The sequence below is a fragment of the Bradyrhizobium sp. BR 10289 genome (genome assembly GCF_019455385.1).
In the GTDB taxonomy this organism is placed as follows: Bacteria; Pseudomonadota; Alphaproteobacteria; order Rhizobiales; family Xanthobacteraceae; genus Bradyrhizobium.
Map to the genome: position 1 here is coordinate 114,617 of NZ_JACOFR010000009.1, position 55,518 is coordinate 170,134.

At 64.7% G+C, this 55,518-nt stretch carries 54 protein-coding genes and 1 tRNA gene (2 of these 55 only partly in view); 30 read left to right on the plus strand and 25 right to left on the minus strand.

Annotation, left to right across the window (positions count from 1 at the left end):
• Positions 1-1,311: the 5' portion of an efflux transporter outer membrane subunit gene (locus HYH08_RS17415; RefSeq protein WP_220011028.1), read on the minus strand. Its footprint begins 291 nt before the window's first position; 1,311 of the gene's 1,602 nt are visible here — the first part of the coding sequence; its start codon is at positions 1,309-1,311; its stop codon lies off the left edge, out of view.
• A gap of 82 nt (positions 1,312-1,393) precedes the next feature.
• Here HYH08_RS17415 and HYH08_RS17420 point away from each other — a divergent pair, with 82 nt between their 5' ends.
• The 3 genes from HYH08_RS17420 (at position 1,394) to HYH08_RS17430 (ending at position 4,652) form a co-directional block, all read left to right on the plus strand.
• Positions 1,394-2,128, plus strand: coding sequence for a TetR/AcrR family transcriptional regulator (locus HYH08_RS17420; RefSeq protein ID WP_220011029.1), 735 nt, complete (start codon positions 1,394-1,396; stop codon positions 2,126-2,128).
• Positions 2,129-2,512: 384 nt separating this feature from the next.
• A complete protein-coding gene (locus HYH08_RS17425) occupies positions 2,513-3,235 on the plus strand; it encodes a response regulator (RefSeq protein WP_220011030.1) in 723 nt (240 codons plus the stop codon).
• Positions 3,225-4,652: a sensor histidine kinase gene (locus HYH08_RS17430; protein ID WP_220011031.1), complete on the plus strand. Its 1,428-nt coding sequence runs from the start codon at positions 3,225-3,227 to the stop codon at positions 4,650-4,652. The genes HYH08_RS17425 and HYH08_RS17430 overlap by 11 nt, the downstream gene beginning before the upstream one ends.
• Positions 4,653-5,017: 365 nt before the next feature.
• Here HYH08_RS17430 and HYH08_RS17435 read toward each other — a convergent pair.
• The 4 genes from HYH08_RS17435 to mnmA form a co-directional block, all read right to left on the minus strand.
• Positions 5,018-5,094 (minus strand) — tRNA-Met (locus HYH08_RS17435).
• A gap of 255 nt (positions 5,095-5,349) precedes the next feature.
• Positions 5,350-5,712 carry a hypothetical protein gene (locus HYH08_RS17440; RefSeq protein WP_220011032.1) on the minus strand — a complete coding sequence of 121 codons (363 nt, stop codon included), beginning with the start codon at positions 5,710-5,712 and terminating at the stop codon, positions 5,350-5,352.
• A 46-nt stretch (positions 5,713-5,758) separates the two neighbouring features.
• Positions 5,759-6,397 carry a class I SAM-dependent methyltransferase gene (locus HYH08_RS17445; RefSeq protein ID WP_220011033.1) on the minus strand — a complete coding sequence of 213 codons (639 nt, stop codon included), beginning with the start codon at positions 6,395-6,397 and terminating at the stop codon, positions 5,759-5,761.
• A gap of 250 nt (positions 6,398-6,647) precedes the next feature.
• Complete coding sequence (gene mnmA / locus HYH08_RS17450; protein WP_220011034.1) at positions 6,648-7,829, minus strand: tRNA 2-thiouridine(34) synthase MnmA; 1,182 nt, start codon at positions 7,827-7,829, stop codon at positions 6,648-6,650.
• A gap of 350 nt (positions 7,830-8,179) precedes the next feature.
• Here mnmA and HYH08_RS17455 point away from each other — a divergent pair, with 350 nt between their 5' ends.
• The 9 genes from HYH08_RS17455 (at position 8,180) to HYH08_RS17495 (ending at position 18,020) form a co-directional block, all read left to right on the plus strand.
• On the plus strand, positions 8,180-9,814 hold the full coding sequence (locus HYH08_RS17455; RefSeq protein WP_220011035.1) for a flagellar hook-length control protein FliK: 1,635 nt from the start codon (positions 8,180-8,182) through the stop codon (positions 9,812-9,814).
• A 13-nt stretch (positions 9,815-9,827) separates the two neighbouring features.
• Complete coding sequence (locus tag HYH08_RS17460; RefSeq protein ID WP_220011036.1) at positions 9,828-10,544, plus strand: flagellar hook assembly protein FlgD; 717 nt, start codon at positions 9,828-9,830, stop codon at positions 10,542-10,544.
• Positions 10,545-10,918: 374 nt separating this feature from the next.
• A complete protein-coding gene (sciP, locus tag HYH08_RS17465) occupies positions 10,919-11,194 on the plus strand; it encodes a CtrA inhibitor SciP (protein ID WP_002714638.1) in 276 nt (91 codons plus the stop codon).
• A gap of 188 nt (positions 11,195-11,382) precedes the next feature.
• The gene (gene fliF / locus HYH08_RS17470) at positions 11,383-12,996 is read left to right on the plus strand and encodes a flagellar basal-body MS-ring/collar protein FliF (protein WP_220011037.1); all 1,614 of its coding nucleotides are present in this window, start codon (positions 11,383-11,385) and stop codon (positions 12,994-12,996) included.
• Positions 12,997-13,028: 32 nt separating this feature from the next.
• Positions 13,029-14,126, plus strand: coding sequence for a flagellar motor switch protein FliG (gene fliG / locus HYH08_RS17475; RefSeq protein WP_220011038.1), 1,098 nt, complete (start codon positions 13,029-13,031; stop codon positions 14,124-14,126).
• Entirely contained in the window at positions 14,126-14,749 is a 624-nt protein-coding gene (locus HYH08_RS17480) for a FliH/SctL family protein (RefSeq protein WP_220011039.1), read from the plus strand. Before fliG ends, HYH08_RS17480 begins: the two co-directional genes overlap by 1 nt.
• A 3-nt stretch (positions 14,750-14,752) precedes the next feature.
• Positions 14,753-15,103, plus strand: coding sequence for a flagellar motor switch protein FliN (gene fliN / locus HYH08_RS17485; protein ID WP_220011040.1), 351 nt, complete (start codon positions 14,753-14,755; stop codon positions 15,101-15,103).
• Between the two features lie 58 nt (positions 15,104-15,161).
• Positions 15,162-16,547: a sigma-54-dependent transcriptional regulator FlbD gene (gene flbD / locus HYH08_RS17490; protein WP_220011041.1), complete on the plus strand. Its 1,386-nt coding sequence runs from the start codon at positions 15,162-15,164 to the stop codon at positions 16,545-16,547.
• A 324-nt stretch (positions 16,548-16,871) separates the two neighbouring features.
• A complete protein-coding gene (locus HYH08_RS17495; protein WP_220011042.1) occupies positions 16,872-18,020 on the plus strand; it encodes a M20 family metallopeptidase in 1,149 nt (382 codons plus the stop codon).
• 28 nt (positions 18,021-18,048) lie between these two features.
• Here HYH08_RS17495 and HYH08_RS17500 read toward each other — a convergent pair whose 3' ends face one another.
• The 9 genes from HYH08_RS17500 to HYH08_RS17540 form a co-directional block, all read right to left on the minus strand.
• Positions 18,049-18,204 (minus strand): hypothetical protein, encoded by a 156-nt coding sequence (locus HYH08_RS17500; RefSeq protein ID WP_220011043.1) that lies wholly within the window; start codon positions 18,202-18,204, stop codon positions 18,049-18,051.
• A 75-nt stretch (positions 18,205-18,279) separates the two neighbouring features.
• Positions 18,280-18,861, minus strand: coding sequence for a flavin reductase family protein (locus HYH08_RS17505; protein ID WP_220011044.1), 582 nt, complete (start codon positions 18,859-18,861; stop codon positions 18,280-18,282).
• Positions 18,862-18,893: 32 nt separating this feature from the next.
• Positions 18,894-19,733, minus strand: coding sequence for an ATP-binding cassette domain-containing protein (locus HYH08_RS17510; RefSeq protein WP_220011045.1), 840 nt, complete (start codon positions 19,731-19,733; stop codon positions 18,894-18,896).
• 7 nt (positions 19,734-19,740) lie between these two features.
• Positions 19,741-20,547, minus strand: coding sequence for an aliphatic sulfonate ABC transporter permease SsuC (gene ssuC, locus HYH08_RS17515; protein WP_220011046.1), 807 nt, complete (start codon positions 20,545-20,547; stop codon positions 19,741-19,743).
• Positions 20,544-21,713 carry an FMNH2-dependent alkanesulfonate monooxygenase gene (gene ssuD / locus HYH08_RS17520; protein WP_220011047.1) on the minus strand — a complete coding sequence of 390 codons (1,170 nt, stop codon included), beginning with the start codon at positions 21,711-21,713 and terminating at the stop codon, positions 20,544-20,546. Before ssuD ends, ssuC begins: the two co-directional genes overlap by 4 nt.
• A 136-nt stretch (positions 21,714-21,849) precedes the next feature.
• Positions 21,850-22,800, minus strand: a complete 951-nt coding sequence (locus HYH08_RS17525) for a sulfonate ABC transporter substrate-binding protein (protein ID WP_220011048.1) — start codon at positions 22,798-22,800, stop codon at positions 21,850-21,852.
• 365 nt (positions 22,801-23,165) lie between these two features.
• Positions 23,166-24,329 (minus strand): cytochrome P450, encoded by a 1,164-nt coding sequence (locus HYH08_RS17530; protein ID WP_220011049.1) that lies wholly within the window; start codon positions 24,327-24,329, stop codon positions 23,166-23,168.
• Between the two features lie 105 nt (positions 24,330-24,434).
• Positions 24,435-24,935, minus strand: coding sequence for a lipocalin-like domain-containing protein (locus HYH08_RS17535; protein ID WP_220011050.1), 501 nt, complete (start codon positions 24,933-24,935; stop codon positions 24,435-24,437).
• 11 nt (positions 24,936-24,946) lie between these two features.
• The gene (locus HYH08_RS17540; protein ID WP_220011051.1) at positions 24,947-25,792 is read right to left on the minus strand and encodes an SDR family oxidoreductase; all 846 of its coding nucleotides are present in this window, start codon (positions 25,790-25,792) and stop codon (positions 24,947-24,949) included.
• A gap of 95 nt (positions 25,793-25,887) precedes the next feature.
• Here HYH08_RS17540 and HYH08_RS17545 point away from each other — a divergent pair, with 95 nt between their 5' ends.
• Entirely contained in the window at positions 25,888-26,796 is a 909-nt protein-coding gene (locus HYH08_RS17545; protein ID WP_220011052.1) for a LysR family transcriptional regulator, read from the plus strand.
• Between the two features lie 41 nt (positions 26,797-26,837).
• On the opposite strand, the gene HYH08_RS17550 is transcribed toward HYH08_RS17545, so the two are convergent.
• Together HYH08_RS17550 and HYH08_RS17555 are read right to left on the minus strand one after the other, a co-directional pair.
• The gene (locus HYH08_RS17550; protein WP_220011053.1) at positions 26,838-27,884 is read right to left on the minus strand and encodes a transglycosylase SLT domain-containing protein; all 1,047 of its coding nucleotides are present in this window, start codon (positions 27,882-27,884) and stop codon (positions 26,838-26,840) included.
• Positions 27,885-28,153: 269 nt separating this feature from the next.
• Positions 28,154-29,116 carry an AraC family transcriptional regulator gene (locus HYH08_RS17555; RefSeq protein ID WP_220011054.1) on the minus strand — a complete coding sequence of 321 codons (963 nt, stop codon included), beginning with the start codon at positions 29,114-29,116 and terminating at the stop codon, positions 28,154-28,156.
• 197 nt (positions 29,117-29,313) lie between these two features.
• Here HYH08_RS17555 and HYH08_RS17560 point away from each other — a divergent pair, with 197 nt between their 5' ends.
• Both HYH08_RS17560 and HYH08_RS17565 read left to right on the plus strand, forming a co-directional pair.
• Positions 29,314-30,084 (plus strand): alpha/beta fold hydrolase, encoded by a 771-nt coding sequence (locus HYH08_RS17560; RefSeq protein WP_220011055.1) that lies wholly within the window; start codon positions 29,314-29,316, stop codon positions 30,082-30,084.
• Positions 30,085-30,164: 80 nt separating this feature from the next.
• Positions 30,165-30,659 carry a DUF302 domain-containing protein gene (locus HYH08_RS17565; RefSeq protein WP_220011056.1) on the plus strand — a complete coding sequence of 165 codons (495 nt, stop codon included), beginning with the start codon at positions 30,165-30,167 and terminating at the stop codon, positions 30,657-30,659.
• A gap of 3 nt (positions 30,660-30,662) precedes the next feature.
• On the opposite strand, the gene HYH08_RS17570 is transcribed toward HYH08_RS17565, so the two are convergent.
• The 4 genes from HYH08_RS17570 to HYH08_RS17585 all read right to left on the minus strand — a co-directional run bounded on the left by HYH08_RS17570 (position 30,663) and on the right by HYH08_RS17585 (position 36,290).
• The gene (locus tag HYH08_RS17570; RefSeq protein WP_220011057.1) at positions 30,663-33,542 is read right to left on the minus strand and encodes an ATP-binding protein; all 2,880 of its coding nucleotides are present in this window, start codon (positions 33,540-33,542) and stop codon (positions 30,663-30,665) included.
• A gap of 145 nt (positions 33,543-33,687) precedes the next feature.
• Complete coding sequence (locus tag HYH08_RS17575; protein WP_228747892.1) at positions 33,688-34,623, minus strand: NAD(P)/FAD-dependent oxidoreductase; 936 nt, start codon at positions 34,621-34,623, stop codon at positions 33,688-33,690.
• 98 nt (positions 34,624-34,721) lie between these two features.
• A complete protein-coding gene (locus HYH08_RS17580) occupies positions 34,722-35,075 on the minus strand; it encodes a DUF2200 domain-containing protein (RefSeq protein WP_220011058.1) in 354 nt (117 codons plus the stop codon).
• A 9-nt stretch (positions 35,076-35,084) separates the two neighbouring features.
• Positions 35,085-36,290, minus strand: a complete 1,206-nt coding sequence (locus HYH08_RS17585; protein ID WP_220011059.1) for an LLM class flavin-dependent oxidoreductase — start codon at positions 36,288-36,290, stop codon at positions 35,085-35,087.
• Between the two features lie 275 nt (positions 36,291-36,565).
• Between HYH08_RS17585 and napE the strand changes: the two genes are divergently transcribed.
• The 7 genes from napE (at position 36,566) to HYH08_RS17620 (ending at position 43,388) form a co-directional block, all read left to right on the plus strand.
• Positions 36,566-36,751, plus strand: a complete 186-nt coding sequence (napE, locus tag HYH08_RS17590) for a periplasmic nitrate reductase, NapE protein (protein WP_220011060.1) — start codon at positions 36,566-36,568, stop codon at positions 36,749-36,751.
• 26 nt (positions 36,752-36,777) lie between these two features.
• Positions 36,778-37,092 carry a chaperone NapD gene (locus HYH08_RS17595; RefSeq protein ID WP_220011061.1) on the plus strand — a complete coding sequence of 105 codons (315 nt, stop codon included), beginning with the start codon at positions 36,778-36,780 and terminating at the stop codon, positions 37,090-37,092.
• Between the two features lie 17 nt (positions 37,093-37,109).
• A complete protein-coding gene (gene napA / locus HYH08_RS17600; protein WP_220011062.1) occupies positions 37,110-39,623 on the plus strand; it encodes a nitrate reductase catalytic subunit NapA in 2,514 nt (837 codons plus the stop codon).
• A complete protein-coding gene (locus tag HYH08_RS17605) occupies positions 39,620-40,090 on the plus strand; it encodes a nitrate reductase cytochrome c-type subunit (protein WP_220011063.1) in 471 nt (156 codons plus the stop codon). Before napA ends, HYH08_RS17605 begins: the two co-directional genes overlap by 4 nt.
• Complete coding sequence (locus tag HYH08_RS17610) at positions 40,087-40,728, plus strand: NapC/NirT family cytochrome c (protein ID WP_220011064.1); 642 nt, start codon at positions 40,087-40,089, stop codon at positions 40,726-40,728. Before HYH08_RS17605 ends, HYH08_RS17610 begins: the two co-directional genes overlap by 4 nt.
• An 89-nt stretch (positions 40,729-40,817) precedes the next feature.
• Positions 40,818-41,933: an ATP-dependent DNA helicase gene (locus tag HYH08_RS17615; RefSeq protein WP_220011065.1), complete on the plus strand. Its 1,116-nt coding sequence runs from the start codon at positions 40,818-40,820 to the stop codon at positions 41,931-41,933.
• Positions 41,934-42,017: 84 nt separating this feature from the next.
• Positions 42,018-43,388, plus strand: coding sequence for a twin-arginine translocation signal domain-containing protein (locus tag HYH08_RS17620; protein ID WP_220011066.1), 1,371 nt, complete (start codon positions 42,018-42,020; stop codon positions 43,386-43,388).
• A gap of 30 nt (positions 43,389-43,418) precedes the next feature.
• Here HYH08_RS17620 and HYH08_RS17625 read toward each other — a convergent pair whose 3' ends face one another.
• Positions 43,419-45,104, minus strand: a complete 1,686-nt coding sequence (locus HYH08_RS17625) for a caspase family protein (RefSeq protein WP_220011067.1) — start codon at positions 45,102-45,104, stop codon at positions 43,419-43,421.
• 248 nt (positions 45,105-45,352) lie between these two features.
• On the opposite strand from HYH08_RS17625, the gene msrA reads away from it, so the two are divergent.
• The 4 genes from msrA to HYH08_RS17645 all read left to right on the plus strand — a co-directional run bounded on the left by msrA (position 45,353) and on the right by HYH08_RS17645 (position 47,293).
• Positions 45,353-46,057, plus strand: coding sequence for a peptide-methionine (S)-S-oxide reductase MsrA (gene msrA / locus HYH08_RS17630; protein ID WP_220011068.1), 705 nt, complete (start codon positions 45,353-45,355; stop codon positions 46,055-46,057).
• Positions 46,058-46,087: 30 nt separating this feature from the next.
• Positions 46,088-46,516 (plus strand): peptide-methionine (R)-S-oxide reductase MsrB, encoded by a 429-nt coding sequence (gene msrB, locus HYH08_RS17635; protein ID WP_220011069.1) that lies wholly within the window; start codon positions 46,088-46,090, stop codon positions 46,514-46,516.
• 108 nt (positions 46,517-46,624) lie between these two features.
• Positions 46,625-46,789 (plus strand): DUF3309 family protein, encoded by a 165-nt coding sequence (locus HYH08_RS17640; protein WP_167533287.1) that lies wholly within the window; start codon positions 46,625-46,627, stop codon positions 46,787-46,789.
• A 213-nt stretch (positions 46,790-47,002) separates the two neighbouring features.
• Entirely contained in the window at positions 47,003-47,293 is a 291-nt protein-coding gene (locus tag HYH08_RS17645) for a hypothetical protein (protein ID WP_220011070.1), read from the plus strand.
• Positions 47,294-47,560: 267 nt separating this feature from the next.
• Here the strand turns inward: HYH08_RS17645 and HYH08_RS17650 are convergent, their stop codons facing one another.
• Positions 47,561-48,091: a DUF4112 domain-containing protein gene (locus tag HYH08_RS17650; protein ID WP_220011071.1), complete on the minus strand. Its 531-nt coding sequence runs from the start codon at positions 48,089-48,091 to the stop codon at positions 47,561-47,563.
• A 60-nt stretch (positions 48,092-48,151) separates the two neighbouring features.
• The gene (locus tag HYH08_RS17655) at positions 48,152-48,577 is read right to left on the minus strand and encodes a DUF5413 family protein (protein WP_220011072.1); all 426 of its coding nucleotides are present in this window, start codon (positions 48,575-48,577) and stop codon (positions 48,152-48,154) included.
• Positions 48,578-48,730: 153 nt separating this feature from the next.
• On the opposite strand from HYH08_RS17655, the gene HYH08_RS17660 reads away from it, so the two are divergent.
• The 3 genes from HYH08_RS17660 to HYH08_RS17670 all read left to right on the plus strand — a co-directional run bounded on the left by HYH08_RS17660 (position 48,731) and on the right by HYH08_RS17670 (position 49,791).
• Positions 48,731-48,976 (plus strand): hypothetical protein, encoded by a 246-nt coding sequence (locus tag HYH08_RS17660; protein ID WP_220011073.1) that lies wholly within the window; start codon positions 48,731-48,733, stop codon positions 48,974-48,976.
• A 55-nt stretch (positions 48,977-49,031) separates the two neighbouring features.
• A complete protein-coding gene (locus HYH08_RS17665) occupies positions 49,032-49,256 on the plus strand; it encodes a hypothetical protein (protein WP_220011074.1) in 225 nt (74 codons plus the stop codon).
• Between the two features lie 241 nt (positions 49,257-49,497).
• Positions 49,498-49,791, plus strand: a complete 294-nt coding sequence (locus HYH08_RS17670; protein ID WP_228747893.1) for a hypothetical protein — start codon at positions 49,498-49,500, stop codon at positions 49,789-49,791.
• 206 nt (positions 49,792-49,997) lie between these two features.
• Here HYH08_RS17670 and HYH08_RS17675 read toward each other — a convergent pair whose 3' ends face one another.
• Both HYH08_RS17675 and HYH08_RS17680 read right to left on the minus strand, forming a co-directional pair.
• Positions 49,998-51,686, minus strand: coding sequence for a hypothetical protein (locus HYH08_RS17675; RefSeq protein ID WP_220011075.1), 1,689 nt, complete (start codon positions 51,684-51,686; stop codon positions 49,998-50,000).
• A 37-nt stretch (positions 51,687-51,723) separates the two neighbouring features.
• Complete coding sequence (locus tag HYH08_RS17680; RefSeq protein WP_220011076.1) at positions 51,724-53,016, minus strand: adenylosuccinate synthase; 1,293 nt, start codon at positions 53,014-53,016, stop codon at positions 51,724-51,726.
• 371 nt (positions 53,017-53,387) lie between these two features.
• Between HYH08_RS17680 and mgtA the strand changes: the two genes are divergently transcribed.
• Positions 53,388-55,518, plus strand: partial view of a magnesium-translocating P-type ATPase gene (gene mgtA / locus HYH08_RS17685; RefSeq protein WP_220011077.1) — the 5' portion only. Its footprint extends 359 nt past the window's final position; 2,131 of the gene's 2,490 nt are visible here — the first part of the coding sequence; it begins with the start codon at positions 53,388-53,390; its stop codon lies beyond the right edge, outside the window.

Here is a 55,518-nt window from a genome sequence, read left to right on the forward strand (position 1 = left end):
CGCCTTCAGCGTCGCTGCGTCGTACTGGATCGCACGCAGCGAATCGGCGACGTTCTGGAACGCCGTCACCACCGTGCTCTTGTAGAGAGCCAGATCCTGCTCGAACGTCGCTACGTCGGCTTCCTTGGTGTGATACAGCGTCCCGCCGTCGAAAATTTTCTGGCTGACGCTTGAGGCCGCGCTCCAGACGATGGTGGTGGGCGAGAACAGCCGCTCCGGACCGCTGGCGCCGTAACTCCCCGAGAGGGTGAGCTGTGGCAGCAGGTTGGCGATGCCGACGCCGACGGTTGCGGTCGCCTGATGCAGCGTTGCCTCCGCCTGGCGGATGTCGGGGCGCTGGCGAACCAGCGTGGAGGGCAGCGAGACGGGAAGCCGTCCGGGAAGGCGCAGATCGGCAAGCCGGACATGCTCGCCGCGGTCCTGACTCGGCAGCCGTCCGAGATAGGCCATCAATTGATTGCGCTCCTGCGCCAGCTGCTTCTGCAGCGGCGCCAACGTGGCCTTCGCCTGCGCCAGCGTCGCTTCCTGCGACAGCACATCCGATTTCGAGTTCGCGCCGACGTCGAACTGGCGCTGGATGCGCACGAGCTGGTCCGACTCCGCCTTGATGATCTCTTCGGTCGCGGTGATCTGATCGCGCAGCGAAGCGTCGGTAATCGCGGCCGTGATCACGTTGGCGGTCAGCGCCAGATAGGTCGCCTCGAGCTTGAACGCCTGGTAGTCGGCCTGCGCCTGGAGGGATTCGACCTGACGCCGCGTGCCGCCCCAAACGTCCAGGGTGTAGGATACGCTGACCGAGGCGCCATAGAGCGCATAGTTCGAAGTCTGCCCCGGCCAGTCGCCCTGCTGGGTCGTCGACGCTTGCTCGCGCTCCGCCGATCCGTTCGCCGTCACCTGCGGAAACAGGCTGCCCTGCTGCGCCAGTGCGGTCTCGCGCGCATTGAGCAGCGCGAGCTGGGCAGCCTGGACGTCCGGATGGTTACGAACGGCCTCCTCGACGAAGGCGCTGAGCTGCTTCGATCGAAACAATGTCCACCAGTAGCCGGATATGTCGGCGCCGGACGCAAAGCCCTGCGCGTTGCCGCCGGCAACCGGGGCGCTCTCCGTCGCGGCAACGCGTTGCTCGCGCGTATAGCCGTCCACGGCCGGGCTCGCGGGCGCGGTGAAGTCCGGGCCGACGGCGCAGGAGGCCAGCAGCAGACTTGGGAGAAGACCCGGGAGAAGAGTGCCCGCACGGGCCAGGCCTCTGTCGCGCCAGCCGGCCGCAACGGAGGGCTTTCGCCGGCGCAGGGCGCGATGGGGAGCCGTCATCGAACTAAACCGTTTAGTTTTGTCTCGGGGGCCTGTATGCTGCCAGTCTCGGAGAAATGTCAAGCCGCAGGGGAACGGGGTCATGGCAGCTGCTGTGCGAAAGCCGCAAGCACGAAATGCGCAGAAACAGATTGATGCGAGCGAACGGCCGCGCGCAAAGGCCAAGTACCGCCAAATTCTGGATGGTGCGCGCGCGCTGTTTCTCGATCTCGGCTTCGACGCAACCAGCATGGATGCGATTGCACGCCATGCCGGCGTGTCGAAGGCGACGCTCTACGTTCATTTTGACGACAAGGACGATCTGCTGCTGGCGCTGGTGAGCGACGAGTGCCGTCGGTTCGGACCAAAGACCTTGTGGCAGGACACCGGCGCGCCGATCGACCTCAGAAAGGAGCTCCGCGCGATCGCACGGACTTTTCTCGAAGGTTTTCTCGACCAGAGAGGATTGGCGATGCACAGGCTCATTATGTCCTGTGCCTCCCGCTATCCGCGCGTTGCCGACGTCTTCATGAAGGCCGGGCCCGAGCGGTGCGACGCCGAATTGGCTGCCTTCCTGCGCGCGGCGCAGGCCCAACGGCTCGTCAATATTGCCGATACCAAGTTGGCGGCGACGCAGTTTCTCAGCCTCATCCAGGGCAAGGTGATCCTGAAATGGGCCCTGTCCATGAGCGCGCCGAGCGAGGCCGAGTATCATGCCCTGATCGAGGGAGGTATCAACGTCTTTCTTGCCGCCTACCAACGCAAGCCGACCGTTGCGAAAAAGACGGGCAAGAGAGGAGCGCATCAAAGTCCGGTGAAGGCTCGAGCTCAGCGTTAGCATCGGCACGTGCGTGGCCGCGCCGCTAGCGCCGCAGCCGTAGCTCCACTGCCCCGACCGTGTCGGCGTCGAGGCCTCCGGCAGGCGTGAGCGCAGTCGCAATCGCCGCCACCACGCGCATGGCTCGCACTATTTTGATGATTGTCGGCCGCATTTTCGGTAATCCTCATCCCGCATTTCGCAGGCGGCGATCGTCAATTTGCACGACAATCTTTATTGCCCGGATGCGCCGGCAGGATAAACCGCGAATTTCGGATTATTTCATTCTGTAATGCCTGGCGCCCTGATCGGCAGGGAACGTGAAATCGCAGTAGAAGGACGACTGTTACACATTGTTACGAGAAAGGGCTTGAGACGGTCGAAAAACCGAAGGATGCCTCGCTCATGTCGGCTCCCCACATTCTCATCGTCGACGACGATCCCAAGATTCGCTCCGGCCTGGCCAAATTCCTTGGACAGCAGGGTTTGCGCGTCTCCATCGCAAGCGACGGAAAGCAGTTCCGGGAAAAGCTCGCGACGTCCAGGGTGGATCTGATCGTGCTCGACGTCATGCTGCCCGATGAGAACGGATTGTCCCTTCTGCGCCAGACACAGGGCGAGGACCCGGTCCCCGTCATCCTTCTAACCGCGGTCGCCGAAGAGACCGATCGGGTGGTCGGTCTCGAGCTCGGCGCCGAGGACTATATCTGCAAGCCGTTCGGTCTCCGCGAGCTCCTGGCACGCATCCGCGTGGTGTTGCGGCGTCAATCCGCCGTCGATGTCAGCAAGTCCACGAAGCGCTCGACTGTATTCGTGTTCGCCAGATGGACTTTGGACATCCGGGCGCGAACGTTGAAATCTCCATCGGGTGCGCTGGTCGAGCTCACCTCCGGCGAATATGACCTGCTTCAGGCTTTCGTGGAGCACCCCAACCGCGTGCTCAACCGCGACCAGCTCCTGGACCTAGCGCGCGGCCGCACATCGACGTCGGTCGATCGCACCATCGACGTGCAGGTCATGCGGCTGCGGCGCAAGCTGGAAGAAAACCCGGAAAATCCGACGCTGATCAAGACGGTACGGAATGGCGGCTACATCTTCACCCCGGTCGTCGACAACGATGCCGGCTAAGGAACATGCCCTGAGCTGGATTCGGCGTCCCGGGATTGGCCGCCGCATCGCCGCCGCCATGGTCCTCAGCCTGCTCGCCATTCAATTTCAGGGGGGCCTTCAGGTCTGGCTCCTGTCGGAGCCGCACCTGCGGATGACCGGCGCGCGATGGCTTGCGGATCAGACCTCTAGCCTCGCCGCCGGGATTTTCGCGCAGCCCGTTTCGGATCGCGAAGGCAAGGCCAGCCAGTCCAGCTCGCTGCTGACTGTGACTTGGTCCAGAGAGAAACCGATCGAGAGCTCCAACGGCCCGGATCCGACCTTCGCCAGACTGAGCGCAACGGTCAAGGCTGCGCTTGGCAACAACGTCCGCAGTGTGGAGGTGTATGACGCCGGATTTTCGGTTGGAGGCCCGTTTCGCGCCATCAAGACGCAGGTTCTGCCTGCCTCCGTCGCGCCCTCCCTGGGCACCTCACCCCTGACGTCGAGCGAGCCGGACATTCTCGTGCCGGCAAGTTTGCGGATTCTCGTTCAAGGTGACGACAATACCTGGATCAGCGTTTCGTTTGCGGAAACGGTCGGCGGCCTGAGCAATGCCTTGCCGCTGCTTCCTCTGATCGGCGGCGGCTTGATCATCGCGCTCATCTCGACGCTGCTGACGCGTCGCATCGTCGCGCCGCTGGACCGGCTGGTCGAAGCCGCCGACCAGATCGGCAAGACGCGGGATTTCGTCGCAGTCTCCGATCAGGGACTATACGAGTTTGGCGTCGTCGCCAGGGCGTTCGAAGACATGCAGCGGCGCCTGCTCTCGTTCGTCAAGGAGCGCACGCAAATGCTGGCCGCGATCTCGCACGATTTCAGATCGTCGCTGATGCGCATGCGCATTTCCGCCGAACAGCTCGAAACCGATGATGATCGTGACGCCATCTTGTCGGAGATCGCTGACATGACGGCGATGGTCGACACCACCCTCGCCTTCGCAAGCGGTGAGACGACCGAAGCAGCTACCCAGCCGATGGATCTCGCCGCGCTGTTGATCAGCCTGGTCGATGAGGCCACCGACAATGGCCATGATTGCAGCTATACCGGCCCCGATCATCTCGAAATCGTCGGACGCCTGATCCCGCTCAAGCGAGCTTTTCGAAACCTGATCGACAATGCCGTGAAGTATGGCGCAGTCGCACGGGTCAGCCTGAAGGCAGATCGCGAGCACATCGAGGTGAGCATCAGCGACGACGGCCCGGGCATCCCTCACGACAGGACCGAAGAGGCCATGGCACCCTTTCGACGGCTGGACCAGGCCAGAAGTGCAAAGATCCCCGGGACCGGCCTGGGACTCACGATCGTGCGCGACGTCGTCCTCGGCCAAGGCGGGTCGATCCGGTTTAGAACGAAGGATGGAAGCGGGTTTACCGTGGTGATCCTGCTGCCCAAGTGAGCTAACGCGCGATGAAATCAGAATGAATCGTCATTGCGCTTTAGGTTATCGTTTGGGCATGCTCTTTCGGAAAACCGCTTCGCACTTTTCCGAATGACGCTTTAGCGGCGCGTTCTGCCGCTCACCGATGCCAGCGCATCTCTTCAGGCGCTAGAGTTGACGCCCTGAATGGAATTCACGTCTGACGCGAACTGATATCCGCCAATGCGGCCTCAGCGCCACCGCGCCGTAGTGTTAAGTCTGTTGTTCCGATCGGTCCTCATGGACCATCGCTGAGAGCTTCGCGCGCATGTATCATTGATGCATTCCCTCGCGCGCAGCAGCGATCAGGTAAGACTAGGATTTTCAGGGATTTACCGGGAATTTGGTAGCGGGGGAGGGACTCGAACCCCCGACCCCAGGATTATGATTCCCGTGCTCTAACCAGCTGAGCTACCCCGCCACAGGGTCGCGAACGGCAAAACTGCCGATCTCGCGAACGCGCGGCATATAAGGAAGGGGGCGGGGAGAAGTCAAGCTAAGGTCGTTCGAGCCAACGGGTGATGTTGGCGTCGGAATCGATCGTTTTTGGGCACCAGACTCGCGGAGAATCCCCCTTGGCCGGAATCCGCTTTTGCGCGGATTCAAGCCTCTCCCCGCAGCGGGAGAGGCGAAGAAGCGGCATCGTCTCCCGCCAACGCCCTCCGCGCGCGACGAGCTATTTCGGTCTGACGTTGGGATCGCCGCCGGGGCTGCCGGGGGGCGGGATGACCGGGGTGTTGCCGCCGGATTCCGGGGCCGGGGCGTGCATCTCGGGGTCCACGCCGGCAGGCGGGCAGAGCACGCCGTCGGATTTGGCCAGCTTGTCGCCGAGCGGTTCCCGGGACTGGCCGGTGGTGGTGCCGTCGGGGGTGGTGGCGCGGTTCGGGCGGTCCTGCGGCGTGCAGTCGGCGGCGCGTTGCGGGGATGGCGGCGCGGTCGCTTGCGGCGGCGTTGCCGGGGCGGGCGGGGCCTGCGCGATCGCTGGCGCAGAGGCTGCGATCATGAGGCCCGCAAGAATGATGTTTGATGTTGTGCGCATGGAAAGGAAACGCGCGGAGGCCGCGCGCCGTTCCCACCGCCGAACATTACGATTTATGGTAGCGGATCAGCGAAAAGTGCCCCATCGGCGGCATCGGGCGGCGCTCGGCCAGCGTGACGCCGCCGTGTTTGGCGGCCCAGTTGACGAGGCGGGCCCACGGGAATTCCGGGCGCCAGCCGAGGCGGCGCGCGAGCGGCGCGAAGGCGAGCTCGGAGAGCTTGCGCAGGCCCTTTTCCGCGCCGATGTGGTTGACGAGGATCAGCTCGCCGCCGGGCTTGAGCACGCGCACGAACTCGTCGAGCGTGCCTTCGGGATCGGGCACCGCGGTGATGACGTATTGCGCGACCACCGCGTCGAAGGCGTTGTCGGGGAAGGCGAGGTTCTTCGCGTCCATCACCGAGAGCACTTCGACGTTGGAGAGGCGCAAGCTCCGCACGCGTTGCTGCGCCTTGCGCAGCATCGGCTCGGAGATGTCGACGCCGCAGATCTTCGTGGTGCGCGAATAGTCGGAGAGCGAAAGCCCGGTGCCGACACCGACGTCGAGAATGCGGCCGCCGATGCGGTCGGCCTCGGCGATGGTCGACTGCCGTCCGGCATCGAACACCTTGCCGAACACGAGATCATAGACCGGCGCCCAGCGGCCATAGGCCTTCTCGACCTCGGCCCGCGAGATGTCTGCTGCCATGCCCCCTGCCCTTACGCGAAACTGTGAAGAATATTGTTCATTGGTAAGATCGAAGTCAGTCGCGAACTCGGTGTAGTGCCTCTCCCGCTTGCGGGAGAGGTCGACACGCTCGCAAGAGCGTGGCGGGTGAGGGTTCTTTCCGCTCGCGAGATATCGCTGGTGGAGAGAGCCCCCTCCCCAACCCTCCCCCGCAGGCGGGAGAGGGGGTGCACTGCCTTCGCGGTAACAGCTGGGCTCGAACTCGGCAAGATCAGCCGCGCACGGCTTCCGCGAGCGGACGCGCTGTGGCCGCACCGACCTTCGCCGCAGCGCTCTGGATGAAACCGCCGCCGAGCACGCGCGCCTGCCCGCTGGGCGCGTCGTAGAACACGCAGGCTTGTCCCGGCGAGACGCCCTCTTCGCCGGCGACGAGCTCGACCTCGTAATGACCATCGCTGCCGCGCAGCCAGGCCGGCTGGGGCGCGCGCGTCGAGCGCACGCGCACGAACAGTTCGAGGCCGGAGCCAATGGCACGGTCGATATCGCCGCCGCCGATCCAGTTGACGTCGCGAAGTGCGATGCGGTGCATCTTCAAGGCATCGCGCGGGCCGACGACGACGCGGCGGCCCGCGGCATCGAGGCGCACAACGAACAGCGGCGCACTCGCGGCGATGCCGAGACCGCGGCGCTGGCCGACAGTGAAATTGGCGATGCCGTGATGCTGGCCGAGCACCCGCCCGTCGAGATCAACGATGTCGCCGGGGTCCATCGCGTTCGGACGCAGGCGCGTGATGATGTCGGTGTAGCGGCCCGTCGGCACGAAGCAGATGTCCTGGCTATCGTGCTTGTCGGCCACGCTCAGGCCGTAGCGACGCGCGAGCTCGCGCGTCTGCGGCTTGGTCATGTCGCCGAGCGGGAAGCGCAGGAAGTCGAGCTGCTCCTGCGTAGTCGCGAACAGGAAGTAGCTCTGGTCGCGATCGCTGTCGGCGGCGCAGACCAGCGCGCGCGAGCCGTCATCGCGGCGGCGCGAGGCGACGTAATGGCCGGTGGCCAGTGCCTGCGCCCCTAGCTCGCGCGCGGTCTTCAGGAGGTCGCGGAACTTGACGGAGCGGTTGCACTCGATGCACGGCACCGGCGTCTCGCCGAGCGCGTAGCTGTCGGCGAAATTGTCGATGACGGACTCGCGAAAGCGGTCCTCGTAGTCGAGCACGTAATGGGGAATGCCGAGTTTTGCCGCGACGTCGCGGGCGTCGTGGATGTCCTGGCCGGCGCAACAGGCGCCCTTGCGATGGGTCGCCGCACCGTGGTCGTAGAGCTGCAGCGTGATGCCGACGACGTCATAGCCCTCGGCCTTCAACAGCGCAGCCGTCGTCGAGGAGTCGACGCCGCCCGACATGGCAACGACGACCCTGGTGTCCTCAGGACGGCCTTCGAGATCCAGACTGTTGAGCATGGCTTTCAAGGTGTGACGGCGGCGTTCGGCGATCCGCGATTTCGATGCTTCCGGCGGGACATCGGCGATCCCCGAGAACCTTGCGAGTTCCCGAAGGGCACGGTCTGCCCGGTCGAAAGCGGCTGAGAGCTGCCTCTTTAATATAGGCGGCATTCCGGTGAAGCAATCACGAGGGCTGCCGCCTTAGGGCAATTCTTGCCGAGGCGGCAGAAATGACGGGGTTTTAATGCGCCTCGCGGGGACAGTACAAAGCATATAAGATATTGATTTAGTTGAAAAAAATAAGAGATCGCGGGGCTGGCCCGCTCCTTGCTACCCCTTCAGCCGAAGATGTTTCCAAGGGGTCGCCTGTGGTCGGTGTTTCGTCAGATCTAGCTGCCAGCGTTCAGGTTTCGAGCGCGCAGCAAAAGCCTGCGCGCTCGCAGAGCTCGAAAGACACCTCCCCCAGCAACGCCTTCGGCTCGCTGGTCGACAGCAACACCCAGGCGATCAGCAACAGCGCGTCCTCGTCCAGCCAGGACACCGCGCCGCGCCGGACCGATTCGTCCGCGTCCAATCAGGGTAAGCGCGACACCTCCTCCGCGGACAATTCCTCGCAGAGCCAGGCGAGCAGCAGCACCGACAATTCCGCGCCCGCCAAGAGTGACACGACTGCAGATCCCGCCAAGGACCAGGCCAAGGATCAGGGCAAGGATGCGACCAAGGTCGACGGCAAGGCCAAGGACAAGTCGGAGGCCTCCGACACCAAATCGACTGACAAATCCGACAAGACCACGGATGGCGCGACCGAGGGCACCGACGGGCTCGCCGCCGCCGTCGATGCCGCGGCGACTGCGCAAGGGGATGCGACACAGGCCGCCGCGCCTAATCCGAACGCTGTTCCGGTCGCCACGCCCATGGTGCAGGTCGATCCGAACACGGCCGCGGATCAGGCCGCCAGCACCGCCTCCTCGCCGCTGACGATCGCGGCCGCCGGCATCGCCGCCAGCGCCTCGACCACGGCGCAGATCGCCGGCGGCAAGACCGAAACGACGGGCGACAAGAGCGCCAAGGCGGCCGGCGCCAAGGTCGATGCCGACACCACGGGCACGCTCGGCGATGCCGCCGCCGGCACGACCGATGCGACCGCGACCGATGCCAAGACCAGTGGCGGGCTGACCGCCATCGTGGACCAGGGTACGCCAAAAACCTCGTTCAAGGCTGCAGTCGCCGCGCAAGGCGGGAGCGATGTCTCCAATATCGGCCAGGACTCCAGCAAGACGACCGCCGCACAGACGCCGGCCGCGACCGCCAACGCCGCACATGCGCAAGCCGCCAAGCCGCAGGCTGACGCTGCCACGGCCGACGCAAAGGCCGATGCAAAGGCCGGCGCTGCCGACGCTGCGCCCGCCACCACGACCACGCACGCGCATGCGACCGCGCAAGCTGCCGTGCCGACGACGACCGACACCAGCGCGCAAGCCGCGTCCGCCATCCAGGCGCCGGTGACCAATACCACCTCCGCCGCGACCGCTTCGACGGCAACGCTGACCGCGACCGCGCCGAATGCGACCGCCGTGCCGATCTCGGGCGTCCCGATCGAGATCGCCGCCGCCGCGCGCGCCGGCAAGACGCGGTTCGACATCAGCCTCGATCCGGTCGACCTCGGCCGCATCGACGTCCGCGTCAATGTCGACCGCAACGGCCAGGTCACCTCGCATCTGACGGTGGAGAAGCCGGAGACGCTGGCGATGCTGAAGCAGGACGCGCCGCAATTGCAGCGCGCGCTCGACGATGCCGGCTTCAAGACCGGAGGCAACAGCCTGTCCTTCAGCTTGCGCGACCAGAATTCATCGGGCCAGCAATCCGGCCAGAACAGCAACGACAATGGCGGCAATGCCCGCCGGCTGATCATCAGCGAGGACGAGACCGTGACCGCCGCACCCGTCGGGCGCGGCTACGGCCGTATGCTCGGATCGAGCAGCGGCGTCGACATCAGAGTGTGAGGAGTAAGCGCAAATGACCACCACGACTGGTGCCGCCAATACCGCCCCGACGCCCGTCTCCGGCACGACGCAGACCTCGTCGTCGGACAAGTCGAATTCGAGCCTCAGCTCGAACACGGGCGCGACGCTCGCCGGCAATTTCCAGACCTTCCTGACGCTGCTGACGACGCAGCTGCAGAACCAGAACCCGCTGGATCCGCTCGACACCAACCAGTTCACCCAGCAGCTGGTGCAGTTCGCCGGCGTCGAGCAGCAGCTCAAGACCAACGATTCACTGTCCCAGCTGGTCACGCTGCAGCAGACCACGCAGGCGACCCAGGCGCTCGGCTTCGTCGGCAAGACCGCCCTGGTCGACGGTTCGACCGCAACCATGACGAAGTCGTCGGCGACCTGGCATCTCAACGTTCCGACCGACTCGACCGTGGACATCACGATCGCCAATTCCACGGGGCAGACGGTATTCACCGGGAAATACACCGCGGCGGCCGGCACCGACATTCCCTTCACCTGGAACGGGATGGGCAATGACGGCACACAATGGCCCGACGGCAAATACACGATCTCGGCCACCGGCAAGGACGTCGCGAACAACAATGTCGGCATCGCCGCCCAAGTGCAGGGGACCGTGGCGTCCGTCGACCTGACCCAGTCGCCGCCGTTGCTCAACATCGACGGTGTCAGCTACACGCTGAGCCAGGTCAAGAGCATCATCGCCACCGGCAGCAATTGAGACGCGTGATCCACCTCTCCCCAGCGGAGAGAGGTCGGATTGCGCAGCAATCCGGGTGAGGGGCCGCAGCATACGGCGAGACTGTAACCCCTCACCCGGATCGCATCTTGCGATGCGATCCGACCTCTCCCTTCGGGGGAGGTGAATAGAGTTCCGTGCTCGCGCCGACCCGTCAAAAGTCATTCGGCGTTAGTAAAGTATTTACCTTCTGCCCCGCTCGGCCGGCTGAAACCGCATTTTTAGCCCGCAGGGCCAGCCGCGTTCCCGCAAGTTTCAACGAGAATTGTATTGAAGCCTTAGGCTTAGCGGATTTTTAAGCCGCCGCGCGTAGGGTTGCGATGTGAGTTCAGTGGTTGAGAGTTTGTGAGTACGCCATGACAGAACCCCATCGCCCGAGGGTAAAATACGTCATCGGGCCGGACGGCAGTCCGCTGACGATCGCTGACCTGCCTGCACCCGGCACCAAACGCTGGGTCATCCGCCGCAAGGCCGAAGTCGTCGCTGCCGTTCGCGGCGGCCTTCTGTCCCTTGAAGAGGCCTGCAGCCGTTATACCCTGACGGTCGACGAATTCCTCTCCTGGCAGTTTTCCATCGACCAGCACGGTCTGGCGGGTCTTCGCACCACCCGCATTCAGCAATATCGCCAGTAAGCGATCCGGAAATCTGCGGCTTTTGACGAAAATCGGCCTCGCCCTGCGAGGCCGATTTTTTTCATATCGGCTTTTGGAGCCACTTTTGTCCCACCTCTTAACCTTCGTTAACCATATCGAAACCATCACCTAGGCAATAATTGCCCAGTCGACCGCTCGGGTGCGGATCGAAGTTTCGGGGCGGTTGCTTGCAAGGTCTTGCGGACTTCTTAAAAGGTATCGGCGCCGCCCGGTTCGGGGCGATGATCGCGGTCACTGCCGCGCTCATCGGCTTTTTCGCGTTCGTCATCATGCGGGTCACGACGCCGCAGATGACCACCCTGTTCACCGACCTCTCGGTTGAAGATTCGTCCAGCATTATCAAGGACCTGGAACGCCAGGGCATCCAGTTCGAGATCCGCAATGAGGGCACCATCATCATGGTGCCCAAGGACAAGGTCACCCGCCTGCGCATGAAGCTTGCCGAGGGCGGCCTGCCCAAGGGCGGCGGCGTTGGCTACGAAGTGTTCGACAAGTCGGATGCGCTCGGCACCACCTCCTTCGTCCAGAACATCAATCATCTCCGTGCGCTGGAGGGCGAGCTCGCCCGCACCATCCGCGCCATCGACCGCATCCAGGCCGCCCGCGTCCACCTCGTGCTGCCCGAGCGCCCGCTGTTCTCGCGCGAGGCGCCGGAGCCCTCGGCTTCGATCGTGGTCCGCGTCCGCGGCTCGCTCGAAGCCCAGCAGATCCGCGCCATCCGCCACCTCGTCGCCTCCGCCGTCAACGGGCTGAAGCCGCAGCGCGTCTCGATCGTCGACGAGGCCGGTCAGCTGCTCGCCGACGGCGCCGCCACCGATCCGGAGCAGGCGCTCGGCGACGAGCGCCGTACCGCCTTCGAGAAGCGGATGCGCAAACAGGTCGAGGACATCGTCTCCTCGGTGGTCGGCTCGGGCCGCGCCCGCGTCCAGCTTTCCGCCGATTTCGACTTCAACAAGATCACCCAGACCTCGGACAAATACGATCCCGAAGGCCGTGTGCTGCGCTCGAGCCAGACCCGCGAAGAGCAGAGCATGACCGCCGATACCAACGGCCAGGTCACGGTCAACAACGAGCTCCCGGGCCAGCAGCAAAACGGCGGCGCGGCGGCCAAGGACCAGAGCAAGAAGACCGAGGAGACCAACAATTACGAGATCTCCCGCACCACCAAGACCGAGGTGACCGAGGCCGGCCGGGTCAACCGCATCTCGGTCGCGGTGCTGGTCGACGGCATCTACACCAAGAACGACAAGGGCGAACTCGCCTACACCGACCGCACCAAGGAGCAGCTCGACCGCATCGCCACCCTGGTTCGCTCCGCGATCGGCTTCGACCAGAAGCGCGGCGATCAGGTCGAGGTCGTGAACCTGCGCTTCGCCGACGCCCCCTCCACCGCTCCGATCGGCGAGCCCTCGGGCTTCCTCGGCATGCTTCAGTTCACCAAAGACGACGTCATGTACTTCGTCGAGCTCGGCGTGATGATGCTGCTCGGCCTCGTCGTGCTCTTCATGGTGATCCGCCCGCTGGTCAAGCGCATCCTCGCCTCCGACGAAGTCGCCGCCGCCATTTCCGGCGTTCTCGCCGGCCCGGCCGCTTCGGAAGAGGCCGCGCCCGCCGCCGGCCAGCCGCTCCTGCCGGGCGGCGCTGCCAGCGCCATCGACGTCGCCACCATTCAGGGCCAGGTCCACGCCCAGTCCGTTCATCGCGTCGGCGAGCTCGCCGAGCGTAACCCCAACGAAACCGTCGCCATCATCCGCCAGTGGCTCACCGAGCCCACCAAATAACTTAAGCCAAGTGAATCAAGAAGTGATCTGACATGGCCGCCTCACTGCAAAACGCCAACTCCAACGACATCACCAGCGTGATCTCCACGCTCGGCCAGCGCGCCGGCGACCGCGCCAAGAGCGGCCAGGGTGCCGCGCAGCTGTCCGGTCCGCGTCGTGCCGCGATCCTGATGCTGGCGCTGGGCGAGCAATATGGCGGCAAGATCTGGAGCCTGCTCGACGACGACGAGGTGCGCCAGCTGTCGCTGGAAATGTCGACGCTCGGCACCGTCGAGGTCGACACGGTCGAGGACATGCTGCTCGAATTCGTCTCGCGCATGTCGGCCTCGGGCGCGCTGATGGGCAATTTCGACGCCACCGAGCGCCTGCTCCAGCAGTACCTGCCGCCCGAGCGCGTCAACGGCATCATGGACGAGATTCGCGGCCCAGCGGGGCGCAACATGTGGGAGAAGCTCTCCAACGTGCAGGAAGAGGTGCTCGCCAACTACCTCAAGAACGAATATCCGCAGACCATCGCGGTGGTGCTCTCGAAGCTGAAGCCGGAGCACGCCGCCCGCGTGCTCGGCATCTTCCCCGAGGACCTCGCGCTCGACGTCGTCAACCGCATGCTGAAGATGGAAGCGGTGCAGAAGGAGGTGATCGAGAGCGTGGAGAAGACGCTGCGCACTGAATTCATGTCCAATCTGTCGCAGACCCGCCGCCGCGACGCCCACGAGGTGATGGCGGAAATCTTCAACAATTTCGACCGCCAGACCGAAACCCGCTTCATCACCTCGCTCGAAGAAGAGAACCGCGAGTCCGCCGAGCGCATCAAGGCGCTGATGTTCACCTTCGACGATCTCATCAAGCTCGATTCCGGCTCGGCCCAGACCCTGATGCGCAACGTCGACAAGGACAAGCTCGGCGTCGCGCTGAAGAGCGCCAACGAGGACGTCCGCAACTTCTTCTTCGGCAACATGTCCTCCCGCGCGGCGAAAATGCTCCAGGACGACATGGCCGCAATGGGCCCGGTGCGCCTGCGCGACGTCGACGAGGCCCAGGCGCTGCTGGTCAACCTCGCCAAGGACCTCGCCGCCAAGGGCGAGATCATGCTGACCAAGAACCGCGCTGACGACGAACTGGTGTATTGATGGCGGCTCCGGCAAAATTCCTGTTCGACACCGACTTCGCGGCGCCCGAGCGCTCGCCGCGCGAGAAGGCCGCGACCGCCGCCGAGATCGCCCAAAAGGTCGCGGAAGCCGAGGCGCGCGCCTATCAGGACGGCTTTGCCGCCGGGCAGCGCGAGGCCAAGGCCGAGAGCGACCGCCGCGTCGCGCTCGCCATGGAAGAGATCAATATCGGCATCAGGGGCGTCGCCGCCGGCATCGGCAGCATCGAGACCAAGATGGAGACCGAGGCGGTCGAGGTCGCGATTGCGGTGGCGCGCAAGCTGTGCGCCGACCTCGTCGCCGCCGAACCGCTCGGCGAGATCATGGCGCTGGTCAAGGACTGCTTCTCGCATCTGGTCGCAACGCCGCATCTCGTCGTCCGCATCAACGATGCGCTCTACGACAGTGCACGCGAAAAGATCGAGCGGCTCGCCAAGCAGAGCGGTTTCGAGGGGCGCCTCGTGATCCTCGCCGAGCCCGAGATCGCCACCGGCGATTGCCGGATCGAATGGGCCGATGGCGGCATCGTGCTGGAGCGCGCCGCTATCGCGGCCAAGATCGACGAAATGGTTGGACGCTATATCGCGTCCCGGAGGGGGAGCTAAATCATGAGCGACACCGACGGACAGGTCCCGCTGCCCGATCTCAACGGCCCGATGCCGCCTGCCGGCGCCGATGTCGGCTACAGCGAGGACGAATATGCGGCCCGCGCCGCCGCCGATCTGGAAGCCGTGTTCGACGTTCCGGTGCAGGTTTCGGCCGTGCTCGGCCGCTCCAAGATGGACGTCAGCGAGCTGCTCAAGCTCGGGCCCGGCACCGTGCTCGAGCTCGACCGCCGCGTCGGCGAGGCCATCGACATCTACGTCAACAACAAGCTGGTCGCCCGCGGCGAAGTCGTGCTGGTCGAGGACAAGCTCGGCGTGACCATGACCGAAATCATCAAGACCGAACGCAGCTAGCTGGTGCAACTGCAAGGACTAACGCGCGGCAGCGCGACCAGACGGACAGGAGACTGACATGCGGCTTCTCATCGTTGGCACATTGAAGGGCCAGCTCACCACCGCCACCAAGATCGCGATGGACAACGGCGCGACCGTGACCCACGCCGAGGATCACGAGCAGGCGATGCGGGTGCTGCGCGGCGGCAAGGGCGCCGACCTGCTGCTGGTCGACGTCGCCCTCGACATCCGCGACCTCGTGCTGCGGCTCGAGGCCGAGCACATCCACGCCCCGATCGTCGCCTGCGGCATCACCAACGACGCCCGCGCCGCAGTTGCCGCGATCCACGCCGGCGCCAAGGAATACATCCCGTTGCCGCCGGATCCGGAGCTGATCGCCGCCGTGCTGGCCGCCGTCGCCAACGATTCCCGCGAGCTGGTCTACCGCGACGAAGCCATGGCGAAGGTTATCAAGCTCGCGCAGCAGATCGCAGGCTCCGACGCCTCGGTGATGATCACGGGCGAATCCGGCACCGGCAAGGAAGTGCTGGCCCGCTACGTCCACACCCGTTCGGCCCGCGCCAAGCGCCCGTTCATCTCGATCAACTGCGCCGCGATCCCCGAGCACCTCCTGGAATCCGAATTGTTCGGCCATGAGAAGGGCGCCTTCACCGGCGCGGTCGCACGGCGCATCGGCAAGTTCGAGGAAGCGACCGGCGGCACGCTGCTGCTGGACGAAATCTCGGAGATGGACGTCCGCCTGCAATCAAAACTGCTCCGCGCCATCCAGGAGCGCGTGATCGACCGCGTCGGCGGCACCAAGCCGGTCCCGGTCGACATCCGCATCATCGCGACCTCGAACCGCAACCTCGCCGAGGCCGTGCGCGAAGGCACGTTCCGCGAGGATCTGCTGTTCCGCCTCAACGTCGTGAACCTGAAGATCCCGCCGCTGCGCGAGCGCCCCGCCGACATCCTCGAGCTCGCCCAGCACTTCGTGAAGAAATATGCCGAAGCCAATGGCGTGCCGATGCGCCCGATCTCGGCGGAGGCGCGCCGCGTGCTCTCGGTCAACCGCTGGCAGGGCAACGTCCGCGAGCTCGAAAACACCATGCACCGCGCGGTGCTGATGGCGCAGGGCGACGAGATCGGCCCGGACGCGATCATCACCCCCGACGGCGACCGCCTGGACCTCGCCAAGACCGCCCCCGCGGTGGCGCATGCGACCATGGCCGCCGAGCAGGTGACGCGCGCGCTGGTGGGGCGCACGGTCGCCGATGTCGAGCGCGACCTGATCCTGGAAACGCTGAAGCACTGCCTAGGCAACCGCACCCATGCCGCGAATATCCTGGGCATCTCGATCCGCACGCTGCGCAACAAGCTCAACGAATACGCCGACGGCGGGATTCCGATCACGCCGGCGGGCACGCCGGGCGAATATCCGCGGATGCCGATGATAGGAGCGTGAGGACTCCACGCTGGTTGAGACGACGAATGCCCGGGCCGGTCCCGGGCATTTTTGTTTTGCGAAATGAGTTAACGCTAACCCCGTCATCCTGAGGTGCGAAGCGCGCGATGCAAATGTATCGCGCGCGCAGCCTCGAAGGATGCACGGCCACCGATGCAGCCGGGCCGTCGCCCTTCGAGGGCCGCTGAAGAAGCGGCCACCTCAGGGTGACGGTCAACAAGGTTCGATCTTGTGGCATGAACACATGGCCGCACCGCGTCCGGCGACTAGGTCGCGCCTTCGCCAGGCCCTATAACCCCGCGTGAGAACCACGTGAGGGACCACATGTCTGAAGCTCAAATCACCGACTGGCTGGCGTCGCAGAGGCAGGCGATGATCGATCTCTTGCGCGATGTCGTGAATATCGATTCCGGGTCCTATGACAAGGAAGGCGTCGATGCGGTCGGTGCGCGGTTCGAGCGGCATTTTGCCGAGCATGGCATTCCGTTCCAGCGCGAGAGCGATGCCACGTTCGGCGATGCGATCCATGCCGAGGTGGCAAAGCCCGGCAGCAACGAGAAGCCGGTGCTGCTGATGGGCCATCGCGACACCGTGTTCGGCAAGGGCGAAGCCGGCCGTCGTCCGTTCACGATCAAGGACGGCCGCGCCTATGGTCCCGGCGTTGCCGACATGAAGTCCGGCGTCGTGATGAACATTTTCGTGGCCACCGCCTTCCACAAATTCGGTGGCTCACCGCATCCGATCAAGCTGCTGATCACCTCGGACGAGGAGATCGGCTCGCCCTCCTCCCGCCCCGTGATCGAGCGCGAAGGGCGCGCCGCGCGCGCCGTGTTCAATTCCGAGCCTGGCCGTCCCACAGGCAATGTCGTGACCGGGCGCAAGGGCGGCATCTTCATGCACATGGCCATCACCGGCAAGGCCGCGCATTCCGGCGCCAACTTCGCCGCCGGTGTCAGCGCGATCGGCGAGCTTGCGCAGAAGATCGTCCACATCCACGCGCTGACCGATCTCGACAAGGGCATCACGCTCAATGTCGGCCTCGTCTCGGGCGGGCAGTCCGTCAACACCACGGCGCCCTATGCCGAGGGCCAGATCGACCTGCGCTATGTCGATCCAGCCGATCGGGCCCGGATCATGGGCGCGATCGAGAACATCATCGCGACCTCTTACGTGCCGGGCACCAGCGCGACGCTGACGATCAAGGGCGAGTTCGTGCCGGTGGTGCAGAGCGCGGAGTCCAAGGCGCTGTTCGAAAACTATCAGGCGGCAGCCAGGAAGGTCGGCCTCACCACGCTGCAGGGCGAGTTCTCCGGCGGCTGTGCCGATTCCGGCTTCACCGCCGCGGTGGGCACGCCGACGATTTGCGGGCTCGGGCCAGTCGGCGGCCTCGCGCACACGCCGGAGGAATATCTCGAGATCGACAGCATCGTGCCGCGCGCGCAGGCGCTGGCCTTGGCGATTTTGCGGGGGTGAATGAAGCTGCCGTAAGACCTCCCGAGTCTCACGAATAGCTCGGCGCGTCCGGCTTGCGGAAGATGTGGATGGGGTCGCCCGGCACGATCGGCTGGCCGCTCAACATCGCGTACGCATACAACGCAAGATACGCGATCGCCAGCGCGCCGATGGCGTAGAAGGCGATCGTCGCAACGCGCTTCATTGGTCCGCTCCCTGGCCGTCCCGCAGGGGACGGCTCAGGGGGCTTCTAGAGCGATGAGACGGAAAAGGCCAGCGATCAAACGCCGCGCCGGCTGTGCGTGGGAACGCTGACGTCCGCGAGCCTGGCCGCATCTTCGTCCTGGTCGACCGCGACATACTGGCCGTGCCAATACGCCAGCGCGGCGTTGCGGGTCGAATTCCTGACGGACCTGACACGACCGATGACGATGCCGTGCGAATGGCGCTCGACGATCTCCTCGACCTCGCAGTCGACGGCCGACAACGCGCCGACCAGCAGCGGAACGCCGGACACCGCCGTCACCCACTGGCTGCCCGGAAAACGATCGGCGCCTTTCAGCCCGCCCTTGCCGGCAAAGCGCTCGGCGACGTCGAGCTGGTCGGCCGCAAGCATGTTCACGCCGAAGGCGCCGTAGCGCTTGATCAGCGGGAAGGACGAGGCATCGCGGTTGATGCTGACCAGCAGCGTCGGCGGCTCGACCGACAGCGAGGTTACGGACGTAACGGTCATGCCCGTGATATCCTTGCCCCGCCCGACGGTGATGATGCTGACGCCGCCGGTGAGGTGGCGCATGGCGCCGCGGAAATCGGCAGACGAGACGACGGTTTCGGTCATGAGATCGCGGGGCACTACATTCATGGCATGGTCCCCGACGCGGGGTTCCCTTGTATCTAGGTACGATCTTCCGCCGACAAAAGGTGGCTCAAAATTGAGGCTTCGAGGCTTGCCAATTCGGCAGAGCCGCGTTCGCGCGGCCGGCCGGCGTTAACCACGACGTCATGGGCGATCCGGCCCTCGTCGATCACGAGCACACGATCGGCTAGGGCGACCGCCTCGGCCACGTCATGGGTGACCAGGATCGCGGTAAAGCCCTGGTCGCGCCAGACCCGCTCCAGCAGGCGCTGCATCGAGATGCGGGTCAGCGCGTCCAGCGCGCCGAGCGGCTCGTCGAAGGCGAGCACCCGCGGACGGGACACCAGCGCGCGAGCAAGCGCGACGCGCTGCTTCTGGCCGCCTGACAGCACCGACGGCCATTGGTCCCGCTTGTCGGTCAGTCCGACCTCGGTCAGCGCCTGCTCGGCACGGGCATGCGCGTCTTTCGAAGCACGATCGCGGCCGAGGCCGACCTCGACATTGGAGAGCACGCGGGCCCAGGGCAGCAGCCGCGGCTCCTGGAACATCACGCGGATGTCCTCGGGCTGGACTGCCGCATCGCCGAAGCTGATGCTGCCGGAATCAATCTTTTCGAGGCCGGCGATGAGGCGCAGCAGCGTGCTCTTGCCGCAACCGCTCTTTCCCACGATGGCAACGAACTGGCCGGCCGGAATGTGCAGGTCGATGCCGCGCAGCACCTCGTTGTCGCCGAAGGATTTGCGCAGGCCGCGGATGGTGAGCGGCAGGCCGCTGCCCTGGACTGGACGTTCTTCGCGCGCCACGCGGGCGTGGGGCGCGAAATTGGCGCGGCCGGCGAGCTCGGTTTCGGGAAGAGCCGTACGAAGCGCTGTCTGCATGTTTCTCTCAACGTTTCTGGAAGGCGGGGTGCCAGGAGAGCGTCAGGCGCTCCAGCACGCGGGAGGCGCTGTCGGCGAGCTTGCCGAGCAGCGCGTAAATCAGGATCGAGAGCACGACGACGTCGATCAGCATGAACTCGCGCGCCTGCATCGCCATGTAGCCGAGGCCGGAGGAGGCCGCGATGGTCTCGGCGACGATCAGCGTCAGCCACATGATGCCGAGCGCAAAGCGGATGCCGACGAAGATCGAGGGCAGCGCGCCCGGGAAGATCACGCGGCGGAACAGCTCGCTGTCGGTCATGCCGTAGATGCGGCCCATCTCGATCAGCTGCGGATCGACGGTGCGGATGCCGTGCAGCGTGTTGAGGTAGATCGGGAAAAACACGCCGAGCGCAACGAGAAACAGCTTTGCGCTCTCGTCGATGCCGAACCACAGGATGACGAGCGGGATCAGCGCCAGATGCGGCACGTTGCGCACCATCTGCAGCGTGGTGTCGGTGAGCTTGGCCGACAGCCGCGACAGGCCGTTGGCGAGACCGAAGGCGAAGCCGATGCTGCCGCCGATCAGGAAGCCGATCGAGGCGCGCCAGAACGAGACCCAGATGTTGCGGACCAGCTCGCCGGAGAGCAGCAACTTCCAGCCGGCGAGCGCGACGTCGCTCGGCGCCGGCAGCACGCGAACCGGCACGAAGCCGGTGACGCAGGCGATTTGCCAGATCGCGACGATGGCGAGCGGCACGATCCACTGGACCAGGCCGTCGACGCGCGGCAGGCGGAAATTGCGCGGGAGGGAAACGCTGTCGATCAGGCTCATGACTCGGACACTCGCTGCTGCGGACGGTAATCGCTGCCGACGGTTTCACCAAAAGGTCCGCCGTTGAAATGCAGCTTGGTCACGTTGCTCGGCAGGTCGAGCGAGAGCAGCGGGAACACCAGCTCGGCGAAGCGATAGGCTTCCTCCAGATGCGGATAGCCCGACATGATGAAGGTATCGATGCCGATGTCCTGATACTCCTTGATGCGCGCCGCGACCGTCTTCGCGTCGCCGACAAGCGCGGTGCCGGCGCCGCCGCGCACGAGGCCGACACCGGCCCACAGGTTCGGGGCGATCTCGAGCTTGTCGCGCTTGCCGCCATGGAGCTGCGCCATGCGCTGCTGGCCCACGGAATCCATGCGGGCGAAGTTCTTCTGTGCCGTCGCGATGGTCTCGTCGCTGACATGCTTGATCAGCTCGTTAGCCGCACGCCAGGCTTCTTCGTTGGTCTCGCGGACGATCACGTGAAGGCGGATGCCGAAGGAGAGCTTTCGGCCGCGCGCCTCGGCGGCCGCCCTCACCTTCGCGACCTTCTCGGCGACCTGCGCCGGCGGCTCGCCCCAGGTGAGATATTTGTCGACTGTGTCGACGGCGACGTCGATGCCGGCATCCGACGAGCCGCCGAAATAAAGCGGAGGACGCGGCGACTGCACCGGCGGGAAGAGCAGCTTGCCGCCCTCGACGTGAATGTGCTTGCCCTCGACGTCGACGGTCTTGCCGGCGAGCAGGTCACCATAGACGTTGAGGAACTCGCGGGTGACCTCGTAGCGCTCGTCGTGCGCGAGGAAGATGCCGTCGCCCTTGTTCTCGACCGGATCGCCGCCGGTGACGACATTGATCAGCAGGCGGCCATTGGTGATGCGATCGAGCGTTGCGGTCATGCGCGCGGCCACGGTCGGCGATTGCAGGCCGGGGCGGACTGCCACGAGATAGCGCAGCCGTTCCGTGAACGGCGCGACGCTGGAGGCGACGATCCAGGAATCCTCGCAGGACCGCCCGGTCGGCAGCAGCACGCCGAAATAGCCGAGCTGGTCGGCGGCCTGCGCGACCTGGCGCAGATAGTTGAAATTGACCTCGCGGCCGCCGATGCCGGTGCCGAGATAGCGGCCGTCGCCATGGGTCGGCAGGAACCAGAGGATGTTGCTCTTGCTGTTGCTCTTGGTCATGGACGAGCTCCTAGCCGTAAGTCGTGCCGACGGCGGCGGCGACGATGCCGACCGACAGGGCGATGGCTGCGATCACGCGTTGAGCGATGCGCCTCATGTTCACACCTCTTGAATTGGGAAGGCTGGTCGGCACGGTTCAGGCCGCCGGGTTGCGCCAGACGATGTCGCGGATGACGATCGGCTTCGGGATCAGGCCGAGCTTGGCGAAGCGGTCGGCGACGCCCTGCTGGGTCACGATGATGTCGTCGGTGACGGGAACCACGGCGAAGCCCGCGCGCTTGGCCGCAACGGTCTGGATGTCCAGCGGCACGCCGGTGATCGCCGCCAGTGATTTGGCGACCTCGTCGCGGTTCTGCTCCGCCCATTTTGCCGAGGCGGCGGTCACGTCGACGATCTGCTGGAGGATCGCACCGTTGTTCTTGGCGAAATCGCGGTTGGCGATGAAGAAGGAGTTGGTCTTGGTGACGTCGCGCGCATTGATCAGGATACGGCCGTTCTGCTTGGTCTCGCCGATCGCGAAATAAGGATCCCAGATCGCCCAGGCGTCGATACTGCCATTGGCGAAGGCAGGGCCTGCATCCGGCGGCGTCAGATAAACCGGCGTGATGTCGGCATAGGTGAGGCCGGCCTTCTCCAGCGTCTGCACCACGACATTGTGGGCGCTGGAGCCCTTGGTGAAACCGATGCGCTTGCCCTTGAGGTCGGCGATCTCACGGATCGACGAATCCTTCGGGACCAAAATGCCCTGGCCGTTGACGATGGGCTGGGCGGCGGCATAGACGATCGCAGCTCCCGCGGCCTGCGCGAACACCGGCGGGGAATCGCCGACCGCGCCGTAATCGACGCTGCCGACGTTCATCGCCTCCATCATCGGCGGGCCGGAGGAGAACTCGACCCATTTCACCTCGATGCCTTGCGCGGAGAAATGTTTTTCCAAGGCGGCCTGCTGGCGCGTGATGACCAGCACGCCGTTCTTCTGGTAGCCGATACGAATTTCCTTCAGCGCGCCCTGTGCGCTCGCGCGCGGCGCAAAGGCCGCGGCGGCTGCGGCTCCAACGGACAGTTTCAGAAAGTCACGACGCTGCATTCCAGGCTCCCGGCCGCGCACGGCCGTCATTGGCGTTTGGAGAATGATGGTGCGGAGCGGGAAAGCTGTCGAGACACCGGGGAAAATAGCGATGCGAGCACTGCGCTTGTGGCGGAGCGCGTGATTAATCTTTCAAGCGGCGGAGCGAATGCAGATGGAATTTTTCTGCACGCGGATGTGATCGCGGCGCGCGCTCAGCCTCCGACGCGCGGCCCGCGTAAAAATTCGAAAACAACCCCATGCACAGTAGACGGGCTTGCAAAAACAATGATTTACGAATTATCCGAAATTCTACTTGACCCGTCGGGCAAAACAGGGCTATAGTGGCATCATGTCGCCGGTGGGAATGGACCCGCCCTAGCGAGCTATTGCCATCGCACCGGCAAATTCTGCAAGCCCCGGAACGCCCAGCCACCGATCCGCACCGGCTCGTCATTGGCGAGCTCGATTCCCTTGGCCTTCGCAAACACAGTCGGCAGCGCGACGTCGGCGATCATGGCGCGCGAAGCCCAGGCACCGGCGCAGAAATGCGGGCCGGCGCCGAAGGCGACGCTCTTCGAATTGTCTCGCCGCACGTCGAATTCGTCGGCGCGCTCGAAATGCTTCTCGTCGCGGTTGGCGGAGCCGAACATCAGGAACACGCGCTCATCGGTTTCGAAGGAGATATCGCGAATGCGCCATGGTTTGGCGATGCGCCGCGGCGACATGCCGATCGGCGAGATCCAGCGGGCATATTCCTCGAACGCCGCGAGCCAGCTCACTTCGCCCTGGCGCACGAGATCGAGCTGCTCGGGATGCGTCAGCAGCGCCCACACCGTGCCGGCGATCGCCTTGCGCGGCTCGTTCTGTCCGCCCGAGATCGCGAGTTTGACATTCGCGCGAACACTCTCCATCGGCATGCCGGAGCCGAGGAGAACGCCCAAAATGCTCTGGTCGGGATGCTTGCGCATCACCGGCAGGATGTCGTCGATCGCGGCATCAATGCCCGACGTTGCGGCATGACAGCGCGCCTCGACGGCGGGGTCGCCGCCGTAATTGGCAATGCCCTCGATCATGGCTTGCGACCACGAATCCATGTCCTCAAAGCGGATGTTGGTGAGGCCGGTGATCGACTTCAGGCATTCGCCGGAAAACGGCAGCGCGAAGTCGCGCATGAAATCGATGCGTCCGGGGCCGATCGCATCGATGATGCGGTCGGCATGGGCCTGGAACAGCGCGGTCCAGTGTGCCTTCACCGTCTTCGGCGACACTGTCGAAAACATCGCGCGGCGCTCGATTTGATGCGCCTCGCCGTCCTTGCGCATCATGTTGTGACCCATCAGCCGGTTCATCAGGCCGGCCGGCTGGTGCGAAGAGAACACGTCGATCTGCTTCTCGGAGATCGAGATGTCGTCGCGGCTCGTCAGCAGCGTCGAACCGAGCTGAGGAACGAAGGCGATCGGCGCGTCTTTGCGCATCTTCGCGAGCGTCGGATAGGGATCGGCCCAGAACGCGGCAGGGTCGATATCAATGCGCGGTGCGGTGCTCAAGGCGGTCTCCCCCGGATTTTATTCCGGCCAGACTAGCGAACTCCGCGGCCTGTGTCTGTCCCTGGCGATTAGGAGAGACGGCATGGCTCATGGCCGCACTTCGCCTCAGCGCAGCCGCTGCCAGGTGATCACGATCTTGGTTCCCTCCGGCCTCAGGAAAGTCTCCAGAATGCGATCACCGTCGATGTCGAACTGGAGCTCCTTGCGCGTGCGGACGTCGCCGATCCAGTTGGGGAATGTCGAGGCTTCGACGCGATCGCCGCTCAGATCGCCGTTCTCATCGACGGTGTAGGTACCGAACCAGCCGATACCGCCTGCCATCGCGGCCTGGTTTTCCTCCGCCGTGCCATGGCCACGCGCATTCGAGGCAAACCGTGGAACGGTGGAATCGGTCATGACCTCGATCACGTGCATGTCGGCGGTGAAGACGAGCAGACTCATTGGCCTGGGTCCATAGGCGGGCACATTCCTGCCGTCGGGATCGAGCTGCGCTGACACCATGCGCCATGTGCCCAGAACCCTGTTGAGCGGCTCGGCCGCGGCAGATCCCGCCATGACGAGGGACGCAAGGGCGATGATGGAAGAGAGGGCTCTTGAAGCTCTCATGGATGCCTCCCTCAATTCGCGGGCCGGTCAGCTGAAAACGCGACATCGCGTTGCGCCTCGATCTCGCTGAGCCGACGCGCCAATTCGCGTGTCAGATCGAGATAAGCCGTGCTGCCGAGCGGCAGCCGGAGCGGCTTGGCGCTGTCGGCGGCAGCGATCATCGCATCGACCGATCGCCCCGCATCGCCCTTGACCTCGAATGTCCGCTCACTGACGGCACGCCTGACCGCACCGGCCGGCGTATCATCATAGGCGGCGATGGGAGGCGCGAGGACAATGCCGGCACCGAAATTCGTCGCGGTCGGACCGGGCTCCGCCATCAGGAAATCGATGTTGAACGGCGCCACCTCCTGCGCAACGGACTCAATGAAGCCTTCGATGCCCCATTTGGTCGCGTGATAGAGGCTGAAGCCCGGGTAAGCCATCTGGCCACCTTCCGATGAGACTTGCACAATCCGGCCTTCGCCCTGCCGGCGCAGATGTGGCAGCACCGCCCGGATGAGCTGAATCGAGCCGGTGAGATTGGTCGCGATCTGATGATCGATCTGCGCGTCCTCCAGTTCTTCAGCCGCTCCGACCAGGCCATAGCCGGCATTGCTGACCACGACGTCGATCCGCTCGAGCTGACGGAATGCCTGGTCGACCGTCGCGCGTATGCCGTGGAGATCCGTGAGGTCGAGTCTCATCACGCTGAGAGCCGATGGATGTTTTTGTGCGAGATCAGCGAGGGCGTCGGTGCGCCGGGCGGTCGCGGCGACGCGATCTCCGCGATCGAGAAGCCGCTCGGTCATGATCCGGCCGAGGCCGGACGAGGCGCCGGTGATCAGCCAAGTCTTGCGTAAGTGAGTCTTGTTCATGCGAGGCTCCCATTGCTTGACACCTGCGATATGGGGCGCTCGACTGGTGGTATAAGCGACCCAATCCGGGACAGGGTCGTGAAGGTATTTCACCAATGGCCAAGCCAACGCTCAACGAGCTCGCCGCCTTCGCAGCGGTTGCCGAGCATCGAAGCTTCCGCAAAGCCGCCGATGCCATTGGTGTATCGCGCTCGGCCCTGAGCCATGCGTTGCTAGGACTGGAGAAAAATCTCGGTATCCGGCTGCTCAACCGGACCACCCGAAGCGTTTCGCCGACAGAGGCCGGCACGCAACTGCTCACGAAGATCAAACCGGTCCTGAAGGAACTGGACACCGCGATCGATACACTTGCAGAAGCGCGTGGCGCGCCAGCGGGAACGCTGCGCATCAATGCGAACAGAAGCGCGGCAAGGCTGCTGTTGCGAGAGGTCGTCCCGCAGTTCCTGTCGCGATATCCGAAAGTCGAACTCGATCTGGTGTCCGAGGGACGGCTGGTCGACATTGTCGATGCCGGCTTTGACGCCGGAATCCGCCTCGCCGAGGCTGTGCCGCAAGACATGATCGCAGTGAAGCTCGGCGACCGTGTCCGCTTCGTCGCCGTGGCCTCACCCACCTATCTCGCGCACAGGCCTGCCCCCATTACGCCGGATGACCTGCATCAACATCGCTGTATTCGCCAGCGATTACCGAGCGGAAAGCGCTACAGCTGGGAGTTCAGCAAGCACGGCCAGGAAATCGTGATCGACGTGCCCGGCGCGCTGACTCTCGATGACAACGATCTCATGGTTGAATCTGCGGTGAATGGATTGGGCGTCGCCTATGTCCCGGAATCCTTCGCCAAGGCGGCGATCGAGTCCGGACGACTTGTTTGCGTGCTTGCGGATTGGTGCCCGCCGATTCCCGGTCTCGTCCTATACTATCCGGGAAACCGCCACGTGCCTTCGGTCTTGCGAGCGTTCATCGACGTACTGAAAGAGGCCCAACTTCCCGGCAGGCCGAGATGACCCGGCCGCGGAGCCGTCAAACTTCGACGGCCCCGATGGAATTACGGAGTGGCCGCCGCCGCAGCGGCGGTCGCCAGATATTTCGTGTAGAATTCGGCAACCCGGCCGCGCCACATACCGACGAACGCTTCCGACGTCACGTTGTCCACCGATTTCCAGGTGCGCTTGAATGCCGGAAGTGCATTGCCCCAGATCGCGCGTTTGCACCACCGCTCGCCCTTCTCCTTGCCTTCGCTGGTGGCGCACATGGATTTCCAGGCGAGGCGAGCGGGCTTGCTGATGTGCTCAGCGGCGCCTTCCCAGCCCTGCTGATGGATCAAATAGAGGTCGCTCATATCAGGCGTCCGGTGCGTGATCCACCCGAACTGGACGCCTTCGGTCATGATCTTGTAGGCGGCCGCAACGGCGTTGTCCCTGGGGTTACGGATCTCCCCAAAACCGAACTTCCCGAACTCATACTGGCTCAGCTGAAACAGGCCGATATAGGACCCGGTGCGTTGATTGGGGTTGAAACCGGATTCGATCTTGGCAACCGCCATCATGAAATTGACGTCGAGACCAAACGCTTCGGAAACGCGCTTGATCTCTTCGGCCGGCGTTCCGAGCGGGATGTCCTTGAACGCACGCAAGACGGTCTCCGCCGGTTTCTCGGCGGGCGGCAGTTCGGACCAGATGTAGTAGATCAGATAACGGAAATCGGTCGACGCCGCTTTCGGAGCACCGTCGGATGCATCGCGCGCCGGCGGCAGCGACTGGACGATATCCTCTCCCAACGACGCCAGTTTTGGCCCGGCGGGAAGATCGGCGGTTTCGGCTTCGGTGCTCAACGACGCGGAACCTCTTGACGTCGCCGCGCCAAGCTCTGCTCTTTCTGCGCGAAGCGCTGCCGCAAGTCTCGCGGATGCTTCTGCGTACAACGCAGGCGTCATGATGTTAGCAGGAGCCGCCATGTTGCCGGACGCGGCAATGTTCGCTGCCGCCCCCGGAATGACATCAGGCGCCGTCGCGTCCGGCCTGCCTGCGGCGGCCAGATAAAACCCCACGGATGCGATGACAGCCATGATGCAGCTGGTCTGCCAAGCCTTCATGGCCCGAAGTCCACGGATGGCACCTGTACGAGAGGTCTGCGCATGGTTCCTGGGCCTGTGGTCAGCCTCCTTCGTAAAATCTTAAGGTTTAAATGTGGTGAACGAGAACGGACGCTGGTCCGACGAAAGCGTCAGCGCCTCCGTGAGCAACGTCACAGAACCCGAAGGCGGTCTAAACGGAGTGTAAACGCAACCGGCATGGGCGGGATCGCCTCACCAACATTGGTCAGCCGGTGCCGCGTCATTCAGGACGAGATAGATATGCAGGATCACTCGGCGACGTCCGTGTCCTGGACGTCCCCGTGCCTTTCGCCGCCGTTGGAGCGCCGGGCGGCCCGGTAGCGGCCAGGCGAGAGGCCGTGATGCCGCTGGAACAGCTTCGAAAACGCCGCCGGTGTCTCGTAGCCGACCCGGCTGGCGATCTGCGCGATGGACTCATCGGTGGTCTCCAGCAGGAACGCCGCCTCCACCATCCGACGTTCGATCACATAGCGTTGCATCGGCTGGCCGACGAGCCTGGTGAAGCGCGCCGAAAATGCCGAGCGACCAAGCCCGACACGACGGCCGAGGTCGCTCAGCGCCCAGGGCCGCTCCGGGTTTTCGTGAATGAGCTTGAGTGCCGGTCCGATATGCGGGTCGGATATGGCCCCGAGCCAGCCGCCCTGCCCGGGATCGAGAGACGAGATCCAGCTTCGGAGCACCTCGACAAAGAGTACTTCCGTCAGGCGTGACAGCGCAACGCGTTGGCCGGGACGCTCCAGCGCGAACTCGCTGATCATGCGACGCAGGATTGCCTCGAGCCAACCGCTGTCCGTCTTCGGCTTCAGCTGAAGCACGGGCGGCAGCAGCTCCATGACGCTGCCGAGCACCGGCCGGGACACCGTGAAATTGCCGCAGATCATGGTCGCGAGCGGCTTGACGCGGCTGCCGTGACGAACGACGCCGAACCGCGACGACGCGCGATCGATATCCTTGATCTGCAGGGGCTCGGCTCCGCGATCCGAATAGAACACATGCGGCTCTCCGCGCGTGATGACGACGAAATCGCCCGCGGTCATCTGGATTTCCGGCCCTTGCGCGAGCGCGAGAGTCGCAGTGCCTTCGCTGAGATAATGAAACAGGGCGTAGGGCCGCGCCGGCAACTCGAGATGCCAGGGATGGCCGAGCTCGAAGTGATAGAGCAGCGTTCCCCCAAGACGAATGCGGTCGAGCACCTGGGCGAGGATATCCATGCCGCCCACGCTAATCCGGTGGACGATCGGACACAACATCCGGACGATTGCTCGCTTTGGCCGAAACCCACGCGCCCTACCTTCATGCCGCGGCAGGCCACCGTCACGTGCGGCAACCATCTCGCCGACGGCAGATGGAGGAACGCCTGTCCATTCCCTCCGGACTGTTCGTCCGACATGCCAAAAGGAATTTATCGATGCGAAACATCCTTCTCTCAGCCGCCACCATACTCCTGGCCGGATCGACATTGGTCGGCTCCGCCAATTCTGCCGAACTGCCCAAGGGAGCCGTCCACAACATCGTGCTCGTGCACGGCGCTTTCGTGGACCAGACGAGCTGGCAGCCCGTTGCCGATATTCTCACGAAGAAGGGCTACAACGTCACGCTGGTCGAGAATCCGCTCACCTCTCTTGCTGCCGACGTCGATGCAACCAGGCAGGCGCTGGCGAAGCAGGATGGCAAGACCGTTCTGGTCGGCCATTCCTGGGGCGGCATGGTGATCACGCAAGCCGGCAACGATCCCAAGGTCTCGGCACTGGTCTATGTCTCCGCCTTCGCGCCTGATGTCGGCGAATCCCTGGAGTCGCTGTCGAAGGCCGGCCCACCGACCGAGGGCGGCAATGCGATCCATCCTGACGCGAAGGGAAATCTGTACATCGATCCCAAGGTATTTCCGTCGGCGGTCGCGGCCGACCTTCCGCCGGAGATCGCCGAGCACCTCGCCAACTCGCAGCTTCCATTGAATGTCGCTGCGTTTCAGGCCCCCGTCACCGTCGCAGCCTGGCGTGACAAGCCCACGTTCGATGTAATCACCACGAAGGACAAGGTCATCGCGCCCGAGGCCCAGAAATTCTTCGCGACGAGGATGAAGGCCCAGGTGACTGATGTTGCCGGCAGCCATGCTTCGCTCGTCGTCCATGCCAAGCAGGTCGCCGAGGTCATCGAAAAGGCCACGCTCGCGAAGTGACGCAGCCGCTCCCGGCTCTTTCGCGCCGGGAGCGCGCACGCTGAGCCATTTCATCCATGACAACAGGAACGGAATCCAAGATGCCAATCCAGAAAGTCGAAGTCGAGCGCTTCAGCCTCACGAGCTCCAGACCGTTCGACGATGTCGTGGCCGCGATCAAGTCGGCGATCGGCCAGCCCGACATCGCCGAATTCTTCCAGGCGACGAGGTCGGCGAAATCCTTCCCGGATTTGGAGCGCATCGTACAAGACAGCGTGGGCCGCACCGGCCTCATGCTGTTCGCGGAGTTCGACCTCGGCGACATCCTGCGTCGCGAAACTGAATCCATGAGGCCCAGGATCGTCCGGCTCGTGGTCGGAAATCCGCTCATCATGAAAGAAATGGTCAGGCACGTGCCCGATGCCGGATCCTACGCGCCGGTCACGCTGCTCATCGATGAGCGCCCCGATGGCGTTCACGTATCTTATGACAAGATGGAGAGCTGCCTGCTGCCTTACGGCAGTCCGGAAGCTCTCGCCGTCGCCCGGGCTCTCGACGAGAAAGTCACGACCCTGCTGCGCGAATGTACGAGCTGACGCCTACGCGCAAGCGCGCGCGCCTTGCAGCAGGTGCGAAGCAGCCACGAGGTCCCGAACCTCGAAGCCCTCGGTGAAACTCTCGTAGACCGGCGCGAGCAATCGGATCGCCTTCGGCCTGCGCCCGGTCGCGATCCAGTATGCGGCCAGATCGGTGGCAATGCGCAGCTCGAAGGTCTTCGCCCCCATCGCGCGCGCCTCAGTGAGCGCCTGTTGCAACAGGCTTTCGGCAAGCAGCGGCTCACCTTCGTGAAAAAGAACGGACGCCTCGACCCGCAGGAGTTCCGGACGACACCAGCGCTCGCCCTGGTCTTCCTGATGACGAAGAGCTCTTGCGATCGCCTTGCGCGCCTCCTTGGTCCGCCCTTGGCGCAGATAGGCGCGGGCGAGGACGGCGAGATAGCTGCCGATCCGCATCAGGAAGCGACAGTCGATCAGCTCCTCGATCGCGGCACGGATGTCCTCGACCGCCCGGAGATCGCCCCGCAAATCGCGCAGGCAGGCCGAGAAATAACGTTCGACGGGAATCCAGCGCGAGATCCTCTCCCGGTCCAGATTTCGGCGCAGTCGCTCGGTGTAATGCTCGAGCGCCGCCAGATTCCCGGTTTCCAGCGAGATCGGAAGCGCCGCAAGGCCCAGCGCGTTCGACTGCGAGACCCAATGACCGCCGCGATCGGCGGCTTCGACGGCATCGTCGGCCAGCTTCGCCGCGTACTCGGCCTGCCCCTGCATCCACGCCACGAAAGGCAGGTTGAAGCGAACCGTGATGAAGCGATAGACCTCGTTGGCATCCTTCCGCGAACGGCCCTCGGCCAGGGAATAGGCTGCCGTGAGACGATCCAGAACCAGACGGCTCTTGCTCAGTTCGCCGGCGAAAGCCTGGGCCCAGGCCCAGGCACGGTCGGCTTCGGATGTCGCCGTCAGGTCGCGGTCCCGATTACCGAGTGCCGTGGCCTCTTCGAGATGGGTGATCGCGCGCGGAATCTGGCCGATCTGCAGCAGGTAGAAAGCAAACCCCACCAATGCGCGCTGCTGGTACTCGACATCCCCCGCGCTCCGCGAGAAGGCGATGGCATCGAGCCATGCCAGCTCGTTTTCGTTCGAGAGCTTGCGCGCGTAGAACAGGCTCCATCCCAGCGCACAGGCGAGCTTTGCCCGCAGCAGATCGTCACATGCGATGGACTTGGCAAGGCCCAGCGCGGTCTCCAATCGTGCCTGCGCCTCCGACAGGATCGCCGTCTCCGACCACAGCGTGACGGCGGCAACCGTCAGGCGGATGCCGAGGACCGGATCGCCGTCCGCGCCGAACGCCCATGACAGAGCGGCTCTCAAATCGGCGATGCGGCCGAGATAGCGCTCCGTCCAATCGGCAGGTTCGCGCCAGTTCCACTCCTCCTCGGACTGTTCGAACAGCGCAAGCATGCGCCGAGCATGACGGTCGAGGGCCTGGCGGGAGGCCGGATCGGCCAGACGGCGCTCCGCCGCATAACGTCGCGTGCTGTCGAGCAGCCGATAGCGAAGACCGGCGCCCTGCGCTTGCGCGTTCAGCAGCGATTTAGCCACCAGGCTGCCGAGGCCGGTGACGACGTCGACCGGCGTGAGCCCCGCCGCCTCGGCGACGAAAACCGCATCCTCGGCCTCGAACGCGTCGCTGAACACCGACAGCAGGCCGAACAGCCTGGCCTCCTGCTGCGACAGCAGCTTGAAGCTCCAGTCGATCGTCGCCATCAGCGTTTCATGCCGCGGCGTCGCGGCGTCGATGATTGGGGCGCGAAAGCCGAGGTTCTGATCGAGCAGCGCCAGCAATTGGCGGGGTGTGAACCTGCCGATCTGTGCTGCCGCCAATTCGATGGCCAGCGGCAGCCCGTCGAGCGCATGGCATATCCGGGCGACCGCGTCGCAGTCGTCATCCACGAACTGGTAGTTCGACCATGCTGCGGCCCGCCCGACAAACAGCTGCACGCCGGGGAATTTGATGGCCTCGCCGATCGCCAGCGCACGGCCCGGTGGCGGCGAACCGAGCGGGCCAAGCCGCACCAGATGCTCGGTTGGAGTGCCGAGCGGCTCGCGGCTGGTGGCCAGCAGCCTGGACGATGATGTGTCCGTCACGAAGCGGCCGGCAAACATGGTCGCGGCAGGCAACACATGTTCGCAATTGTCCAGCACCACCAGCATCTGCCGCGCCCTCAGATAATCGAGGACTGCCGCCATGCTGTTGTCCGAATTGCCCCTGATGCCCAGCGCCGTGACCAGCGCGGTGCCGAACAGCATCGGATCGGCAATCGTCGAAAGGTCGACGAAGCACACGCCGTCGCGGCAGCGGGATGCGAAGACCTGTGCGGCAGCGATGGCGACCGTCGTCTTGCCGACCCCGCCTGCGCCCGCCAGGGTGATATGCCTGCGCTCGATCAGGGCCTCGGCAATGCCGGCGATTTCGGCTTCTCTGCCGACGACGCCGCGCACCACGGGCGGCCTGGACAGGCCGGCCGGCTCCACATGCGGAAGACCGGCCGCGACGTCGCCGATGCTGGCTTGCACTTCCGCAATGAACTTGTAACCGCGCCGCGCCACCGTCGCGATGTAGACGGGCTCCTCCTGGGTATCGCCCAGCGAGCGCCTCAAGCTCCACATATTGACCTTGAGATTGCTGTCATGGAGGAACGTGCCGGGCCAGGCGGCCTCCATCAGCTCGTCCTTGCTGACGAGTTCGCCGGGGCGCTGAACCAGCAGCTGTAGCAGCTCGAAGGCGCGGCCGCCCATTTTGACCGGCCGGCCATCCTGAAGAAGAAGCTGGCGCCGCGGCACCAGCCGGAACGGTCCAAAGGAAAACGTCAGTTCCTCACGACGCCGGCCTGCTTGCAATGTCTCGGTGATAGCCTGCATTCATCACGATCAAACGATACGACAACATCCGAAAATACCACGCGACAAACCCCTGCTGAACACAGTGATTTTGAAAAAGCACGATTGCGGCGGGCATCTTGTCGCAGACGCCGCAGCGCTGCTTCAACTTCACGCGGGCGCGTCCTCAGCGCGGATTGGGCGGCAGAGTCTTGTGAATACGGGTGGCCGCGATCGCCGCGTGGCCCGTCCCGACCGCGATCTGGTGAAGATCGGATACGACGTCCCCTGCGGCGTAGATCCCCGGCACCGTCGTTTGCTGGTGCGCGTCGACCTCGAGGCAGCCCACATCATTGCTGCACGCGCCAAGGCCGGTTGCCAGCTTCGAGCCCGCATTGCAGCCGAGCGCCGGATAGAGAACGTCGATCGCGACGTCTCCCTGATCACTCGGGGCGAGGATGCTGCCGTTTTCGATCCGCAATTCCGAGGTGGCACGGATCAGCCTGATCCCGGATGCGCGGAGGTCTTCCTCGGCGACGGCCTCCTCGCCCGACACGACCAGCGCGACATCGCGTGAGTAGCTGCGCAGGAACCTGGCCTTACCGACAGCGCCACTGCCGCCGCCAAGGACGCCGATGCGCTTGTCGGCAGCTTCAAACGCATCGCAAACAGGGCAGTAGCGGATCAGTCCGCGATGCACGGCCGCATCATGTCCTTCGATCTCCGGCTCGATATCGACAATGCCCGTGGCCAGAAGAACGGTTCGCGCCCTCGCCGTTCCGTCGCCGCAGCGGACCTCGAAGACCTCGCCGCTTCGGACGAGACCGTCGACATGGGCGCTGACGAGGGTGACGTTGTAGAAGGACGCCTGCTTCCTGAGCAATGCCAGGAGCTCATGGCCGGAAATGCCTGACGGAAAGCCCGGATAATTATGGCTCTTCGGGATCCATTCCGCCCGGCTGCGTCCGGCATCGATCACGACGACCGACCGCCTGTAACGTGCGAGATAGAGGGCGGCCGTAAGCCCGGCCGGCCCGCCTCCGATCACGACGCAGTCGAGCACGTCTGGCTGGCGAAAGGGTGTCATGAGCATCGTCGTTGAAGGTCGCAGCAGCGGCGCCATGGGCGGCGCGCCTCGCTGTCAAATGCCCTGCGCCTCGTTCGTTCCTCGCGCGATCGCGTGGCGCCTTTCGACATGATCCGCCGGCAGCGGCCGGAGAATCACTCTTTTCGCAGGATCTTGTCCATCGTCTTTCCCTTAGCCAGCTCGTCGATCAGCTTGTCCAGGTAGCGGATCTCCCGCATCGTGGGCTCCTCGATCTCCTCCACCCGTACGCCGCAGACCACGCCTTTGATCAGGTTGCGGGACGGATTGATCGCAGGAGCCTCGGCAAAGAAGGTTTCAAAATCCGTCTTTCGCTCCAGCTGGATTTGCAGCTCCTTCGGACCGTAGCCTGTCAACCAGGTGATGATCTGATCGACCTCGGCCTTCGAGCGGCCCTTCTTCTCCGCCTTCGCAACATAGAGCGGGTAAACGCTGGCGAAGCTGGTCGTATAGATCCTGTGTTTCGCCAAGAGAACCCCCTACCCCGCCGCGGCCTTTGCCGGGGCGACATTGATCGCGAGCTTGCCATAGCGATCGATGAAGGCCTCGGTGTCGATCTCCTCCAGCTTGATCTCGCCGCTCATCACGCCCTGTTTCCAGGCGGCCTGAGCCGGATCGTTCTGGAACTCCGGCATCACCTCGCGGCCGAACAGCTCGAGCGATTCGCAGATGTGCTCGTGGCTGTTCTTGCCGGCCTGGTTGAGCAGGATCACCTGGTCGATATGCGAGGACTGGAAGCGCTTCAGTTTCTTCCGGATCGTCTCGGGCGAGCCGATCAGGCCGCCGCGCAAGGCGGCCTCCTGTGCCTCGGGGTTCTCGCGCTTCCACTTGTTGTACTCGTCCCACATGTTGACGGTGTAGGGCGCGGGGCGCTGGCGGTTCTGCGAGGCGCCGTAGAAGCGCAGCGCGAACTGGAAGAAGGTGGCGCCGTCGGCGCGGGCACGGGCCTCCTCGTCGGTCCTGGCGCACATGAAGAACGAGACCAGCGCCATGTTCGGATTGATCTCGTAGTCGGCCAGCTTGTGCAGCCGTTTGGTCATCGCATTGTAATAGGCGTGCACCCAAGCGTGTGCGGCGTCGGCGCTGACGAACTGGAAGCCGAGCGCGCCAAAGCCGTGACGGCCGGCACGCTCGATCGTCGGCAGTTGCGAGCACGCCATCCACAGCGGCGGATGCGGCTTCTGCACGGGCTTGGGCACGACGTTGCGCAAGGGAATGTCGAAATATTTGCCGTGATGCTCGCTCCCTGCGTCCTTGAACATCGGGAAGATCGCAGCGACCGCTTCCTCGAACACTTCCTTCTTGGTTTCCATGTCGCGGCCGAACGGCGTCAGCTCGGTGATCGACGCGCTCTCGCCCATGCCGAATTCGCAGCGGCCGTTGGAGAGCAGATCGAGCACCGCGACGCGCTCGGCGACGCGCGCCGGATGGTTGGTCGTGAGCTGGAGGATGCCGTGGCCGAGCCGGATGTTTTTGGTGCGCTGGCTGGCGGCGGCGAGGAACGATTCCGGCGAGGGCGAGTGCGAATATTCCTCGAGGAAGTGATGCTCGACGACCCAGGCGTGGTCGTAGCCGAGGCTATCGGCGAGCTCCATCTGCGACAGCGCATTCTGGTAAAGGGCGAGCTCGTCGCCGACCGCCCAGGGCCGCGGCAGTTGCAGCTCATAGAAGATGCCGAACTTCATGACGCCTCTCCCGGTTTTCTTGCCCGCTTATTGTTGTTAGCGTCATCTTAGTGCGTGAGATGCGGCTGTCTACGGCAACGCAATTCCATCGCGCGGGACATCGATCCCGCCACCGCGCGTAGCCGAACGCGCCTGATTCCGCCGCGACAGGGTGCGGCGAACGCGCCCGATTGATCCAGATCAACGCCGTCGCGGCTCTTTTGCATCAATCATGCAGCAAGGCAACGGCCCGGATGCCGTCCCGATTCCCCATCACATCCCCGAAGAGACCGGATATGTCGGCTCCCGACGACACGACCTCGCGCGTGCGCCGTAAGCGCATGGAGATTTTTGCGTTCCTGTTCCTGACCGCGGTCGTGATGCCCGTCCTCGCGGTCGGAACGGTCGGCTCTTACGGGCTCGGCGTCTGGATCTACCAGATGTTCGCCGGCCCACCTGGGCCGCCGCCCTCCGCGCATTGATCCCCGACAAGCGAAAGACAGGCATCATGGCCCACCCCACGTTCAACCGCCGTGCATTGATCACGGGACGGGTGCTCAGCACCGACCGCGTCATCTCTCCACCCGGCTGCGAGATCGCCAGCATCGTCGTGCAGGCGCGCCCCGAGCGCCTCGACGCGCTGGAGGCCGAGATATCGGCGCTTCCCGGCTGCGAAATTCACGGCCGGGATCCGCGCGGCAAACTCGTCGTCGTCACCGAGGCGCCGGACGCGGGCAGCCTCGGCACCATGCTCAACACCATCCAGTCGCTGGCAGACGTCTATTCCGCGGCGCTGGTCTTTCACGCCATCGAAACCGCCTAGTCGAGGGAAGAGCCATCATGACATCGCCGAAGCTCGACCGTCGCCAGATGCTCAAGCTCGAGGCCGCCGCGATTGCGGCCGCTGCCGCGGGCCTGCCGGCCCCTGCTCTCGCCGCCAATCTCGTCACCGAGCGCGAGACGTCCGAACTGAAATGGGACAAGGCCGCCTGCCGCTTCTGCGGCACCGGTTGTTCCGTGATGGTCGCGACCAAGGACAACCGCGTCGTCGCCACGCATGGCGACATCAAGGCCGAGGTCAATCGCGGTCTCAACTGCGTCAAGGGCTATTTCCTCTCCAAGATCATGTACGGCCATGACCGCCTGACGCAGCCGATGCTGCGCAAGATAGGCGGCAAATACGACAAGAACGGCGACTTCACGCCTGTCACCTGGACCGAAGCCTTCGACATCATGGAGTTGAAGTGGAAGGAGACGTTGAAGAAGCGTGGGCCGAACGGTCTCGCCATGTTCGGCTCCGGCCAGTGGACCATCTGGGAGGGTTACGCCGCCTCGAAACTCTACAAGGCCGGCTTCCGCACCAACAACATCGATCCCAACGCGCGCCACTGCATGGCCTCGGCCGTCGCCGGCATGATGCGCACCTTCGGCATCGACGAGCCGGCCGGCTGCTATGACGACATCGAGGCGACCGATGCATTCGTGCTGTGGGGCTCCAACATGGCGGAGATGCATCCGATCCTGTGGACGCGTCTCGCCGATCGCCGGCTCTCTGCGCCGCATGTCCGCGTCGCCGTGCTCTCGACTTTCGAGCATCGCTCGTTCGATCTCGCCGACATCGGCATGGTGTTCAAGCCGCAGACCGATCTCTACATCCTCAACGCCATCGCCAACCACATCATCAAGACCGGCCGGGTCAACAAGGACTTCGTCGCCGCGCATACCATCTTCCGGCGCGGCCAGACCGACATCGGTTATGGCTTGCGGCCCGAGCATCCGCTGCAGAAGAAGGCGACGGGCGCCGCGAAGGCCAACGACTCCACCGACATGAGCTACGACGAATACGTCAGGTTCGTTGCGGACTACACGCTGGAAAAGGCGGCCGAAATGTCCGGCGTGCCGCTGAACCGGCTGGAAGCACTGGCCGAGCTCTACGCCGATCCCAAGACAAAGGTGGTCTCGTTCTGGACCATGGGCTTCAACCAGCACACCCGCGGCGTCTGGTGCAACAACCTCGTCTACAACATCCATCTTCTCACGGGAAAAATCTCCTCGCCCGGCAACAGCCCGTTCTCGCTGACCGGCCAGCCTTCGGCCTGCGGCACCGCGCGCGAGGTCGGCACCTTCTCGCACCGCCTGCCCGCCGACATGGTCGTCACCAACAAGGCGCATCGCGACCATGCCGAGCATCTATGGCTGCTGCCCGAAGGCACCATTCCCGACAAGAACGGCGCGCACGCCGTGCTGCAAAGCCGGATGCTGAAGGACGGGTTGATCAACGCCTATTGGGTACAGGTCAACAACAACCTCCAGGCCGGCCCCAATGCCAACGAGGAGACCTATCCCGGCTTCCGCAACCCCGACAATTTCATCGTGGTCTCTGACGCCTATCCATCGGTGACGGCGCTCGCCGCCGATTTGATCCTGCCGACCGCGATGTGGGTGGAGAAGGAAGGCGCCTATGGCAATGCCGAGCGGCGCACGCAGTTCTGGCATCAACTCGTCAAGGCGCCGGGCGAAGCCAAGTCCGATCTCTGGCAGCTGATGGAATTTTCAAAACGCTTCAAGATCGAGGAGGTGTGGCCGGAAGAGCTGATCGCGAAGAAGCCGGAGGTGCGCGGCAAGACGCTGTTCGACGTGCTCTACAAGAACGGCCAGGTCGACAAATTCCCGGTGACGGAGATCGAGGAAGGCTACGCGAACGAAGAAGCGAAGGCGTTCGGCTTCTACGTGCAGAAGGGATTGTTCGAAGAATACGCCTCGTTCGGCCGCGGCCACGGCCACGACCTCGCACCGTTCGAGGCTTATCACCGGGAGCGCGGCCTGCGCTGGCCCGTGGTCAACGGCCAGGAGACGAAGTGGCGCTTCCGCGAGGGCAGCGACCCCTACGTCAAGCAGGGCACCGAGGTGCAGTTCTACGGCTACCCCGACGGCAAGGCGCGCATCTTCGCGCTGCCTTACGAGCCGCCGGCGGAATCGCCCGACAACGACTATCCGTTCTGGCTCTCGACCGGCCGCGTGCTGGAGCACTGGCATTCCGGCACCATGACGCGCCGCGTGCCCGAGCTCTACAAGGCGTTTCCCGAGGCGGTCTGCTTCATGCATCCCGATGATGCCTCGGAAGCCAAGCTCCGGCGCGGCGACGAAGTGAAGGTGGTCTCGCGCCGCGGCTTCATCCGCGCCCGTGTCGAGACCCGCGGGCGCGACCGGCCGCCGCGTGGCCTCGTGTTCGTGCCGTGGTTCGACGAATCGAAGCTGATCAACAAGGTGACGCTCGACGCCACCGATCCGATCTCGCTGCAGACCGACTACAAGAAATGCGCCGTGCGCATCGAGCGGGTGACCCAGTCATGATGAGAAGATTTGGCATTGCCCTGCTCGCGGTCGCGATCGCCGCGGGTGCGAGCTCTCTCACCGCGCAGACCGTCAATTCTGGCCTGCGCGGCCCGACCCCGCTCAATGACGAAGGACCGGCGCCGCCGATGCTGCCGAACCGCAACACCTCGGAGCGGGAGTCGCGCAACTATCCGGAGCAGCCGCCGGTGATCCCGCACAGCATCGACGGCTACCAGATCGACCTCAATGGCAACAAATGCCTGTCCTGCCACGCGCGGGCACGCACGGCGGAATCGCAGGCGCCGATGGTGTCGATCACGCACTTCATGGACCGCAACGGCCAGTTCCTGGCCTCGATGTCGCCGCGGCGGTTCTTCTGCACTGAATGCCACGTGCCGCAGAACACCGCGACGCCGCCCGTGAGCAATGACTTTACGGATATCGACACGCTGCTGTCGCGCGCAAGCCCGGGTGGCCGGCGATGACGGCGACTGCTGACGAGCCAAAAGCCAAGCACGGCTTCATTGCGCGAAGCTGGGCCTTTCTGCTCGAGCTCTGGCAGGTGCTGATCCGGCCGAGCTCGGTGTTCGGGCTTGGCGTGCTGGTGCTGGCGGGCTTTGCCGCCGGCGTGATCTTCTGGGGCGGCTTCAACACCGCGCTGGAACTGACCAACACCGAGAAATTCTGCACCGGCTGCCACGAGATGAAGGACAACGTCTACGCCGAGCTGAAGTCGACCATCCACTTCACCAACCGCTCCGGCGTGCGCGCGACCTGTCCGGACTGCCATGTGCCGCACAACTGGACCGACAAGATCGCGCGCAAGATGCAGGCTTCCAAGGAGGTCTGGGGCAAGATTTTCGGCACGATCAACACGCGCGAGAAGTTTTTGGACCACCGGCTCGAGCTGGCGGCCCATGAATGGGCGCGCTTCAAGGCCAACGATTCGCTGGAATGCCGGAACTGCCACAGCGCCGATTCCATGGACATCACGAAACAGTCGCCGCGGGCCTCAGTGGCGCACCAGCGTTTCCTGTTCACCAAGGAAAAGACCTGCATCGACTGCCACAAGGGCATCGCGCATCAATTGCCGGATATGCGGGGTGTGCCGGGGTGGCAATAGGGCCGATCCGGGCCGCTTGAACCCTCGGGGCGAATGGTTAGTTTTGGGGGATGGCGAATCGCCTCGTTTCGCCCTCTCTCATGACAGACATGGCCACTTTCACCCCGCATCAGGATGCCGCGCTCAAGGCCGTTGGCGACTGGCTCAAGGCCAAACCGGGCCGGAACGGCACGCCGCCGATTTTCCGGCTGTTCGGCTTTGCCGGCACCGGCAAGACCACGCTGGCGCGCCACATCGCCGAGGGCGTCGACGGCGAGGTGAAGTTTGCCGCCTTCACCGGCAAGGCGGCCCTCGTCATGCGCAACAAGGGTTGCGACGAGGCCTCCACCATCCATTCGCTGATCTACCGCGCCCGCGAATCCGGCGAGGAGCAGCCGAGCTTCGAATTGTGGGACGATGCGCCGGCATCGAAGGCCAAGCTGATCGTGATCGACGAATGCTCGATGGTCGATGCCGAATTGGGGCGCGATTTGATGTCGTTCGATTGCCCGCTGCTGGTGCTGGGCGATCCCGCGCAGTTGCCGCCGATCCAGGGCGGCGGCTTCTTCACCAATGTCGAGCCGGACGCGATGCTCACCGAGGTGCACCGCCAGGCGCAGGACGATCCGATCGTGCGGATGTCGATGGACGTGCGCGAGGGCCGCGAGCTCGACATCGGCCGTTACGGCGAGAGCGAAGTGGTGTCGCGGAAGGAGCTCGATCCCGACCGCGTCATGGGCGCCGACCAGGTGCTGGTCGGCCGCAACAACACGCGGCGCGCCTACAACATGCGCGTGCGGCAGCGCCAGAACATCGAGGACGTGTTTCCGGTCGCCGGCGACAAGCTGGTGTGCCTGCGCAACAACCGCAAGAAGGGCCTGTTCAACGGCGGCCTGTGGCGCGTGAAATCGCGCAACACCTCGCGCTCGAAGTCGCGCATCCTCTCGATGCGGCTCTCGCCCGATGAGGATTTCGGGCACAAGGTGACGAAGGTCTCGGTGCGCGCCGATTGCTTCGAGGGTGGCGTCGAGCAGATCGCCTGGGAGCAGCGCAAGCCCTACGACGAGTTCGACTACGGCTATGTGCTGACCGTGCACAAATCGCAGGGTTCGCAATGGGACGACGTCGTGCTGTTCGACGAGAGTTTTGCGTTTGGGGAGAGCCGGGCGCGGTGGCTGTACACGGGGATCACGCGGGCAGCGAAGCGGCTGAGTATCGTGGTATAGTCCCCGCGGCTGGTCTCTCACATTCACCAGGCGCTAGGCTTTGGCGTGTATCACCGCTCATCGCGACCTTTCCGGAGCGAACACATGGGCGCGCGCACAACAAGACCTGGATACCTGAAGGCCGTTGCCATGAACCGTCGCGGCTTTCTCAAGTCCGCGAGCATGACAGCCGGTTCCGTCGCGCTTGCGACGGCGATGCCTCGTATGGCTCTTTCATCGCCTGCTCGGGCATCACGCGTCGTTTCGGACAGGCCGATCCGGATCTCCCGGGAGCGGCTCAATGCGCTGGCAGCCAAGTTCTATTCCGTCTTCAATGAGCACAACGTCCTGGCCGCGGAGTTTCCCGCCAAGCATTCCGCACGTTTCGACGTCGACTTGAAGCGCATCACGACCTTCACGCGCGTTCAGGAAACGGGCGAGAGGGTCAAGGTCAGCGGACTGCTGGCCGTCCCGGCCGGCAAGCGCGGCGCCCTGCCCGTCCTCTCGTGGCAGCACGGCACGATCCTTTCGTTCGATCAGGTCCCTTCCAATCTCACGCGGCTGGAATCCGACGGCTACGAGCTGCGCGACAACGTCGATTCGATCGAGACGCTCTTCAACATCCAGCGTTTTGCAGGCAATGGCTACGCCGTCATTGCCGCCGACTATCTGGGCAAGGGGCCCTATCGCGGTGGTCGCGGCGAAGCCTATGCGGTGAAGGAAGCAACCGTCCAATGCTGCCTCGATGTTCTGAATGCCGGATTGCTGGAACTCGGGAAACTGGGCCTGCGCAAATCCGCGCTGGTCTTGAACGGCTGGTCGCAGGGCGCACTGAATACGCAATGGCTCAAGCAGGAGATGCAGCGGCGGCGCATCGCGGTGACCGCAACCGCAGCCCAGAGTCCATTCAACAATCTACCCGAAAGCTTCCACTACTGGGTGAGCCCCAAATCCTACATTCCGGCCACGGATAGCGCCTATCCGCTGCCCCCGGCCTGGATCACACCCTGTATCATCGTCCTGCTCGGAAGCTATCGGCGGTACTATGACCTGAACAGGCTGTTCGATGCCGCTATCAAGCCGCAATACCGCGCCTTTGCCGAAACGTACTGGTCCCACTACAGCCTGGACGGCGAGATCGCGAAATCCATTCCGCCAGCCTCCGACTTTCTGGTTGACGGATTCTTCGAACGCTTCACCGACGACACCAACAGCCAATTCCTGCGCCGCCTCGCCGCGAACAGCGCCACCTTCTGGGGTTACGATTCTCCGATCAGGTTCTACTACGGATTGGCCGACGAGGCCCTGTACCCAAGCCTCGTCAAGATGGCGCCGGCTTCGGGGGGACAATTGGCAGATGGCGTTGCCGTCAACGGCGCGAGCCATCGCGGCACGTTCCTGGCGAGTCTTTATGGCGACGGCACCGCGCTGAATGGGAACACCACGGTCTTCGAATGGTTCAATTCGCTGATGTGAAAGAGATCGCCGCCAGCGCCACGCGCCGCCTCACTTCCCCGCGACGAAATAAAAGTCCTCTCTCCCCGGCGGCGAGCCGTACGAGAACGGCTGCTGCTCGTGCTTGGTCGCGCTCCAGACCTCGTCGCGGACGATGTCGAACAGCTTTCGGATCTCGACCTTGGGCACCTTGATCTCGCGGGCAAGTGCAGTGGAGAACGGGCTGTCGGCGCCGTCCTCGCCGTCGATCGCGGTCTCGCCGTGCTTGGCGGCGTAGACCACCATGAAGCCGGCGCCGGGCTCGATGTTGGAAAAGCCCTTGTCGACCAGTTTGAGCGACAGCGTCTGCTGCATGGTCGGCGCGAACGGATTGTCGCGGCAGGCATCCAGGATCACGAGGCGCACTTTTCGCGCCGCGCCGACGGCGGCGATGACCTGCTCCAGCGCGACGGCTTGCGTCTCGGCATCCTTGTCGGCGGCAAGCTTGGCATCGACCGGGACGAGATAGTTGACCCCGCCAATCTCGAACCCATGGCCGGCATAATAGACCACGGCCCAATCGGCCTTCTCCGCTTCGTCGGCGAAGGTCTTCAGCGCTTGGAAGAACTTGTCGCGGGTGAGGTCATTGACGGAGATCACTGTCTGGAAACCGACATCCTTCAGCACGCTTGCGATCAGTTTCGCATCGCGCGGCGGATTGGGCAGGGCGTGCACGTTCTTGTAGGCGCCGTTGCCGACCACCAGCGCGACGCGGCGGCCGGTGGGCGCGGCCTGCTCCCTCGGCGTCAGCGCGGCGAGCCGCTCCTGCGCGATGGCGCGGGCGCGGGCGACGTCGAGTTCGTCGTAGTTGGTCAGCGAATAGGCCGCCGAACGGTAGTCGGCCCGGGCCTGGGCGAGGTCTTTCCTCCGCTCGTAGATCTGGCCGCGGCCTGAATGCGCCCGGACGTTGTTGGGGTAGAGCTGGATGACCGTGTTGTAGTCCTTCAACGCGGAATCGAGGTCGCCCTTCATCATGAAGACGTCGGCGCGGTTGTTGATCGCGAAACCGTTCTTCGGCTGCCTCTCGATCAGATTGTTGCAATCGGCAAAGGCCTGGTCGTACTTGCCCATCAGGCCCCAGGTGATGCAGCGGTTGCCGCTGACCTGCGGTGCGGTCGGATCGATCTTCTCGGCCTCCGCGAAATCGGCGATCGCACCGTCGTAATCCTTCAGCAGCGTGCGCGCCCGGGCACGATTGGTCCAGGGCAGCAGGAATTTGGGCGTGTACTTGATCGACATGTTGAAATCGTCGATCGCGCTTTGCAGCGCCCCGCGGCGTAGCTGGATGACCCCGCGGTTGTTGTAGGGAACGCCGTAGGTCGGCCGCTTCTGGAGCGCGAGATTGTAGTCCGCCATCGCAAGGTCTTCCTCGCCTTTGCGCTCGTGGGCGAGGCCGCGCAGGTTGAGCGCTATGACGTAGTCCGGATCGAGCTCGACGGCCATCGACAAGGTCTCGATGGCATGGACGTAGTCGCGCTTGTTGATCTGGGTGTTGCCGCGCACGGTCAGCGCGATCGCCTTGTCCTTGCCGGTGAGGCGGTCGGCATTGAGCAGATTGTCGCAGGCGGTCGCACGGGCCTGGGCATCCGCCTGGCGGTCGCGGCAAACGGCGAGATCGTCGCCGAGCTGGGGCTCGGCTGCGGCGGTCGCGGCGGCGGAGATCAGGATGACGAGGGTCAGGGAAACGACGCGCAGCATGTTCTCAGGCCAGCTCCAGCCACCACTTTTAAGTCGATGGTCGATCGCACGGGTTCATCTCACGACGAGTTCCCTAACACGCCAAGCCAGCCTCGTATGCGGCCTATTTCACAGGCTCGTGTCCGTCCCGGCGTAACAATCGCCGGCTTTCTCCGTATCTCGGATGACGCGAAAATGCGGCCGGGCAGGCTGTTCGCCCGGCGCCAACCGACCTAGACTGTCGCAACCTTCCGGAAAGAGGCTTCGCCATGCGCCGTCCTGCCCTTCTGACCCTGCTCGCCGCAACCACCGCCCTGACGCTGGCCTTTGCCGTGCCGTCCCGGGCCGCCGAGGACGCGGTGGTGATCCCCGCCCCGGCGATGGACGCGGCGCCGGCAAGCGGCATCCAGACCGCCGTTGTCGCCGGCGGCTGCTTCTGGGGCGTGCAGGGCGTTTTCCAGCACACCGCCGGCGTCGTCAACGCGGTCTCCGGCTATGCCGGCGGCACCAAGGCGACGGCGGACTACCAGACCGTCTCGAGCGGCCGCACGGGACACGCGGAATCGGTCGAGATCAAGTACGATCCCAAGAAGATCTCCTATGGCAAGATCCTCCAGATCTACTTCTCGGTGGTGCACGACCCGACGCAGCTCAACCGCCAGGGGCCGGACACCGGCACGCAATATCGCTCGGCGATCTTCACCACCTCCGACGAGCAGAAGAAGGTGGCGGAGGCCTATATCGCCCAGCTCAACGGCGCGAAAGTGTTCGGCAAGCCGATCGTGACCAAGGTCGGCGCGCTCGAGGCGTTCTATCCGGCCGAGGCCTATCACCAGGACTATCTGACGCTGCATCCGAACCAGCCCTACATTGCCTATAACGACCTGCCCAAGGTCGAGAACCTGAAAAAGCTGTTCGCGGATAACTACATCGAGAAGCCGACGCTGGTGAATGCCAGCAAGGCCACCAACTGATCTTCAGAGCACAGACAAAACGGGAGACCCATGCCCGACACCAAGACGAAAACGACCACCAACACGACCGACAAGGTCATCAAGAGCGAAGAGCAGTGGCGCCGCGAGCTGTCGCCGATGCAATACGCAGTGCTGCGCGAGAAGGCGACCGAGCGTCCCTTCACGGGCGAATATGAGCACGATCATCGCGCCGGCACCTATGTCTGCGCCGGCTGCGGCAACGTGCTGTTCGAATCCGATGCCAAGTTCGATTCCGGCTGCGGCTGGCCGAGCTTCACCGCGCCCGCGGTCGAGAGCCATATCGACGAGGAGCGGGACGTGAGCCACGGCATGATCCGCACCGAAGTGCTCTGCTCCAAGTGCAGCGGCCATCTCGGCCACGTCTTCCCCGACGGCCCGGGACCGACCGGCCTGCGCTACTGCATCAACTCGGCGGCGCTGAAGCTTGAGCCCAAATAACCTGACGCGCCGCCGGGTTCCGGCATGGAACCCGGCTGCGGGATGTGCTTTTCTTCCTTGGCGGTGCAGCTGATCGGCGTCTTTTGACGGCCGCCAGGGAGGACGCAAATGTCGCTCGGGACCATCCTGATCATCCTGGTGATCATCTACCTGCTCGGCGGTCTGTCCGGCCGGATCGGCGGCTATGGCTACGGCATGGGCCATTCCGGCATGGGTATCGGCGGGGTCGTGCTCGTGGTGCTGATCGTGCTGCTGCTTCTTGGCAAACTATAAACCATTTAAGTTATTGAAGTTCTTGAGTTTATAGCTCCCGCGGGGCTGCCATGCGCGGATTCATCATCTCGCATCGCAGGGGTCGCATTTCCGTCAAATCGGCCTATATTAGAGGGCGAAAATGACATGTGCGGCGGCCCGCTCGATTGCGGCCCCTGCCCCCTCAAACCCCACGCGCTTAAAGCCCCAGAGAAGATCACGAGGTCTTTGACCATGCGTCCACTGCGTCCGTTCAACTTCAACACCTCCGCCGAACTCTTCCCCGCTGCGATCCGCAAGAAGAAGCGTGCCGGCTTCACCTATCGCCGGTTCGGCACCGCGGCCGAAGCCGTGCAGTTCGCGATGGAGCAGTTGCCGACGGATTCGCTGAACGGCGCCTATCTCCAGGTCGAGGAAGCGCGCTTCGACCAGAACGGCATCCGCTCGCTCTATGAGAGCGAGGCCTTCCCGCTGCCCCGCCGTCCCAAGCCGGCCGCTGCCGAGACGGACGCCGACGCGGCGTAAGTTTTCGCCACACTCCGATGTGCGGAGAAAGCGCGATGGCCGAAAGGCTGTCGCGCTTTTTGCGTTTTGGTTCTCTCGCTTGCGGGAGCTAGGCGATGATTCTCGTGCCCCGGACGCAGCGCAGCGCTCCTTCAGCGGTGCGCTGCAGAGCCGGGGCCCATGTCTACACGTCTTCCCGTGTTGCCTTCTGAGTCCCGGCTCTGCGCAGCGGCACTACGCGCCGCAGCGCGTCCGGGACACGAGAGAGGAGCGAGAAGAGGCGAAGAGCTACATCTTCGGCTGCTTGTCGAGCCAGCGGCGCAGGAGGCGCACGTTGCGCATGTTGGCGCGGAACATGACGTCGAAGGCGTCGCCCGCGAACGGCACGATGCCGACGACGCCGTCGAGGGCGACGTTGCCCAGCATGCGCGCGGTGATGTACCAGGGCGCGCCCAGCGCGCGGGCCTCCCGCACCAGCCACAGCGAGATCGCTGTCGTGATGATGTCGCCGACGACGGGGATCAGGCCGATCAGCCCGTCGATGCCGTAGCGGATATTGGTGCCGGGCAGGACGAAGGCGACGTCGAGCAGCTTTGCGATCGCCTCGATCCGCGCGATGCGCTGTTCGCGCGTCAGATTACCGAATGGATTTCCTTGACCGAACTCGAAGCGAAACTCGCGAAAGCCCTGCTCCAGCGTCTCGGGCCGGATCTCGTGACCGTCCTGATCGATGATCGGCCCGCGCGCACCAGCGCCGGGGAAGGTGCTCCCGGAACGGGATTTGCGGGGGGCGAGAATATCGTCGTCGGGCATGGTCATAACCGGAGGGAAACGCGCCAACGCGGCGGAGGTTGCTGCACGCGCGCGAACGTCGCGTGCTCAGGTCGAGGCCGGCGCGGCCTGCGGCTCCTCGATATATCTATGCACGAGCCAGGATGAAATCACCGCCGGCACGAAGCCGACGAGGCCGTACAGGACGAACTGCACCGCGCCCGAATCCGGCCCGCGCGAGCTGTAGGTCAGCGTCGCCAGGACGAAGGCGATCAGCCCGACCAGCAGCATCCGCACGCTAGGCGGGATCCGCCGGACATGGAGCAGGATGTCGTCGACCGCCCCGATCATCAGCGAGGGCAGGAAGCCGAACAGATAGCTGTATTGCAGGGTCTTGAAGAACACCGCGAACAGCTTGCCGACCTCGCCGAGATTGGTCTGGGCCCAATAGCCGGACTGGTAGGTCGTGGTCAGCAGCAGCAGGAACCCGCCGACGAACGGCCCGACCAGCGCAAACACCAGATAGCGTTTCATCACAACCCCTCACACCTGCCCCGTTATAGCAGTGCTGCGGGAACCCTCAACAGCCGGCGCAGGCGCCCGCCGCAAGAAGGGAACAAGTGGCAAAGCGACGAGTTCAGACAGGACTTGAAATTCGTAACCCTTGTCAGATTTGGAGCCGTGCCGATGTCCCGCAAGTTCGTTCTTACCGTGACGCTCATCCTGACAACCCTGAGCGGCGCGTCGATGACGCCGGTTCTCGCGCAAGGCCACATGGGCACGCCGCAGGAACAGAACGCCTGCTCGCGCGATGCATCGAAGCTCTGCCGCAAGGACCTCGGCAATGACGGCGCGGTTCAAGGCTGCCTGCAGGCGAACCGCGCAAAACTGTCGAAGTCGTGCAGCAAGGTGTTCCAGAGCCATGGAATGTAAGTCGGCATGTAAGATCGGGATGTGATGACATTCCCCGCGAACGGAGGCTGATACGATGCTGCGCGACGAACAGCTCGCGGTCCTGAAGGACATCAGTCAATCCGTTGCCTTTGCCGACGACCGGCAAGGCATGATGGTCCAATTGATCGCCGACGGCTACGTGATCAAGGACGGCGATCTGTTCGAGCTCACCGCCAAGGGCGCGAGCGCGGTGGAAGAGCACGCCGCATCGCTCGCTGACGTGGAACCGGCGAGTACATCATCCGATCGGATGGCCTGATCGTCGCGACGTGACTCGCGTGCAACAATTGCGAATTCCTTCGCGTCGCCCATTGCAGCTGTCCGGCGATGGCGCATACTTCGCTCGGGCGGCGCAGCACTTTTCGATTCGAACATCATGAAATCGAGCGACCACATGCGGGATTGAGTTCCCGGCGTGAAGGCTGTGACATGCGGCAGATCAAGCCGTGTGCGGCGCCCCAAAACGAAATGGCTCAAGCCAACGCGGGGATGCAATCTTCATGACACGCTGCCAGACCATCGCAACTCTCTTCAAAACCACCGCTTCGCTTCTGGCTCTCACCACCGCCATCGCAGTCCAGACATCGCCCGGCTTCGCCTTCTCGTCCGAAGCGCAGCAGATGTGCTCGGGCGATGCGATGCGGCTGTGCTCCAGTGAAATCCCCGACATCTCCCGGATCACCGCCTGCATGGTGCGGAACAAGTCGCAGGTCAGCCCCGGCTGCCGCGCCGTGATGGACCGCGAGCACGCCGCCGCAACGGCGGCACGGAAGCGCGAAGCCGCGGCGCAGTAAGGCTAGCAAATCCTAAGTAGACAGAGCTGCCGGTTAGGGGGCGCTTCACCTCTCCCGTAGGGAGAGGTCGGAGCGCATCGAAGATGCGGTCCGGGTGAGGGGTTACACTCTCACTGAACGTTGCGGCCCCTCACCCGGATTGCTCAGGCGCGCAATTGCGCGCCATAGCAATCCGACCTCTCCCCGCTGGGGAGAGGTGACCAAGCTCAGTCGCCCCACTGCGCGAAGGCGTCGTTGAAGGCGCGCTCGCCGGGGGCGCCCTTCTCGATCGCGATGATGGCGCGGCGCTGGTTGGTGTAGACCATCGGCATGTCGAACCAGGAGCGCTCCTTCAGCAACTGGATGTTACGGGTGCGGTCCGCATCGACATTCGACAATCCGACCAGGAAGAGCGTCGAGATGCCGGTCGGGCCCTTCACCGGATCCGTCACCTTGGAATCCGTGACCTTGACGGCATAGCCCGCCAGCGGCGTGCCGCGGGCCTGCTCGTTCGACTTCATCAGGACACCCGGCACATTGCCGATGCCGCCACCGGGGAAATCGGTGGGAACGGTGAAGTTCAGTTCGATGGTGTGGCTCGCCGGCAGCGACGCATCGGTGTTGCGCACGAACGACATCGTCATCTTGAACTTGCGGTCGGGAATCTCGATGTCGGCGCGCACGGCGACGTCGGCCTTCTGGCTGCCCGAAGCCTTGATCGGCTCGAGCCGCCACACCACCGAGCCGACATATTGCTTGCCCTTCGGATCCGACGGATCCTCGTCATAGAGCACGACCTTCTGCGCCACCGGCGCGACCGGCTGGTCGGCCGAGGGCTGGCCGACGCGATCCGGAATCTTGGGCTTGCTCTGCGGCTGCGAGGAATCCTTCGGCGCCTCCGCCACCTGGGTCGGCGAGGGCTTGAGCAGGCCGCTCGCGATCTGCACCGCCTGCTTGCCCCAGAGGATGCCGGCACCGACCAGGATCAGCACGATGCCGACGGCGATCGCGGTCTTGAACGGGAAGACAGAGCCGCGGCGCTTGGGCTTCTTGCCGTCGCGGTCGAGGACGGGGATGTGCGGGCGCCCCGACGGCGGCCGCGGCGCGTAGCGCTCGGCCTCCTCGATCGACTCGTCGTAGGAATAGGGCGCCTCGCCCTCGCCGACGCGGTTTTCCAGGCTCGGCTCAAGCCGGTCGAATTCCGGCGAGGGCGAGGGCACGTTGGCATAGGTGCGGCGCGCGGCGCGGTTGGCCTGTGCGGCGGCGCCGCCGAGATCGTTGGCATCGGCCGTGATGTCGCGGAAGCCGCGCACGCCGGGTGCGGCAGGCAACGTGGGGGGCGCACCGGCGTCCGGCGGACGGCGTGGAGCTTGACGATCACCTTGGCGATCGCGTCCGGCCGGCGGGGGAGCCGGCGGCTCCGGCATCGGCGGCGCGGGCGGGCCGCCGGACGGTCCTGGCTGGCGCGGCGCGTCGAAACGCGGTGCGCGCGGCGGACGCGGGGCATCGCCCTGGTCGTCGACGTTGAAGGAGGGACGGTCGGCGCGTGGCGGCGTCGGCGCCGGACGGGTCCGCGGCGGACCTGCCGGAGGGGCCCCGGCGGGGCCCGCCTCGGCCGCACGGGTGCTGGCGCGGCGGAAGGCATCGCCGCTGCCGCCGCTGCGGGGGGCGCCGCCGCCAGGACGCGAGGCGTCGCGGGCGCGCTGGGCGGCTTCCGATTCGACCTTGCGGACGGCCTCTTCCAGCGACAGCCGCTCGCGGGTGATCTCGGATTCGGAGAGCGGCGGCTGAACGCTGCGGAGCTGCGCGATCAGGGCCGTGCGCGCCCGCTCATAGAGCGCGCGACGGCTTTCGCCGGGAGCATTGGGGTCCAGGGCGGCAATAGCGCGGGCGATCAGCGGATAGTAATCAGCCATTTCTACTCAATGATACGCGCGTCCCGGTAAGAGATCGTTAAGCCTCAAACGGATTTTGCACCAGGATAGTATCCTCGCGTTCGGGGCTGGTGGAAAGCAGCGCCACCGGGCACCCCACCAATTCCTCGATCCGCCGGACATATTTGATGGCCTGGGCCGGCAGCTGGGCCCACGACCGGGCATTGGCGGTCGGCTCCTTCCAGCCCTCGATGGTCTCGTAGATCGGCTCGACCCGGCCTTGCGCGCCCTCGCCGGCCGGGAAGTAGTCGATCTCCTTGCCGTCGAGCTTGTAGCCGACGCAGACCTCGATCGTGTCGAAGCCGTCGAGGATGTCGAGCTTGGTCAGCGCCAGACCGGTGATGCCGCAGGTGCGGACGGTCTGTCGCACCAGCACGGCGTCGAACCAGCCGCAGCGGCGCTTGCGTCCGGTATTGACGCCGAACTCGCGGCCGCGACGGCCGATCTCCTCGCCGATCTCGTTGAGGAGTTCGGTCGGGAACGGGCCCTTGCCGACCCGGGTCGTGTAGGCCTTGCAGATGCCGAGCACATAGCCGACCGCGCCCGGGCCGAGGCCGGTGCCGGTCGCCGCCTGCGCCGCCACCGTGTTCGACGAGGTGACGTAAGGGTAGGTGCCGTGGTCGACGTCGAGCAGCGCGCCCTGCGCACCCTCGAACAGGATACGCTTGCCGGCACGCCGCTCCTGATCGAGCAGGCGCCACACGGTCTCGGCGTAAGGTAGCAGCTGCGGCGCCAGCGCGCTCAGCTCCTTCAGGATGTCCCTGCCGTCGAACTCCGGCAGGTTGAGGCCGCGGCGCAGCGCGTTGTGATGCGCCAGCAGCCGGTCGATCTTGTGCGGCAGCGTGTCGAGGTCGGCGAGGTCCATCAGGCGAATGGCACGGCGGCCGACCTTGTCCTCATAGGCAGGTCCAATGCCGCGGCGGGTGGTGCCGATCGCGGTCGCAGCGTTCGAGGACTCGCGCAGGGCGTCGAGCTCACGATGCAGCGGCAGGATCAGGGTGACGTTCTCGGCGACGCGGAGATTCTCCGGACCGACCGCAACGCCCTGTCCGCGCAGCTTGGCGACCTCGTCGAGGAAGGCCTGGGCATCGAACACCACGCCGTTGCCGATCACCGCCAGCTTCGACGGACGCAGCACGCCCGAGGGCAGCAGCGCGAGCTTGTAGGTCTCGCCATTGATGACCAGCGTGTGGCCGGCGTTATGGCCGCCCTGGAAGCGCGCGACGATATCCGCCTGCTCCGACAACCAGTCGACGATCTTGCCCTTCCCTTCGTCGCCCCATTGGGCGCCGACGACGACAACGTTGGCCATTCGCGGGTAATCCCTATCAATCTGTCTCTCAGGAGGCATGATCCTCGCGGAAAACCGGTGCCCACTTTTCCGGGATCATGCCTGCGCCCAGCCCTCTCAGCGGCCCGAGGCCGCTCGCATGCGAGGCAGCCAACCGGATAAAGGAAGCAGCCCCTCTAGGCAAGCAAGAACGGGGCTTTTTCGAGGTCCGAAGGGCGGCTCAAGCCTTTGATATCCCCTTAAAATCTTGAAACCTTCGGGCCTGCCGGCAGCCCGCTTGACCCGCATCAACCGTTTCGGAGCGCAATTGCGGCAAGGGAGAGCTGTCACCTCAGCAGCTTACCCTTGCTGACACCTTCATCCGGCCTCGAGGCCTCCATTTCGGACATGCCGTGACCAAGCCACCGACCAGCCAGACGAGCCAGTTCTGGCATCTGTCGACTGACGCGCTCTGCACCCGGCTCGGCTGCTCATTGCAGGGCCTGAGCACACATCAAGCCGCCGAACGGCTGGACCGGTTCGGGCCGAACAGCGATGCCCCGCCGCGGATCGAGGGGGCGGCGCGCGCGATCCTGCGCCGGCTGCTGGAGCCGTTGTCGCTGATCCTGCTGGTCGCCGGCATCGTCTCGATGCTGACCGGCGACGACATCGGCGGCCTCATCATCGTGCTGATTCTCGCCCTCTCGATCGGGCTCGACACCGTCCAGGAAGGCCATGCGGTGCGCGCCGCCGAGGTCCTGCGCCGCTCGGTGGCGCTCAAGGCCGAGGTCCGGCGCGACGGCGCCTTCCGCGAGATCGAGGTCGACAGGGTCGTCCCCGGCGATCTCCTGCGCGTCCGCGCCGGCGACATCATCCCCGCGGACGCGCTGGTCGTGGAGAGCACCGCCTTCACCGCGGGCGAAGCCGCGCTCACCGGCGAGCCCTATCCGGTGCCAAAACGGGCCGGCGCCGCCAGCGATCCCGACGACACCGCTAATGCGCTGTTCCGCGGCGCGGTGGCGCAGACCGGCGAGGCCATCGCGCTGGTCGTCAGGACCGGGCGCGACACCGTGTTCGGCGCGGCCGCCTCGGCCTTGGCCGAGACGCAGGCGCCCTCTCCGTTCGAGCGCGACTTGCGCGAATTCGGCCTCGTGATCGCGCGCGCCACGCTCGCGCTGGTGCTGGTCGTGCTCACTGTTCGCGTCGTGTTCGGCCGCGAGGTGCTGGATTCGCTGCTGTTCGCGGTGGCGCTCGCCGTCGGGCTGACGCCCGAGCTGCTGCCGATGATCACCACCGTGACGCTGTCGCGCGGCGCGCTGCGCATGGCCGGGCGCAAGGTGATCGTGAAGCGCCTCGCCGCGATCCACGATCTCGGCGCCATGACGGTGCTGTGCACGGACAAGACGGGCACGCTGACCTCGGCCGAGATCACGCTCGCGCGGAGCATCGATGCGGAGGGCAAGGAACGGGCCCGCGCCGCGCAACTCGGCGCCATCGCGGCCTCGCTCGGCGGCGACCGCGGCGCGCTCGATGCCGCGCTCGTCGCCGGCCGGCCGGACGCCGCCCAAGGCTGGACCCTTGCCGGACGGCAGGCGTTCGATTTCTCGCGCCGGCTGGGATCAGTGCTCGCCACCGGCCCGGAAGGAGCGTTGCTGATCGTCAAGGGCGCACCGGAGGCCGTGCTCTCACTCTGCACGATGGACGAGAGCGCGCGCGACGCTGCGCTGGCCCGCGTGCATGACTTCGCCGGCGAGGGCCTGCGCACCATCGCGATCGCCTCGCGGATTTGGAACGGCGCGCTGCGCGAGGTCGAGACGGAGGACGAGATCGATCTCGTCTTCGAAGGTTTTTGCGCCTTCGCCGATCCGCCGAAGCCGACGGCCGCAAGCGCCATTGCGCGGCTCGCCGCACGCGGCATCAGCCTGAAGATCCTGTCGGGCGATGATCCTGTCGTGGTGAAGCGGCTCGCAGGGCTGGTCGGGCTGAACCCCGAGCGCGTGCTGTCGGGCGCCGATGTCGCCGCGCTCAGCGACGAGGCGCTGGCCGTGCAGGTCCGCTCGATCGACGCGTTCGGTCGCCTTGCGCCGGACCAGAAGTCGCGCATCGTGAAGGCGCTTCAGGCCGGCGGCGAGGTCGTCGGCTTCCTCGGCGACGGCATCAACGACGCACCGGCCTTGAAAGTGGCCGATGTCGGATTATCGGTCGACGGCGCAACCGGTGTGGCGCAGGCCGCCGCCGACATGATCCTTCTTGCCTCGGATCTCGAAGTCGTCGCCGACGGCGTCGAGGAAGGACGGCGCACCTTCGCCAACATCCTGAAATATGTCCGCATGGGCGCCAGCTCAAATTTCGGCAACATGCTGTCGATGGCGGCAGCCTCGCTGGCGCTGCCATTCCTGCCGATGCTGGCGACGCAGATCCTGCTCAACAATCTGCTCTACGATCTCTCCGAACTCGGCATACCCTTCGACCGCGTCTCCGCACGGGCCACCGCGCAGCCGCAGGTCTGGAGCATGTCGCGCCTGGTGCGCTTCGCCGCGATCA

What these genes read in the sequence shown, in the direction of transcription:
- napE (WP_220011060.1), top strand. Translation starts at nt 36,566, where the DNA reads ATGTCGGCTCCCGACGACACGACCTCGCGCGTGCGCCGTAAGCGCATG.
- HYH08_RS17560 (WP_220011055.1), top strand. Translation starts at nt 29,314, where the DNA reads ATGCGAAACATCCTTCTCTCAGCCGCCACCATACTCCTGGCCGGATCG.
- HYH08_RS17425 (WP_220011030.1), top strand. Translation starts at nt 2,513, where the DNA reads ATGTCGGCTCCCCACATTCTCATCGTCGACGACGATCCCAAGATTCGC.
- HYH08_RS17555 (WP_220011054.1), bottom strand. Translation starts at nt 29,116, where the DNA reads ATGGATATCCTCGCCCAGGTGCTCGACCGCATTCGTCTTGGGGGAACG.
- HYH08_RS17570 (WP_220011057.1), bottom strand. Translation starts at nt 33,542, where the DNA reads ATGCAGGCTATCACCGAGACATTGCAAGCAGGCCGGCGTCGTGAGGAA.
- HYH08_RS17615 (WP_220011065.1), top strand. Translation starts at nt 40,818, where the DNA reads ATGGCCACTTTCACCCCGCATCAGGATGCCGCGCTCAAGGCCGTTGGC.
- HYH08_RS17620 (WP_220011066.1), top strand. Translation starts at nt 42,018, where the DNA reads ATGGGCGCGCGCACAACAAGACCTGGATACCTGAAGGCCGTTGCCATG.
- HYH08_RS17595 (WP_220011061.1), top strand. Translation starts at nt 36,778, where the DNA reads ATGGCCCACCCCACGTTCAACCGCCGTGCATTGATCACGGGACGGGTG.
- HYH08_RS17670 (WP_228747893.1), top strand. Translation starts at nt 49,498, where the DNA reads ATGACACGCTGCCAGACCATCGCAACTCTCTTCAAAACCACCGCTTCG.
- HYH08_RS17480 (WP_220011039.1), top strand. Translation starts at nt 14,126, where the DNA reads ATGGCGGCTCCGGCAAAATTCCTGTTCGACACCGACTTCGCGGCGCCC.
- ssuC (WP_220011046.1), bottom strand. Translation starts at nt 20,547, where the DNA reads ATGAGCCTGATCGACAGCGTTTCCCTCCCGCGCAATTTCCGCCTGCCG.
- HYH08_RS17550 (WP_220011053.1), bottom strand. Translation starts at nt 27,884, where the DNA reads ATGAAGGCTTGGCAGACCAGCTGCATCATGGCTGTCATCGCATCCGTG.
- fliG (WP_220011038.1), top strand. Translation starts at nt 13,029, where the DNA reads ATGGCCGCCTCACTGCAAAACGCCAACTCCAACGACATCACCAGCGTG.
- HYH08_RS17605 (WP_220011063.1), top strand. Translation starts at nt 39,620, where the DNA reads ATGATGAGAAGATTTGGCATTGCCCTGCTCGCGGTCGCGATCGCCGCG.
- HYH08_RS17505 (WP_220011044.1), bottom strand. Translation starts at nt 18,861, where the DNA reads ATGAATGTAGTGCCCCGCGATCTCATGACCGAAACCGTCGTCTCGTCT.
- napA (WP_220011062.1), top strand. Translation starts at nt 37,110, where the DNA reads ATGACATCGCCGAAGCTCGACCGTCGCCAGATGCTCAAGCTCGAGGCC.
- HYH08_RS17495 (WP_220011042.1), top strand. Translation starts at nt 16,872, where the DNA reads ATGTCTGAAGCTCAAATCACCGACTGGCTGGCGTCGCAGAGGCAGGCG.
- ssuD (WP_220011047.1), bottom strand. Translation starts at nt 21,713, where the DNA reads ATGACCAAGAGCAACAGCAAGAGCAACATCCTCTGGTTCCTGCCGACC.
- HYH08_RS17660 (WP_220011073.1), top strand. Translation starts at nt 48,731, where the DNA reads ATGTCCCGCAAGTTCGTTCTTACCGTGACGCTCATCCTGACAACCCTG.
- HYH08_RS17675 (WP_220011075.1), bottom strand. Translation starts at nt 51,686, where the DNA reads ATGGCTGATTACTATCCGCTGATCGCCCGCGCTATTGCCGCCCTGGAC.
- HYH08_RS17540 (WP_220011051.1), bottom strand. Translation starts at nt 25,792, where the DNA reads ATGAACAAGACTCACTTACGCAAGACTTGGCTGATCACCGGCGCCTCG.
- msrB (WP_220011069.1), top strand. Translation starts at nt 46,088, where the DNA reads ATGCCCGACACCAAGACGAAAACGACCACCAACACGACCGACAAGGTC.
- HYH08_RS17650 (WP_220011071.1), bottom strand. Translation starts at nt 48,091, where the DNA reads ATGACCATGCCCGACGACGATATTCTCGCCCCCCGCAAATCCCGTTCC.
- HYH08_RS17645 (WP_220011070.1), top strand. Translation starts at nt 47,003, where the DNA reads ATGCGTCCACTGCGTCCGTTCAACTTCAACACCTCCGCCGAACTCTTC.
- HYH08_RS17510 (WP_220011045.1), bottom strand. Translation starts at nt 19,733, where the DNA reads ATGCAGACAGCGCTTCGTACGGCTCTTCCCGAAACCGAGCTCGCCGGC.
- HYH08_RS17680 (WP_220011076.1), bottom strand. Translation starts at nt 53,016, where the DNA reads ATGGCCAACGTTGTCGTCGTCGGCGCCCAATGGGGCGACGAAGGGAAG.
- HYH08_RS17445 (WP_220011033.1), bottom strand. Translation starts at nt 6,397, where the DNA reads ATGGCAGCAGACATCTCGCGGGCCGAGGTCGAGAAGGCCTATGGCCGC.
- HYH08_RS17625 (WP_220011067.1), bottom strand. Translation starts at nt 45,104, where the DNA reads ATGCTGCGCGTCGTTTCCCTGACCCTCGTCATCCTGATCTCCGCCGCC.
- HYH08_RS17575 (WP_228747892.1), bottom strand. Translation starts at nt 34,623, where the DNA reads ATGGCGCCGCTGCTGCGACCTTCAACGACGATGCTCATGACACCCTTT.
- HYH08_RS17440 (WP_220011032.1), bottom strand. Translation starts at nt 5,712, where the DNA reads ATGCGCACAACATCAAACATCATTCTTGCGGGCCTCATGATCGCAGCC.
- HYH08_RS17545 (WP_220011052.1), top strand. Translation starts at nt 25,888, where the DNA reads ATGGCCAAGCCAACGCTCAACGAGCTCGCCGCCTTCGCAGCGGTTGCC.
- HYH08_RS17585 (WP_220011059.1), bottom strand. Translation starts at nt 36,290, where the DNA reads ATGAAGTTCGGCATCTTCTATGAGCTGCAACTGCCGCGGCCCTGGGCG.
- HYH08_RS17430 (WP_220011031.1), top strand. Translation starts at nt 3,225, where the DNA reads ATGCCGGCTAAGGAACATGCCCTGAGCTGGATTCGGCGTCCCGGGATT.
- sciP (WP_002714638.1), top strand. Translation starts at nt 10,919, where the DNA reads ATGACAGAACCCCATCGCCCGAGGGTAAAATACGTCATCGGGCCGGAC.
- HYH08_RS17535 (WP_220011050.1), bottom strand. Translation starts at nt 24,935, where the DNA reads ATGAGAGCTTCAAGAGCCCTCTCTTCCATCATCGCCCTTGCGTCCCTC.
- HYH08_RS17655 (WP_220011072.1), bottom strand. Translation starts at nt 48,577, where the DNA reads ATGAAACGCTATCTGGTGTTTGCGCTGGTCGGGCCGTTCGTCGGCGGG.
- HYH08_RS17640 (WP_167533287.1), top strand. Translation starts at nt 46,625, where the DNA reads ATGTCGCTCGGGACCATCCTGATCATCCTGGTGATCATCTACCTGCTC.
- flbD (WP_220011041.1), top strand. Translation starts at nt 15,162, where the DNA reads ATGCGGCTTCTCATCGTTGGCACATTGAAGGGCCAGCTCACCACCGCC.
- HYH08_RS17500 (WP_220011043.1), bottom strand. Translation starts at nt 18,204, where the DNA reads ATGAAGCGCGTTGCGACGATCGCCTTCTACGCCATCGGCGCGCTGGCG.
- HYH08_RS17460 (WP_220011036.1), top strand. Translation starts at nt 9,828, where the DNA reads ATGACCACCACGACTGGTGCCGCCAATACCGCCCCGACGCCCGTCTCC.
- msrA (WP_220011068.1), top strand. Translation starts at nt 45,353, where the DNA reads ATGCGCCGTCCTGCCCTTCTGACCCTGCTCGCCGCAACCACCGCCCTG.
- HYH08_RS17420 (WP_220011029.1), top strand. Translation starts at nt 1,394, where the DNA reads ATGGCAGCTGCTGTGCGAAAGCCGCAAGCACGAAATGCGCAGAAACAG.
- HYH08_RS17665 (WP_220011074.1), top strand. Translation starts at nt 49,032, where the DNA reads ATGCTGCGCGACGAACAGCTCGCGGTCCTGAAGGACATCAGTCAATCC.
- HYH08_RS17610 (WP_220011064.1), top strand. Translation starts at nt 40,087, where the DNA reads ATGACGGCGACTGCTGACGAGCCAAAAGCCAAGCACGGCTTCATTGCG.
- fliN (WP_220011040.1), top strand. Translation starts at nt 14,753, where the DNA reads ATGAGCGACACCGACGGACAGGTCCCGCTGCCCGATCTCAACGGCCCG.
- mnmA (WP_220011034.1), bottom strand. Translation starts at nt 7,829, where the DNA reads ATGCTCAACAGTCTGGATCTCGAAGGCCGTCCTGAGGACACCAGGGTC.
- HYH08_RS17565 (WP_220011056.1), top strand. Translation starts at nt 30,165, where the DNA reads ATGCCAATCCAGAAAGTCGAAGTCGAGCGCTTCAGCCTCACGAGCTCC.
- HYH08_RS17525 (WP_220011048.1), bottom strand. Translation starts at nt 22,800, where the DNA reads ATGCAGCGTCGTGACTTTCTGAAACTGTCCGTTGGAGCCGCAGCCGCC.